This is a genomic window from Bradyrhizobium sp. 215_C5_N1_1 (assembly GCF_052075935.1).
Lineage (GTDB): Bacteria > Pseudomonadota > Alphaproteobacteria > Rhizobiales > Xanthobacteraceae > Bradyrhizobium > Bradyrhizobium barranii.
The window spans coordinates 6,907,043-6,963,439 of sequence record NZ_CP197228.1 but is presented as its reverse complement, the minus strand read 5'-3'; the positions used below and the strand labels follow the sequence as shown (position 1 = coordinate 6,963,439).

Below are 56,397 nucleotides of genomic sequence, written 5' to 3'. Positions count from 1 at the left end.
AAGGCGTTGCCGATCGAGATCACGAGATCGATGGTGCGGGCGAATTCTGCGTGGAAGATCGTCGACCCTCGCCAAGGCACGACGTCGATGCGGACGTTGGGGGCGGCCTGGGTGACTTTCTCCATCAGGGGCGGCATCAGCAGCTCGACCGCGAGATCAGGCATCATCAGGCGGAATTGCCGCTCGCTGCGCGCGGCGTCGAAGTCGTCAGGTATGAACAGCCCGCGCACCTGGTCGAGCGCCTGGGCCAGCGGCGCGCGGAGCGCTTGCGCCCGCGGCGTCAGCTCCATGCGCGCGCCGGTGCGCACCAGCAACGGATCGCCGAAGATGTCGCGCAGGCGTTGCAACGCATGGCTCGTGGCCGGCTGCGACAGCCCGATCCGAAGCGCGGCCCGGCTGACATTGGCCTCGCGCAGCAGCGCGTCGAGCGCGGTCAGGAGATTGAGGTCAAGCGAATTCAAATTCATGAGGCGAATAGATATCATATCCACTATCGATTTGAAGAATTCTTATCCGGCAGGGATGATCTCCGTGTTGCCACCAAACGGAGATGCCGCCATGAGCGCGAGCGCCAACAAGAAACTGATGCAGGATATCTTTGCCGCCGCCGCCAGCCCCGATCCGGCCGCACGCGACCGGGCCCTGTTCACCGCAAGCCTTGCCGACGATGCCAGATGGGTCGTGACCGGCCAGTATTCCTGGTCCCGCACCTTCACCGGCAAGGAGGCGATCCTCAACGATCTGCACGGTTATGTGCGCACCCGCTTGCGCAACCGGACCCGCACCGTAGCTCACCGTTTCATCGCCGATGGCGACGTGGTCGTGGTGGAAGCCAAGGGCGACAACGTCACGCCCGAGGGCGTTCGTTATGACAACGACTACTGCCTGGTGTTTCGCCTCGAGGACGGGAAGATCAAGGAGATCCGGGAATATTGCGACTCGACCCTGACCGAGAGGGCGCTTGGTCCGTTTCCGCAGACGCCCGTGAGGGCCGCGAGCTGACCGGATTGAGGACCATCTCGTCCGCCGACCGGTGCCGTCGGCCCCGTTCGGCGATGGTCGTGTCGATCTGGCGCAGGCTGATAGCGATCGTCGTTGTCAGGCGCGAGCGGTCCCAGGCCCGGTACCAGCTCGCCGCCATGAGCGAACGGGAGCTTCAGGACTGCGGCATGACCTGGGCGGAGATCGCGTACGAACTGAGGAGACCGGTGCGACGGAGTTAGACGAACGGACGAGATCCAGCCGCCGCCTGCCTCCCATTTTATCGGAGCCGGCGGAACCTTCGGGTTCCGCCGGGCGTTTGCTCGGTTCGGGGGCAATCGCGCCCCCGGCATTGCACGCGTTTGGGAAATTCATGCTGGCTGGGGTTTCGGACGTTTCAACACAGGTGGGCCGCAGCTTTCCCGGACTCCGCGAACGATTGAGAGATGCGACTGCGAATGCGCACCGCGAGCTCGATGCGCAGCTTTCGTCGTTCGACCTCACGGTCTTGTCCGGTTACCGCCGTTTCCTGCAAGCCAGCGCCGGCGCACTTCTTCCGCTCGAAGCTGCGCTTGTGCAGGCTGGCGTCGCCACGATGTTTCCGGATTGGCTGGAGCGGGCGCGTAGCGCCGCAATCGCGGCCGATCTCGGGCAGCTCGGCAGCGCCGCGCAATCCACCGTATCCGTGCCGCCGCTGACGCGCAGTGGCATGCTCGGCACGTTGTATGTTCTGGAGGGCTCCCGTCTCGGCGCAAAGTTTCTGCTGAAGGCGGTCGCGGATGCGGGCGATCCGCGCATCGGCGAGGCCACCGCGTATCTCAGTCATGGCGCGGGCAAGCGGCTCTGGCAGAGCTTTCTGGCGCAGCTTCAAAACGAAGAGGATTGCGACGCGGACGAGACGATCGAATCGGCACGTGTCGCTTTCGCGGCCTTCGAGCAGGCGGCGGACCGCGCATGAACGAGGCGGTCAATCTCACCAATTGCGATCGCGAGCCGATCCACATTCCCGGCAGCGTCCAGCCGTTCGGCTTCCTGCTCACGGTGCTGTCGGATTTTACGATCTGCATGGCCTCCGACAATGTCGGCAGCTTTCTTGGGACTGACGTCGCCGACCTGCTGCAGCAGCCGCTGTCGCGCGTCATCTCGGAAGCCGCCGTCGAGACCATTCGCGGCCGCGTCGATCATCTCACCGGCCCGGATACGACCGAGCGCCTGTTCGGTGTCGAGCTCCAGGCGGGCAAGCCGCCTTACGATCTCTCCATCCACTTCTCCGGCGCCTATCTGGTCATCGAGGCAGAGCCCAGCGTCAACGAGCCCGGCGTCAATTCCGGCGAGCTCGTCCGCCTGATGCTGGAGCGAATCCGCAAGACGCGCGGCATGACCGAGCTCGCCCGCGAGGCGGCGCGCCAGCTCAAGGTCCTGACCGGCTTCGACCGCGTCATGGTCTATCAATTTCATCCGGACGGATCGGGCGAGGTGATCGCTGAAGCTGCGGAAGCCGGCCTCGAACGGTTTCTCGGCCTGCACTATCCGGCCTCCGACATCCCCAAGCAGGCCCGCATCCTTTATCAGCGCAACTGGCTGCGCATCATCGCCGATATCAATTCGAAACCAGCCGCGTTGTTTTCGACGGCAACGCACAATGCGGGGCTGCTCGATCTCTCCATGAGCGTGCTGCGCTCGGTCTCGCCGATTCACATCGAATATTTGCGCAACATGGGCGTCGGGGCCTCGATGTCGGTGTCGATCCTGCGCGACGGCAAGCTGTGGGGCCTGTTCGCCTGCCATCATTATTCGCCGCGCTACATCTCGTTCGAGAAGCGCACCGCGTCCGAGCTGTTCGGGCAGATGTTCTCCTGGATCGTGGAGGGGCGCGAGCGCGAGGGCAATGTCGCCTATGAGATGCGCGCTCACCAGGTGCAGGAGCGGTTGATCGAGACCGCGGCCTCGCACGAGCACAGCCGGCGCGCGATCGTCGACTTCCTCGGCGACTATCGCGGGATGATCGATTGCGACGGCGTGGCGGTATGGTCCGACAACAAGATCACGCTTCAGGGCCAGACGCCGACCGAGGACGAGGTGAAGGAGCTGGTCGCCTTCATCAACCGGACCTCGCCGGGACGGATTTTCGCCAGTGCCGAGATTGCCAAGGTCTATGCTGCCGGGCAGTCCTTTCGCGACCGCGCAGCCGGATTTCTCGCCATTCCGATCTCGCGGACTCCGCGCGATTGCCTGATCTTCTTCCGGCGCGAGGTCGTGCGCTCAGTGAACTGGGCCGGCGCGCCCGACAAGGTCTATGACGAGGGACCGAACGGACCGCGCCTGACGCCGCGCAAGAGCTTTGAGCTCTGGCAGGAAACGGTGGCGGGCCAGTCGAAACCTTGGTCCACGGCCGACATCCGCATCGCCGAGAGCCTGCGCGTCACGCTGCTCGAAGTGATCCTGCAACTGTCCGACCTTGCCGCCCGCGAGCGTCGCGGCGCGCAGGAGCGGCAGGAGTTGATGATCGCCGAGCTTAATCACCGCGTCCGCAACATTTTGAGCCTTGTCCGCGCGCTGGTCGCGCAGAGCAAGGACACTGCAACTTCGGTTGAGGAGTTTGCCGGCGTGCTCGGTGGCCGCATCCAGGCTTTGGCCCGCGCCCACGACCAGATCACCAATTTGAACTGGGCGCCGGTTGCGCTGCGCTCGCTGGTCGAGTCCGAGGCCGGCGCCTATCTCGGCGCGCGCGCCGGCCGCGTGAAGATGGGCGGGCCCGACGTCGCGCTCGATCCCAAGGCGTTCGCGACGCTGGCGCTGGTCGTGCACGAGATGATGACCAATTCCGCCAAATATGGCGCGCTGGCCGATTCCACCGGCAGCGTCGAGGTGGTGTGGCGCCTCGATCCATCTTCCAGCCTTGTCATCGAATGGAAGGAGAGCGGCGGGCCGCCGGTGCAGCCGCCGTCGCGCCGCGGCTTCGGGACCACCATCATCGAGCGTTCCGTCCCCTTCGACCTTAAGGGCGAAGCCGAAATCCGGTTCGACCTGCTCGGGGTGCAGGCCAAGTTCATCATCCCGCCCAATTTTGTCGAACTGGTGCCATCAATCGGAGGAGCCGCCATGCGCGTCGAGGAGCAGCAACCCGCCCGTCCGCGAATTTCCGAGACCGCGCTGATCGTCGAGGACAATCTGATCATCGCCATGGCGGCCGAAGTCATCCTGCTCGATCTCGGTGCCCGCCATGTCGACACTGCGGCGAGCGTCGACCAGGCGTTGCGCGCGATCGAGCGCACGCGTCCGGGCTTTGCGCTGCTCGATCTCAACCTCGGCAACGAGAGCAGCATCAAGGTGGCCGAGAAGCTGAAGGAGATCGGCGTGCCCTTCATGTTCGCGACCGGCTATGGCGAGCGCGCGCCGATCCCGGAAGAGCTGGCGTTCGCGCCGGTGGTCCAGAAGCCCTACACGCTGGAAGTCGTCGAGAACGCGCTCGGCAAATTGCAGGGGACGGTCGCTCAATAGACATCCATCCCGGCGACGCGTGCAGCGCTCTGCAAGCGGCTGCGGGCTTTGCACCGAAACCTGCGCAACTGCCGATAAAATCAGCAGGTCCTGTGCGGGCCGGCACACACATGCGCGAAAAATCGGAAGGTTCAATTAACGAGTGTCCCTCATTGTACCGCGGTGCAGCGTGGGTGCCGAAAAGCGACTCGCGGCTGCCGGGGGTGGCCGTGACGATTGCCGGGGTCGTTCGTCCGCCCGAATTCACATGCACCTGGGTGGACAGTGGGAATGCCGAACTTTCGTTTGCGGATCAGGGGACGCCTGTACGCGGGTTTCATGGCCTTGGTGGCGGTTGGTCTCGTGATGGCGGTGGTCGCCATCTGGAATTTGCGGTCCGTGCAGGACCAGGTCGCAAAGGCTTCGGCATTTTCGGACAGCACGGCGCGGGTCCTGGAGGTCTCGACCCATCTTCAGGCGATCCAGCGCGCCAATCTGCGCTACATCTACGACGCCAGCGAGCCCGCAATGAAGGAGGCCGCAGAGCGTGAAACCGCGGCGACCGAGCTGTTGAAGGTCGGGGCGCAGGGAACGCTCTCCGAGGAGCGGCGGAAGCTCTACAACGATCTGATCGCCGACATCGCGAAAATGCGAAGCCTGCGTGACAATCTCGGCGACGCCGTCAACGAGGCGCGGACCGGCAAGGCGACGCTGCTGCCGAGCGGTGACGAGCTGACTGTCAAGATGGGCAAGCTGGTCGATGTGGCGCGCGCAGCCGTCGACGAAGACACCGGGGCCCTGGTTGCGGACCTCGAATCCAGACTCCTGCTCGTCCAGATCGCGAACTGGCGTTTCCTGGCCCTGCGCGACAGCAAGGGGCCCGCCAACTTCAGAACCAATGTGGACAGGGCGTCGCAGCGCCTCTCGGCGCTCGAAAAGAGCCCGCAGGCGACCGAACTGCGTACGACGCTCGCGCCGGTGAAGACCTCGCTCGGAATCTACAAATCCGCGTTCGAGACGACGTCGGCCGCGATGCTGCAGGCCGACGAGATCTACCACAAGAGCCTCGCGCCCCTCATCGTCGACAGCATCGCCAAGCTCAAGGTCGCGGAAGCCGCCTTGAAGAAGGACTACAAGGAGTCGCGCAGCCAGGCCGAAGCCGTGATTGACGGCACGACCACCGTGCAGGCGATCGCGGGCGGCCTTGCCACCCTGTTCGGATTGATCGTCGCCTTCCTGATCGCCCGCAGCATCGTCGGTCCCCTGACGTCGATGACGCGAGCGATGGGGCTGCTGGCCGGCGGCAATCTCGAGGTCGGGATTCCCGGGCGCGGCAAGGCCGACGAGATCGGCGACATGGCCAAGGCGATCGAGGTGTTCAAGACCAACATGATCGACACCGAACGGCTGCGCACGGAGCAGACCGAGACCGAGGCGCGGCAGGCGGAGAGCCGCAAGGCCGACATGGTCCGGCTCGCCGACCAGTTCGAGCAGGCGGTCGGCGAGATCGTCGACACCGTGTCGTCGGCATCGAACGAGTTGGAGGCGTCGGCGGGCACCCTGACGACGACCGCGACGCGCGCGCAGAATCTGTCGACCGAGGTGGCGTCGGCGTCACAGGAGGCCACGGCCAATGTGCAGGCGGTGGCGTCCGCGACCGAGCAGCTGTCCTCCTCGGTCACCGAGATCGCCCGCCAGGTGCAGGAATCGGCCCGGATCGCCAACGAGGCGGTCGGGCAGGCAAGCAGGACCAATGAGCGCGTCGGCGAGCTGTCCAAGGCGGCCGCCCGCATCGGCGACGTGGTCGAGCTGATCAGCACGATTGCCGGCCAGACCAACCTCCTGGCGCTGAACGCCACCATCGAGGCCGCGCGCGCCGGCGAGGCCGGCCGCGGCTTTGCGGTGGTCGCCTCCGAGGTCAAGGCGCTGGCCGAGCAGACCGCGAAGGCGACCGGCGAGATCGGCCAGCAGATTTCGAGCATCCAGGCCGCGACCGAGCAGTCGGTCGGCTCCATCCGGGAGATCAGCGGCACGATCGAGCGGCTGTCGGAAATCTCGTCGGCGGTGGCCGCCGCCGTGGAAGAGCAGGGCGCGGCGACGAAGGACATCTCCCGCAACGTCCAGCAGGCCGCCCATGGCACGCAGCGCGTCTCGATCAATATCGGCGACGTCCAGCGCGGCGCCTCCGAGACCGGCTCGGCCTCCTCGCAGGTGCTCTCGGCGGCGCGCTCGCTGTCTTCAGACAGCAACCGGCTGAAACAGGAAGTCGCGAAGTTCCTGGACTCGGTCCACGCTGCCTGATCGGCGCCGACCCGCAAAAGCAAAAGGTCCACGCGCATGCGCGTGGACCTGCCATGGCGGCGTGGTGGGATGAGGACATCGCTCGCGCGCGCCACCGCTTGATGTCCGGAATACGGTGGTGTCTTCGTCGGCTTCTCCGTATTCGACACCGGTAAAATACAGCCGCAATTAACAATTGTTCCGCATTGTACGGCAGCGCAGCGCGATTCTCGCAGGCGTGGCTGCAATGATCAGTCGTTGCAATCGCGCCAAGGTCGTCGGCTGCTTCTGCTTTTCTGCTGCAATGGGTGGACAGTGATGCCGAGCTTGCGTTTGAGAATTCGGGGGCGTCTCTACGCCGGATTTTCGGTTCTCGTGGTCGTTGGTTTGATCATGGCCGCGGTTGCGGTCTGGAATTTGTGGGCCGTCCAGGGCCAGATGGCGCGGCTCTCCGCGCTCTCGGACAACACCGCCCGCGTGCAGGAAATCTCGATCAACCTCCAGGCGCTGCGGCGTGCCAATCTGCGTTACATCTATGACGCCAACGAGCCGGCCTTCAAGGAGGCTGCGGAGCGGGAGGCGGCGACGGCCGAGCTGTTGAGGGCCGCGGCCAAGTCGACGGTCTCCGAGGAGCGGCTCAAGATCTACAATGGCCTCGTCGGCGACGTCGACAAGATGAAGTCCCTGCGCGAGCGCATGGGCGCTGCCGTCAACGAGACGACGAAAGGCAAGGCCACTTTGCTCGCCGGCGGCGACGAGCTCACCGCCAACACCGGCAAGCTGGTCGAGGCCGCGGGTGCAACCGGCGACACCAGCGTGACCGCCCCCGTCGCCGATCTCGAATCCAAGATCCTCCTTGTTCGTGTCTCAAACTGGCGCTTCCTCGCCGTCCGGGACGCGAAGGGGCCGGCGACCTTCAGGACCAATGTCGATCGGGCGCAGCAAGCACTCAAGTCACTTGAGGGGGCCGGTCTCCCGGACGAGGTCAAGGCCGCGTTCGGGCCGATCAAGAGTTCACTTTCGACCTACAAGGGGGCTTTCGAGACGACATCCGCCGCAATCCTCCAGGCCGATGAAATCTACCGCAATGAGATCGCCCCCTTGATCAGCGATAGCGTCGACAGGCTCAAGGTGGCGGAGACCGGATTGAAGGCCGACTACCAGAAGTCGCGCGCGGCCGCCGATGGCGTCATTGCCAGCACGACCTGGATTCAGGAAGTCGCCGGCGGCCTTGCGGTCCTGTTCGGCGGCCTCGTCGCCTTCCTGATCGCGCGCAGCATCGTCGGACCGCTGACCACGATGACCCGGGCGATGGGAGCCCTCGCCGGTGGCGATCTCAAGGTTGAGATCCCCGGCCGCGGAAATCGCGACGAGATCGGCGAGATGGCCAAGGCGATCCAGGTGTTCAAGGAGAGCATGGTCGAGACCGACCGCCTGCGCCACGAGCAGGTCGAGGTCGAGGCGCGGCAGGCGGAGAGCCGCAAGGCCGACATGCGAAACCTGGCCAATCAGTTCGAACGAGCGGTGGGCGAGATCGTCGACACCGTGTCGTCGGCATCAAACGAGCTCGAGGCTTCCGCGGGCACCCTGACCACGACGGCCAGCCGCGCCCAGGATCTGTCGACGGAAGTCGCCAGCGCCTCCCAGGAAGCCTCGGCCAATGTGCAGGCCGTTGCCTCGGCGACCGAGGAACTGTCCTCCTCGGTCTCGGAGATCGCCCGCCAGGTGCAGGAATCCGCCCGCATCGCCAGCGAGGCTGTGGGTCAGGCAACGCGGACCAACGAACGGGTCGGTGAACTGTCCAAGGCCGCCGCCCGTATCGGCGACGTGGTCGAGCTGATCAGCACGATTGCCGGCCAGACCAATCTGCTGGCACTGAACGCGACGATCGAGGCGGCGCGTGCGGGCGAGGCCGGTCGCGGCTTTGCCGTGGTCGCCTCCGAGGTCAAGGCGCTGGCCGAGCAGACCGCGAAGGCCACGGGCGAGATCGCCCAGCAGGTCTCCGGCATCCAGGCCGCGACGGAGGAGTCGGTCGGCTCGATCCGGGAGATCAGCGGCACCATCGAGCGGCTGTCGGAGATCTCGTCGACGGTTGCGGCGGCCGTGGAAGAGCAGGGCGCTGCCACACAGGAAATCTCCCGCAACGTCCAGCAGGCCGCTCACGGCACGCAGCGCGTATCGACCAATATCGGCGACGTGCAGCGCGGAGCCTCCGAGACCGGCTCGGCCTCCTCGCAGGTGCTCTCGGCGGCGCGCTCGCTGTCTTCAGACAGCAATCGGCTGAAGCAGGAAGTCGCAAAATTCCTGAGCTCGGTCCACGCCGCCTGAGCCGCAAACGCAAAAGGCCACGCGCATGCGCGTGGCCTCCAAAAGCTGCGTCGCGCGATCAGGCGACCTTCGTCGTCATGTGCTTGAACATGTTGGCGCGCGCCTCGTCGTCCATCTCGGCCTTGAAGGTGAACTTGTCCTTCAGCGCGATCGCGCGCGCCGCCGCCGGCCGCGCCGAGATCTCGTCCACCAGCCGCTTCACGTTCGGATAGCGCGCAAAGGCATCGTCGCCGAGCTTGAACGGCACCATCCGCGCCCAGCCCCACAGCGCCATGTCGACGATCGAATAGCTGTCGCCGACCATGTAGCAGCGGCCTTCAAGGTGACCGTCGAGAATCTTGTAGTGGCGATCGGTCTCGTACTGGTAGCGGTTATGGGCGTAGTCGTGGTTCTGGTCCTTCGGCGCAAAATGCTTGAAGTGCACGGCCTGGCCCGAATACGGCCCGACGCCGGTGGCAATGAACATCAGCCATGACAGCGTCTCGCCGCGGACGTTGGCGGCGGGAAGGAACTTGCCGGTCTTCTCGGCGAGGTAGAGCAGGATGGCGTTCGAGTCGAACACGATGGTGCCGTTGTCGTCGATCGCCGGCACCTTGCCGTTCGGATTGATCTTCAGATAGTCCGGCGCGAACTGCTCGCCCGTGCGGGTGTCGATCTTGACCGGCTCGAACGCCAGGCCGGCCTCTTCCAGATAAAGCGCGACCTTGGTCGGGTTCGGCGAACCGTTGAAATAGAACTTGAGCATGTTTGTCTCCCCAATTCCCTTTTTAGAGAATGAATGCAGCGTCGCGGCCTTCTGTGCCTGAACATGGCCGGGGAGAGCAACCGGCGAGTTTGCCGGGCGGTGTCTGCGCGGTACGCAGATCAGCCTGCGTAACAAAGGCCGATCGCCGCCGTAATGACGATTCAAGTCCGGCTGAGCCGTTCCCGCAGGAATTCAATGAAGCGCTGCGTCTTGGCTGGCAGCAGGCGCGTCTCGGTGACTGCGTAGACGGTGACGGGCGAGCCCTGCCATTGCGGCATGATGCGACGCAGCCGGCCATCCGCCACTTCGTCGGCCACGATCTCTTGCGGAAGAAAGGCGATGCCCGTGTCGAGCGTTGCGAGGCGGCGGATCAGTCCCACGTTGTTGAGCCGAAAACGGCCGCCGACGTCGGTCTGCTCCATCTGCGTGCCCCTGTGTAACGTCCACGCACTCACCTTCGTCATGCACAAGCATTGATGACGGGTGAGGTCCGCCGGTTCATGCGGCTCGCCGTTGGTCTCGAGATAGCGCGGCGAGGCGTAGAGATATCCCGGCATACGGGCGAGCGGCCGCGCGATCATGTGGGATGGCTCTGATTCTCCGACGCGGATCGCCAGATCGAACGGCTCCGATACGAGATCGACACGTCGCGGCGTCAGGTCGAATTCGAAATCGATGTCGGGATATTGCCGCGCGAATTCGGCGATCAACGGTGCGAGGTAGGTGTTCGCGAAATCCACCGGCAGCGAGACGCGGAGCATGCCGCTCGGCTGCGCCAGCATCCCGTCCAGTTGCTCATGCGCCAGGCGCGCCTCGTCCACGATGCGCTTGCAGCGCTCGAAGTAGATCTGGCCGGCTTCGGTCAATTCGATCTTGCGGGTCGTCCGGTTCAACAGGCGAAGCCCGATCTCCTTCTCCAACAGATCGATCCGGCGCGACAGCGTCGAATTGGGCATGTCGAGGGTCTTGGCGGCGCGACGGAAGCTGCGGGCCTTCGCGACCTCCACGAACAGCGCCATATCGTTCAACAACGCCATTTCATTATTCCATCAGTGGATCAATCAGTTCCATTTTACGGCATTTATTCCATTGAGTGGAAGGTCCATCTGCCCTTTGCTGACATTGCAGGGCAAGCCATCCATGAAACGCGTAGAACTCGACAAGAACCTGAAGGTGAATCCGCCGGCGCTCGAAGGCCTCAGGCTCGCTGGATTGAATGTGGCGGTGATCGGCGGCACCGGCGGCATTGGCCGGGCGTTCAGCCGCCAATTGGCGGCCAAGGGGGCGCGTGTCCTCGTCGTCGGCCAGACGTTCCGCGATCAGAACGTGCCGGGCATCGCATTCATGCAGGCCGATCTGAGCCTGATGCGAGAAGCCAGGCGGATCGGCCGTGAGCTTCCCGCCGAGACGCTCGACATCGTCGTCTTCACGACCGGCATCATGGCGGGGCCCAGGCGTGAGGTGACGGCGGAAGGCATCGAACGCGATCTTGCCGTCAGCTATCTGAGCCGCTTCGTCATCCTGAACGCGATCGCCTCTCGTCTTGGAAGGGACAGGGCCACGGCCACATTCAAGTCTCGGATATTCGTCATGGGATTCCCCGGGACTGAGCAGAGGGCCGATGTCGCCGATCTGAATTCGGAGCGGCGCTACAAGCGGTTCGCAGCCCACTCGAACACCGTGGCGGGCAACGAAGTGCTCGTCCTCGAGGCCGCCAGGCGCTTTGCCGATGTCGATGTGTTCGGCCTTAATCCCGGCTTCGTGAAGACCGATATTCGCGCCAATCTGTTCGGGTCGCGTGCGCTCGTCTCGCTGATCAACTGGCTGACCAGCTTCATGATGGTCGAGCCGGACGCCTATGCCGAGCGACTGGTGCCGCTCCTGGTGTCGCCTGATCTCAACGGCCGCAGCGGTGTCATGCTCAACAACAAGGCTGAGGCGATCCTGCCGAGCCCTTCGTCTGCGGAGCGATCCTATGCGACGGCGCTCATGGATGCCTCCGATCGATTGATCGCCCGTCTGGCGCCGTGAGGCCGCGCCTCGACGCTCAACTGGAATAGAGCAGGCCGACGACGGCGATGACGATCATCCCGGCGCCGACAGCGTCCAGCCGCATCGCGAGCCGCGTTGCGGCGTGCATGCTGGAGGCCCGCGCCTTGCGCTCCGATCCGCGCGCGTAGCCGTGCACGATGACGTCGTGATTGAAATTGTCGTGGGCCTCGTTGCTGCTGGCCAGCCCGACGCAGACCACCAGCACGCCGAAGATGGCGAGGCCGAAAAAGCCGAGCAGGGCGATCAGGAACATCGGAAACATGCCGAGCAGGAAGATCGGCAGCAGCGGCACCAGCAGCAATGTCTCGGACTGTCGTCGCATGGGAGCCGGACCGGTCAGGACGGGGCTGATCGGTGAAATCTAGTCCTGGCTGTGGCGGCATTCAAGGAGCCGTAGAGTGGGCAAAGGCGCGAAGCGCCGTGCCCACCGCGTCGCTTGCGGCATATTCCAAGGTGGTGGGCACGCTTCGCTTTGCCCACCCTACGGGACCGCGGAGAAAACTACTCCGCCCCGATCCCCGCACGGATCTCGGCGCGGAACTCGTCGATCAGCTTGAGACCCTTCTTGGTCTCGACATGCCAGAAGGTCCAGCCGTTGCAGGCTTGCGCCCCTTGCGCCACGGCGCCGATGCGGTGGATCGAGCCGACCTTGTCGCCCAGCATGATGGCGCCGTCGGCGCGCACGAGTGCGCCGAGCTTCTTCTTGGCGTCGAACAGCTTCGTGCCGGGCATGATCATGCCGCGCTCGATCAGCTCGGAGAACGCGACCCGCGGCGCTTCGCGCGCGGTCATGAACGGAGCGAGGCTTTCCTCCGGCAGCGGCTCGACCGCGGCGATGCGCGCTTCGGCGGCCTTCGCGTAGGTCTTGTCGCGCTCGAAGCCGATATAGGAGCGGCCGAGACGTTTTGCGACCGCGCCGGTGGTGCCGGTGCCGTTGAAGGGATCGATCACGAGATCGCCGGGTTTCGACGACGACAGCAGCACGCGCGCGAGCAGGCCTTCCGGCTTCTGCGTCGGATGCACTTTCTTGCCGTCGGCGCCCTTGAGGCGCTCCTCGCCGGTGCAGAGCGGGATCAGCCAATCGGACCGTGCCTGCACGTCCTCGTTGGCGGCCTTCAGTGCCTCGTAGTTGAACGTGTAGCCCTTGGCCTTCTCGTCGCGCGCGGCCCAGATCATGGTCTCGTGCGCGTTGGTGAAGCGGCGGCCGCGGAAATTCGGCATCGGGTTCGACTTGCGCCAGACGATGTCGTTCAGGAGCCAGAAGCCGAGGTCCTGCATGATCGCGCCGACGCGGAAGATGTTGTGATAGGAGCCGATCACCCAGATCGTCGCCGACGGCTTCATCGCGCGGCGGGCGGCAAGCAGCCAGGCGCGGGTGAAATCGTCATAGGCGGAGAACGAATCGAACTTGTCCCAGTCGTCGTTGACGGCATCGACATGGGATTCGTCGGGGCGCTTCAGATCGCCCTTGAGCTGGAGATTGTAGGGCGGATCGGCGAACACGAGGTCGACCGAACCGGCCTGAAGCTTCGACATCTCGGCGACGCAATCACCGAGGATGATGCTGTGCGAAGCGGACTCAAAATTTGTGCGGGGCGCCCTTGCAGACGCCCCGCGACGCGACACTACCATGACTCAAGAACTCTGACTCAGGCGACGCTGTCGGCGACGCGGGACCAAACAACCGACTGACCGTTACAATGGAGCGGCAAAGTAAAAATCGACTTAACCCGCCGCTTTGGTGAGCAGCCCTCGCATCACGCATTGTGCGCGTTTCGCTCTGCGCATTCGTCGTGTTTTCCAGTGTATTTCGTATTTCTTCGCGTTGCGGGAGCAGTCAGGTCGCCAAATTTCTCTCGGAAAAAATTGCACGACCCCGGAAAAAATTGCTGGCATCGGCATGCTGTCGCACTAGGCAATAATTGCCGAGCGGGATATTGATTAACGCATTGGAAATTTTACGTGTGTGGCGCGTTGAGCTTTCGCGCTTATGCGCCCAAATGACGCCAATTGAGGACTGAGGGAAACCCGCCATGCGTTATGATGATTTCCGCCGCAGCGACGACATTGAGGATCGCCGCGACGGCGGTGGCGGCATGGGCGGCGGCGGAGGCGGGTTCGGCCTGCCGATGGGCGGCGGCGGTCTGGGCATCGGCACCATCATCGTGCTCGGCCTGGTCGGTTATGCCTTCGGCATCGATCCGCGCATCCTGATCGGCGGCGCCGAGATCCTCACCGGCGGCGGCCAGGCGCCTTCCTACCAGACCGATCGTCAGTCGACCTCCGCCAAGCGCGGCGCGCCGACCGACGAGATGGGCAGCATGATCTCCGGCATCCTCGGCGAGATCGACGACCGCTGGAGCGAAATCTTCCAGGCCAGCGGCCAGTCCTACACCGGTCCGAAGGTCGTGCTGTTCCGCAACGTCACCAATGGCGGCCGCTGCGGCCGGGCAGAGTCGGCGATGGGGCCGTTCTACTGTCCGCCGGATCGTACCATCTTCCTAGACACCAGTTTCTTCCGCGAGGTCGAGACGCGCTTCCGCGGCTGCTCCGGCAAGTCCGCCTGCAACTTCACCACCGCCTACATCATCGCGCATGAGGCCGGCCATCACATCCAGAACCTGCTCGGCATCATTCCGCGCGTGACGCGGCTGCAGCAGCAGGCCGGCAGCAAGGCCGAGGCCAATGCGCTCCAGGTGAAGGTCGAATTGCAGGCCGATTGCCTGTCCGGCGTCTGGGTCAATCGCGAGTCGAAAAAGCGTCCGAACTTCCTCGAGCCCGGCGACATCGACGCCGCGTTGACCACGGCGAGCGCGATCGGTGATGACACGCTGCAACGCCAGGCCACGGGACGCGTCGTGCCCGATTCCTTCACGCACGGCTCGGCGGCGCAACGCAAGCAGTGGTTCATGACCGGCTACCAGCAAGGGACCGTCCAGGCCTGCAACACGTTCGGCAGCGGGTCGTAGTCGCCAGGACTTCGTGCCCCAGACGCAGCGCAGCGCTTCTTCAGCGGTGCGCTGCAGAGCCGGGGCCCACAATGCCGGTCTCTCAGCTCTGGGTCCCGGCTCTGCGACGCACCGCTGACGCGCTGCATCGCGTCCGGGACACGAGAGGAAGGACCAATGGCCTCGATCGACGAGTCAAAACAATTCATCCCGCTCAACATCGCGGTGCTCACCGTCTCTGACACGCGCGCGCTCGCCGACGACAAGTCCGGCCAGACGCTGGCCGACCGCCTCACCGCGGCGGGCCATCATCTCGCCGCGCGCGAGATCGTCACCGACGACGTCGAGGCGATCCGCGCCGTCGTCCGCCGCTGGATTGCCGATGCCGGCATCGACGTCGTCATCACCACCGGCGGCACCGGTTTTACCGGACGCGACGTCACGCCGGAGGCGATCGAGCCACTGTTCGAGAAGCGCATGGACGGCTTCTCGATCGCCTTCCACATGCTCAGCCACGCCAAGATCGGCACGTCGACGATCCAGAGCCGCGCCACCGCCGGCGTCGCCGGCGCCACCTACATCTTCTGCCTGCCGGGCTCACCCGGCGCCTGTCGCGACGGCTGGGACGGCATCCTCGCGGCCCAGCTCGACTACCGCACGCGTCCCTGCAATTTCGTCGAGATCATGCCGCGCCTGGACGAGCATCTGCGAAGGGCAAAGGCGCAGGGCGCGACGGTGTGAGTGCGTTGCTTTGACGCTGCTTTGCTGAGCTAGGCGCGGACCTCTTCCCTTCTCCCCTTGTGGGAGAGGGTGGCTCGCCGCGGAGCGGCGAGACGGGTGAGGGGTCTCCATCCGCACGGACCGCTCGGAGACATACCCCTCACCCAAGCGAGTTCGTATCTACTGGCGTCGCTGCCCTCTCCCGCAAGGGGCGAGGGCACAATCATGCGCATCGCGCCCGCTGCGACAGCGATAGCGACTAGCTCTTCCGCCGCAGCGAGCCCCACACCACGCGCCACATAGTCCGGCACGCTTCCGCGTGCAGCCGTCGTGCGCGGCGCTTGTAGAGATCGACGAGCTCTCCCGTGATGAGCGCGTGCCGCCGCATCAGAGATCGCGCTCCCAGGTTTCGCCGGTGAGGTTCTGGCCAAAGCTGCGATGCGGCTCGGTGGCGGTCAGCTTGAAGCCGGCATCCTGATAGATTTTTCGCGCGGCGACCAAATTGCTCTGCGTCCACAGCGTCATCCGCCGATAGCCGCAGGCGCGGGCAAAGGAGACGCATTCGGCGACCAGCCGTTGGCCTAGCCCCTGTCCGCGTGCGGCCGGATCGAGCAGCAACAGGCGCAGCTTGGCGACGTCGTCGCTGGCCTTGACCAGAAATACCGAGCCGACCGGCCGGCCCTCGATGTCGGCGATCCAGCAGCGCTCGCGCGAGGCATCGTAGGAGGTCATGTATTTGGCGACGATCTCGGCCACCAGCGCCTCGAAGCCGGAGTCGAAACCGTATTCGCTGGCGTAGAGCGCGCCGTGGCTCTGCACCACCCAGCCCATGTCGCCCGGGCGGGGCTCGCGCAGGGTCGCGCGCGGGGATGGCGTCCGCGGCATAGCGAGCAGCCGCTCGATCGTCTCCATCGCACCGGTGAGCTTGCTGCGCTCCTCATCCGGCAGCGGCCGCAGCATCGCGGCGACGTCGTCCTGGGACGAGCGTTCGAGCCTGGCGAACGCCTGGCGGCCCTTCGCGGTCAGGCTCAACTGAACCTGCCGGCGGTCGCTCGGAAGCGGCTTGCGCGCGATCAGGCCGCTCTCGTCGAAGTTCTGCACGATGCGACTGAGATAGCCGGCGTCGAGCCCGAGCGCGATGCCGATCTCCTTGGCCGACTGCTCGCCACCATGGGCCAGCTCGTAGAGCACGCGCGCCTCGCTCAGCGAGAACGGGCTCTTCAGGAGCTGCTGGTCGAGCACGCCGAGCTTCTGGGTGTAGAAGCGGTTGAAGGCGCGAACCGCCTGGACCTGGTCGTCAGCGACCTGTTCGGTCGAAGCGGGGCAGGATGGCGACGGGCTGGATGACGAAAGGGCAGATGGCATGGGTCACCTCGATAATTGCCATTGTCAAACAATTATTTGACTTTGGCAAGTATTAGATCGGTGACGTCAGCCGACCATGACGATCCGGCTGCGCAGCATGGTCCGGGACGAGCGGCCGAGCCGCCGGAGCAGCCGCGCCTCGGAACGGCGGGCCTGGGGCGGGTAGCCGCCGATCCGGTCGTAATGATCGCGCGCGATCAAGAGTCCCTGATCGCCGAGGGGGCCGACCAGTTTGCGCACCACGGCCCAGAGGACGTCGCGAAACCCGGTATCGGCATAAGGCGACCGTGTGTAGCGGAACACCGCCGCGCGATCCCTGCCGCTGGTCGAGACAGCCTGGATGAACTGGGTGGTTTCCTCGATCCAGCCGGTCTCCAGCACGGCGCCGGCCGGGAGGAACATCAGCCAGGGCGAACGGGCCTGGAGCGCGCCGGCGGCAAGCGCGGCGCCCTGCGAGGATCCCTCGAAGCCGATGAAACGGCAGCCTGCAACGTCCGCCACGCGCTCGATGACGCCGTTGCGGGTGCCGTCGACCAGCAGCACTTCGCGGATGACGCCCGCGGCGGCGCCGGGCACCAGCGCGGCGAGGGTTGCGACCGCCGTCTGCTCGACGCCTTCGGTCGGTATGATGACGCTCAGCATGATTGAGGCTTCGATGTCTGCACTTCGGGAGAAGCGTAGCTTGTTATGAATGTGTCATAAACACGCGGCGTCGCCGAGTGCAACTTTTCGCCGGTGTTCCGGCATGCGATGGTAGATCGCCGCCGGTCTATCGCAGCCGAATATGTCGTGCGCGGGGTGGCCCTGTTGCCGAATGTTTCCGCGAATGTCGTTTCCGTGAGCTTCAAACGGGGGCTTTCTCTGCCGATATGATCGGGGCGAGGACGGCACGTTCCGCAAGGCTGCACCGGCAGTCTGACACAAACCTTGTGACGGGAAAAACGTGCAACGCTCGCCGCGCAAAGTGAGATAGTCCAGTGAACGCCGATCAACTTCCCGTTGGCACCACGCCAACATCGCCGAAGCCGGAGGCCGCGCCGACCCTGCGGATCCGCGCCGTGATGCTGGGCGAACGCATCAATCCGTCCGGGCTCGAGCTTGGCGCACCTGTCTCCTCGACGCCTGCTGCCTTCCGCGTCCATGCCGGGCTCGTCGTGATCTTCCGCTACGGCGTCGTGGTGCTGATCGGCCTCCTCCCTTCGGAGGAGAAGGTGCTGATCGACAGCCTGAAACCGCGGGTGACCGGCGAGCTCAGCCCTTTTGAAGAGGAGATCGCACAGGCGCAGCTCTGCAAGGATGAGAACGCCGAGGCGATCCAGCCCGGCGGGCCGATCTGCCTCGCCAAATTCTCCGACGATCGGCTGCTGATCGTTGCGGACGCGCTCGCCAAGAGCACCTCGCTCGCCCGCGACGAGCGCCGCGTCGCCGCGGTTTTCGACGTGATCGAGCCCTTCGCGCGGGGGCTCGCCGAGCAGGGCCGCACGCCGCCCCGGCGCAAGGGCATCCTGCAACTGATCGGCAATGCGCTTCTGGTCCAGCAGCGCGTCGCCGGCCGTGTCGCGGTGGCCGAGAAACCGGACGTGCTCTGGGAGAAGCCCGAGCTCGACCGCCTCTATGCCCGTCTCGAAGACGAGTACGAATTGAAGGAGCGCCTTGACACGCTTGAGCGCAAGCTCACCGCGGTCTCGGAAACCGCCAACGCGCTGACCGACATCATCGACACCCAGCGCTCGCTGCGTCTGGAAATCGCAGTCGTGGTGCTGATCGTGATCGAGGTCGTGATCGGGTGCATCCAGATCCTGTCGGGCACGCATTAGACCGGCCTGAGATCGGCCTGCACGCCACTGTGCGGGCGGGGAACCGTCGTTCATGTAGATGAACGTTGATCCAAATCAAAGGCACGAAGCTCCAGCGCACGAGACTTCGATCGGACCCGCGGTCAACGCGATGTGCAGCTGTCCGCGGCTTCCTCCCTCGAAGAAGGAGTACGCTGATGTTGCGTCAAGCTCTCATCGCTTCGGCAGCCGCAGCTATGCTGCTTGTCGCCTTCACTCCCGATGACGCATCTGCCCGCGGCGGTCGCGGCGGCGCCATGCGCGCAGGAGGTTTCCACGGCGGTGCCGTGCGGGCAGGAGGCTACCGCGGGGGCGCGGTCGCGGCGCGTGGATATCGGGGCGGTGCTGTCGCCGTGCGCGGCGGGCGTTACGGCTATCGGGGCGCTTATGCAGGGTATCGCGGATATCGTTACGGCGTCGGTGCGGCGGCAGTGGGGGCCGCGGCGATCGGCGCAGCTGCGACGGGGGCCTACTACCGCAGCGGCTGCGGCTATGACGCTTACGGAAACTATGTTTGCCCGGGCGGGTACTCTCCGTACTGAGCGGAGCGACGTAGTTGGCCCATGGTGCTCGAAGCGCTGGCGAAATCGTTTGCTTTGCGCACCATGGTCATTTCGACAGTGGCGCAGCAGCGCTGCGACAAGTCATGGCCCGACAAGTCATGGCCCGAGAAGTCATGGCCCGCTGAAATTCTCCCACGGGGGAGAAGGGAAAGATGCAGCGGTCGACCGGGCTTTCATTTCACTCGCAGCACAGCCGCGCAATGCCGAGCGATCGTCAGCTCCTCATTCGTCGGAATGACGAACACATTGACGGTGCTGCCACTGCTGCTGATCCGCTCGCGTGCCGCGTCATTCGCACCCGCGTCAATATGCACGCCGAGCCACCCGAGCCGCTCACCAATCGCGGTGCGGATTTCCTTCGCATGCTCGCCGATGCCGCCGGTGAAGACCAGACAGTCCAGCCCGCCCAGCGTGGTCGCCATCACCGCGACCTGCTGCGCCGCACGGAAGGTGAAGAGCTCGACCGCCTGCCGCGCCGCCGCCTCACGGCTCGCCAGCAGCGTGCGCATGTCGGCAGAGATGCCGGAGACGCCGAGCAGGCCTGACTCGTGATAGAGCAGGTGCTGGACATCCTCGACCGGCATCCTCTCGTGCTGTTGCAGATAGAGCAGCACGCCGGGATCGATCGTGCCGCTCCGGGTGCCCATCACGAGGCCATCGAGCGGCGTCAGCCCCATCGTGGTGTCGACGCTGCGGCCATCGCGCAAGGCGCACAGGCTGGCGCCATTGCCGAGATGCGCGATGATGGTGCGCTTGGCAATGAACTGCGGCGCGATTTTCGCGAGGCGCCCCGCGACATATTCGAACGAGAGGCCGTGAAAGCCGTAGCGCCGGATACCGCGCTCTTCATAGCGCCGCGGGATGGCGAAGCGGCTCGCGGGTGGAGCCATGCTGTGATGGAAGGCCGTATCGAAACAGGCGATCTGCGTCAGTTCAGGCCGGATCGTGCTGATGATGCCGACAGGTTCAAGGCAGCGCGGCTGGTGCAGCGGCGCCAGTGGCGTCAGTGCGTCCAGCTTTGCGTAGACGTCGTCAGTCAGCTCAACCGGGCCCGAATAATCCGGCCCGCCATGAACGATGCGGTGACCGACGGCGCGCAGGCGGTGGTCGGCAAAACGCTCCTCGATGAAGCCGAGCACGTCCGCGAACAGATGGCCGCTGTCCGCATCGGATGCTTCCCTCTGCGTCTCGAAAAGGTCTCCGCCCGCGGGGCTTTTCACCACGAGCCGCGGCTTCGCCTCTTGCTCGTCGAGCAGGCCCTTGCAGAGCAGGGCAGGCTCGGCCGCCGCGATGTCGAACAGGCCGAACTTGATGCTCGACGAGCCCGAGTTGAGGACGAGGACCGACACCGTCATGACGTCAACCCGTCTTGCCCGGCCAGACCCAGTCGCGGATTTCAGGCATGTCCTCGCCGTGTTCGCGCACATAGTGCGAATGTTCGATCAGTTTGTCGCGGAACTGCTGTTGCACCTGCGCGGCCCTGGTCGCCAGACCCGGCACGCGCGCGATCGCCTCGATCGCGAGGTGATAGCGGTCGAGCCCGTTGAGCACGACCATGTCGAACGGCGTCGTCGTGGTGCCTTCCTCGGCAAAGCCGCGCACATGCATTCCGGCATGGTTGGTGCGGTTATAGGTGAGACGGTGGATGAGATAGGGATAGCCGTGATAGGCGAAGACCACGGGCTTGTCTGATGTGAACAGGCTGTCGAAATCGCGGTCGGACAGGCCGTGCGGGTGCTGGTCTTTCGGCTGCAGCGTCATGAGGTCGACGACGTTGACGACGCGGATCTTCAGGTCGGGCAGCGCCTTGCGCAGCAGATCGACGGCGGCGAGCGTCTCCAGTGTCGGCACGTCGCCGGCGCAGGCCATCACGACGTCGGGCTCGCCATCCGCATCCTCCGTGCCGGCCCAGGTCCAGATGCCGATGCCGGCATCGCAATGCGTGGCGGCGTCCTGCATCGATAGCCATTGCGGGGCTGGCTGCTTGCCGGCAACGATCACGTTGATGCGGTCATAGGTGCGCAGGCAGTGATCGGCGATCCACAACAGCGTGTTGGCATCGGGCGGGAAGTAGATGCGGACGATGTCGGCCTTCTTGTTGGCGACGAGATCGACGAAGCCGGGATCCTGATGGCTGAAGCCGTTATGGTCCTGCCGCCAGACATGCGAGGTCAGGAGATAGTTCAGCGAGGCGATCGGTCGCCGCCAGGGCAGATGCCGCGTCACCTTCAGCCATTTGGCGTGCTGGTTGAACATGGAATCGACGATGTGGATGAAGGCCTCGTAGCAGGAGAACAAGCCGTGGCGGCCGGTGAGCAGATAACCCTCGAGCCAGCCCTGGCAGAGATGCTCGCTCAAAACCTCCATCACGCGGCCGTCTTGGGCGAGATGCACGTCGTAAGGCTCCGTCGGCTCCATCCAGACCCGTTCGGTCGCCTCGAACACGGCGTCGAGCCGGTTTGACGCGGTCTCGTCCGGACCCATGATGCGGAAGTTGCGCGCCTCGGCGTTGAGGCGGATGACGTCGCGCAAAAATTTGCCGAGCTCACGCGTCGCTTCGCCGGTGACGCCGCCGGGCTGCGGCACGTCCAACGCAAAACTGCGGAAGTCCGGCAGCTTCAACTCCTTCTTCAACAGGCCGCCATTGGCGTGCGGATTGGCGCCCATGCGCCTGTTACCTTCGGGCGCCAGAGCCTGGAGCTCGGGAATAAGCGCGCCGCTGCCGTCGAACAGCTTCTCGGGCTCGTAGCTGCGCATCCAGTCTTCGAGGATTTTCAGATGCGCCGGGTTCTCGCGACAGCCCGCAACGGGAACCTGATGTGCGCGCCAAAAGCCCTCGACCTTCTTGCCGTCGACCTCCTTCGGGCCGGTCCAGCCCTTCGGGCTGCGCAGCACGATCATCGGCCAGCGCGGCCGCTCGACGCTCTTGCGGCCGTCGCGGGCATGCTGCTGGATCGAGCGGATGCTGGCGAGCGCGACGTCGAGCGCATCCGCCATGGCCTGGTGCATCAATTCGGGATCGTCGCCCTCGACGAACAGCGGCTCGTGGCCGAACCCGCGGAACAGGTCGCGGATCTCCGCGTCGCGCATCCGTCCGAGCACGGACGGGTTCGCGATCTTGTAACCGTTGAGGTGCAGGATCGGCAGCACGGCGCCGTCATGGGCGGGATTCAGGAACTTGTTTGAGTGCCAGGACGCCGCGAGCGGGCCGGTTTCCGCCTCGCCATCGCCGACGACGCAGGCGACGATCAGGTCGGGATTGTCGAATGCGGCGCCATAGGCATGCACCAGCGCGTAGCCGAGCTCGCCGCCTTCGTGGATCGAGCCCGGCGTTTCCGGCGCCGCGTGGCTCGGAATGCCGCCGGGGAAGGAGAACTGCCTGAAAAGTTTTCGCAATCCGTCCGTATCGCGCGCGACGTCAGGATAGATCTCGCTGTAGCTGCCTTCGAGATAGGTATTGGCCACCATGCCCGGGCCGCCGTGGCCGGGACCGCAGATATAGAGCACGCTGACATCGAGCGCGCGGATGACGCGGTTGAGATGGGCGTAGATGAAGTTCAAACCGGGCGTCGTGCCCCAATGTCCGAGCAAGCGCGGCTTGATGTGCTCCGGCCGCAACGGCTCGCGCAGCAGCGGATTGTCGAGCAGATAGATTTGCCCGACGGAGAGGTAGTTCGCGGCGCGCCAATAGCGATCGAGCAGATCGAGCTCGCTGCTCCCTGAGGCCGATTGTCGTTGATTTGTCATGTTCCTGCTGACTTTCACCCAGCGATCGTCACCAACTTTGTTCCGGTGCGATTGATCCCTGTCCGGCATCGAACAGGATCGCCGCGACCGGTGTGTTGCGTGAGGTCAAAGGACCGCGCCCGAAATTTGGGCGGCTACTGTGCATGGGGTTGTTTTTCAGTTTTTTGTTTGTGTTCTTGATTTGTTCCTTTGGCGTGCTATCTTGGCTTCATGAGTCCAGCATCCTCTCATGCTCTCAAGCACCCGCCGGTCACGGCGCCCTCCGAGCCGGCGGGTGCGGACTCTGATTTTCCCGAACTGGCGGTCGCCATCGACAAACAGCGCAGGCGAGGGCGGGGCGCCCAGTCCAATGCCAGCGGCCGCTTCGAGGCCGAGGCCCGCGTCGCCTTCGACGATGGCTGGCAGAGCCTGGAGGAGCTGCCGCCGTTCAAGACCACCGTTGGCGTCGACACCTCGCGCAAGGTGATCACCCGCAACGAATCCCCCGATATCGGCTTCGACCGCTCGATCAATCCCTATCGCGGCTGCGAGCACGGCTGTGTCTATTGCTTCGCGCGGCCGACGCACGCCTATCTCGGCCTGTCGCCGGGGCTCGACTTCGAGTCAAAGCTGTTTGCCAAGCCCGAGGCGCCTTCGCTGCTCGAGAAGGAGCTGGCCGCGACCGGCTACGAGCCGCGGATGATCGCGATCGGGACCAATACCGATCCGTATCAGCCGATCGAGCGCGAGCGTAAGATCATGCGCGGCATTCTCGAAGTGCTGGAGCGCGCCGGCCATCCGGTCGGCATCGTCACCAAGTCGGCGCTGGTCGTGCGCGACATCGACATTCTCGCGCGGATGGCCAAGCGCAACCTCGCCAAGGTCGCGATCTCGGTCACCTCGCTCGATCCAAAACTCGCGCGGACCATGGAGCCGCGCGCGGCGACGCCGCCGAAGCGGCTGGAGGCGCTGAAGCAGCTCTCGGAGGCCGGCATTCCGACCACCGTGATGGTCGCGCCCGTGATCCCCGCGCTGAACGATTCCGAGATCGAGCGCATTCTCGATGCCGCCGCCCATGCCGGCGTCAAGGAAGCCTCCTATGTGCTGCTGCGGCTGCCGCTGGAGGTGCGTGATCTCTTCCGCGAATGGCTGATGGCCAACTATCCGGACCGCTACCGCCACGTCTTCACCCTGATCCGCGACATGCGCGGCGGCCGCGATTACGACGCGAAATGGGGTGAGCGGATGAAGGGCACCGGACCGATGGCCTGGACCATCGGCCGCCGCTTCGAGATCGCCTGCGACAGGCTTGGGCTGAACAAGCGGCGCTCCAAGCTGACGACGGATCACTTTGCGAGGCCGAAGCGGAACGGCGATCAGCTCAGCCTGTTCTGACCGGGAAGCGAAAGAGGCGTAGCATGAGCCAGGAACTTGCCGCGCCGGTGCCGCGGCTCACCGTCATCACACTGGGTGTGAGCGACATTCGCGCCAGCATCGCCTTCTATGACGCGCTCGGCTTCTCGCGTCGGCTGAAGGGGACCGGCGAGGCCGTCGCCTTCTATGATACCGGTGGTCCGGTGCTGGCCCTGTTTCACTGGGATAAGCTCGCGGCCGATGCCAAGTTGCCGGACAATCCGAGGCCCGCGACCTTCCGCGGCATCACGCTCGCCTGGAACTGCGCCACGCGCGGCGAGGTCGATGCGGTTCTGGCCTTCGCCGTCGGCAAGGGCGCGGCACTGCTGAAAGCGGCGCATGAGACCGACTACGGCGGTTATTCCGGCTATTTCGCCGACCCCGACAGCCATCCCTGGGAGGTCGTGGTCGCGCCGGGCATCGAGGTCGGTGAGGACCGGCGGGTGCATCTGGCAGAGTAGGCGGCTGGTCTGAATAACGGGAATTGTCCGGGGTTCCCGGTTGCGCCGGCCGGGCCGCTTGCGCACGATCCCGGCCATGATTCGGGACAAGTCGACCAGGAAGCCGACCAAAGACGCGCCAGAGAAGGGCGCGTCGAAGAAGAATGCCGCCAAGAAGGCAGCGCTTGCGAAGGCGGCCAAGGGGGCGGCCGGTAGGCAGCGCGCCATCATCGCCGTCGCCTCGCCGAGCTTCCGCCGCGAGCGCGCGCTGATCAAGCGTGGCATCTGGCCGGTTGCCGGCTGCGACGAGGCCGGCCGCGGGCCTCTGGCTGGTCCCGTGGTGGCGGCCGCCGTGATTCTCGATCCCGACCGCATTCCGCGCGGCATTGACGATTCCAAGCGCCTGACGGCCGAGGAACGGGAAAGACTGTTCGACAAGATCTGCGCCACCGCGCAGGTGTCGGTCGCCGTCGCCTCGCGCTCCCGGATCGACCGCGACAACATCCTGCGTGCCTCGCTGTGGGCGTTGAAGCGCGCCGTGGTGGCGCTGCCCGACACGCCGCGTCATGTGTTTGTCGACGGCCGCGATCGGCTCGACACCGCCTGCGACTGCGAGGCCGTGATCGGCGGCGACGGCATCGTCCTGTCGATCGCCGCCGCCTCGATCATCGCCAAGGTAACGCGCGACCGGCTGATGTGCGCGCTGGCGCAGGACTGCCCCGGCTACGGTTTCGAGCAGCACAAGGGCTACGCCGTTCCCGAGCACCTCGACGCGCTCGACCGCCTCGGCCCCACCGTCCACCACCGCAGCTTCTTCGCCCCCGTCGCCGCCGCCCGCGCCAAGCACATGCCCTGGACGGTCGAGCCGGTGCGGGACTTGTTTGCGGTGACCGAGATGGACGTGCAGGTGGAAGCAAGCGTTGAAATTGATGCGCCAGCGGGCCTCTAGGGCAGACGGTCGTTGCCACAACGCGCAGCGCCCTTTATCAAAACAGATGTGAGCGAATAGGGCCGGCTGGACGGGTTGGCTGCATCTTTCGGACGTTGTATGCGGTTTACCTCCCTGGTCATCGAGCTCATTCGCGCCCGGCCGCGGCTGATCGTGTGGATCGCCGTGCTGCTCCAGGCCGCGATGTGGCTGTTCGTGGCGCTGGTGTTCTATCGCAGCCCGCCCGGCACCCTCGCGACCCTGCTCGCCTTCGGGCGCGAGTACCAGGTCGGTACTGATCTGGGCCCGCCGCTCCCGGTCTGGCTCGCCGACATCGCCTATCGCGCCGCCGGCGGCCACATGTTCGGCGTCTATGTCCTCGCCCAGCTCTGCGAGGTCGCGACCTTCATCGCGCTCTATCATCTCTCCCGCGCCGTGGTCGGCTCACAGCAGGCGGTGCTCGCCGTGCTGCTGACCATGACGGTGCTGGCCTTCTCCTCGCCGGCGCTCGACTTTGGCCCGCTGGTGCTGGCGCGGCCGCTCTGGGCGCTGCTGCTGTTGCATTCCTGGCAGATCATCGGCCAGCGCCGCGGCAATGCCTGGTTCGCCTGGTCGATCGAGGCGGGCCTCTTGCTGCTGACGACGCCCGCGGCGATCTTCCTTCTCCTCCTGCTCGTCGTCTTCGCGATCTCGACCGCCGGCGGACGCCGGACGCTACGCGCGCTCGATCCGCTGTTCGCGCTGATCGTCGTCGCCGTGCTGGCGCTGCCCTATGCGGTCTGGCTGATGCGCGCCGAGACGCTTGTCATGCCGACCCTGCCTGAAGTCGCCGCGCTGAACGCCCGCGCGCTGCACGCGGCCTGGCTGCTCGGCGGGCTCGTGCTTGGCGCGGCGGCGATCCCGGCGCTGACCTTTCTCAATAGCGGCCTGTTCGTCGCCAAGGGCGAGGAAGCGCCGATCATCTACCGGCCGCCGGTCGAGCCGCTCGCGCACAACTTCGTCTATTTCTTCGCGCTGGCGCCTGCGCTCGGCGCGGTCCTGATCTCCGGGCTGCTCGGGCTCGATGCCGTCGTCGGCGGTGCCGGTGTCGTACTGGTCATGTCGGGACTTGCCGTGGTCGTGACGGCCGGGGACCTCATCGCGATGCGCCGCGCGCGGGTGCTGCGGACGGTGTGGGCTGCCGCCGTCCTGGCGCCCGCAGCCGGCGTCGTGCTCGCCGTGCTGTTTCTGCCCTTGACCGGCGCCAACGAGATTGCGACCTCGATGCCGGCGCGCGCGATCTCGGATTTCTTCGACGAGAGCTTTGCCCGCCGCACCAATCATCGCCTGCGCGCGGTCGCCGGCGAGACCCAGCTCGCGAGCCTGATCACGCTGCATTCCGGCCGGCCGCATCTCTTCATCGATGCTCAGCCCGCGCGCACGCCGTGGATCAATCAGGCCAAATTCAGCGAGACCGGCGGCGTCGTGGTCTGGCGCGCCTCCGACACCGCCGGCACCCCGCCGCCGGAAATCCTCGCGCGCTTTCCCGGCATCGTTCCGGAAGTGCCGCGCGCGTTCGAATGGCTGGTGACTGGCCGCCAGCAGTTGCTGCGCATCGGCTGGGCCATCGTACGGCCGAAGGGGACGTAGCGACAAACGCTGAAATCGTAGGGTGGGCAAAGGCGCAAAGCGCCGTGCCCACCATCAAGTCTATCCGTCGTCGACCTAGTGATGGTGGGCACGCTTCGCTTTGCCCACCCTACGACAGCTCGCTATCCCGCCAGCACCTTCGCGATCGCGCGCAGATCCTGCCAGGCCAGCCGCTTGTACGACGGTGAGCGCAAGAGATAGGCCGGGTGGAACGTCGGCAGCGCGCGGATGGTGCGCCCACCCGTCTCGTAGTCGAACCAGCGGCCGCGGGTGCGCATGATGCCCTCGCGCGTCGACAGCAGCGTCTGCGTTGAGGGATTGCCGAGCGTCACCAGCACGTCGGGATTCACCAGCTCGATCTGGCGCTGGATGAAGGGCAGGCAGATCTGCGTTTCCTGCGGCGTCGGCGTGCGGTTGCCGGGCGGCCGCCAGGGAATCACGTTGGCGATGTAGGCGGTGGTGCGGTTGAGCCCGATCGCGCCGATCATGAGGTCGAGCAGCTTGCCGCTCCGCCCGACGAAGGGCAGCCCCTCGATGTCCTCGTCGCGGCCCGGCGCCTCGCCGACGAACATGATGCGCGCCTGCGGATTGCCGTCGGCGAACACCAGCCGCGTCGCGGTATGCTTCAGCGCGCAGCCTTCAAAATTCTGCATCAGCTCGCGCAGTGCCTCGAGCGTCGGCGCGGTACGCGCGGCCTCGCGTGCGGAGGCGATCGCAATGTCCGGCGCAGGTGCGGCCTCGCCGCGCATCACCGCGGGCGCGGCAACAGGCCGTGGTGCCTCGACCGGAGGTGCGGCGCGCGGGGCCGGCGGCGGAGCATCCAATTCCGCCAGGCGGTCGACAGGTTCCTCCGCGAGCGCGCAATCGACCCCGGCCTCCAGATAGAAGGCGAGAAGCTCTCGGACGGTGGGTGCGGGCTCGGGGATCATTTGGAAAGTCAGACTTTTACTATATCAGTTTGGGGTGCCTTGCATCCCAGTGGAACGCATTTCCGTGGTTGTCCTACCCGGAAAAATCGGAAACAAGGGGGCGCAAATGACGAGGAACCGTCTCAAGGGCTGAGATCAGATGAGCACCGAAGAACTTCCCCCGCGCGAATCCATGGAATTCGACGTCGTCATCGTCGGCGCCGGCCCGTCTGGCCTGGCGGCCGCGATCCGGCTGAAGCAGCTCAATGCCGATCTCAACGTCGTCGTGGTGGAGAAGGGCTCCGAGGTCGGTGCGCACATTCTCTCCGGCGCCGTGATCGATCCGGCCGGGCTCGACAAGCTGATCCCGGACTGGCGCGAGGATTCCGACTGTCCGCTGAAGACGCAGGTGAAGGACGACCGCTTCTACTGGATGACGGGAGGCGGCGCGATCAAGCTGCCGAACTTCATCATGCCGCCGCTGATGGACAATCATCACTGCTATATCGGCTCGCTCGGCAATGTCTGCCGCTGGCTGGCGCGCAAGGCCGAGGCGCTTGGCGTCGAGATCTATCCGGGCTTTGCCGCCGCTGAGGTGCTCTATGACGAGCAGGGCGCGGTGAAGGGCATCGCCACAGGCGACATGGGCATCGGCCGCGATGGCAAGCCGAAGGACTCCTTTACCCGCGGCATGGAACTGCTCGGCAAGTACACTCTGTTCGCCGAGGGCGCGCGCGGCAGCCTGACCAAGCAGCTGATCGCGAAGTTTGCACTGGATTCCAAGAGCGAGCCGGCGAAGTTCGGCATCGGCCTCAAGGAAGTCTGGCAGATCGATCCCGCCAAGCACCAGAAGGGCATGATCCAGCATTCGTTCGGCTGGCCGCTCGACCTGAAGACCGGCGGCGGCTCGTTCCTTTATCACTATGACGACAATCTCGTCGCCGTCGGCTTCGTCGTGCATCTCAACTACGACGATCCGTATCTGTCGCCGTTCGACGAGTTCCAGCGCTTCAAAACCCATCCCTCGATCCGCGGCACCTTCGAGGGCGCCAAGCGGCTCGCCTATGGCGCGCGCGCCATCACCGAAGGTGGCTATCAGTCGGTGCCGAAGCTGAGCTTCCCCGGCGGCGCGCTGGTCGGTTGTGCGGCGGGCTTCGTCAACGTGCCTCGCATCAAGGGCGTGCACAATGCGATGGGCACCGGCATGCTCGCCGCAGAGCATGTCGCGGCCGCGCTCGCTGCCGATCGCGCCAATGACGAGATCGTCGACTACGAGAACGCCTGGCGGTCCTCGGCGGTCGGCAAGGACCTGTTCCTGGTCCGCAACGTCAAGCCGCTATGGTCGAAGTTCGGCACCGTGCTCGGCGTCGCGCTCGGTGGCTTCGACATGTGGTGCAACACGCTGTTCGGTGGCTCGCTGTTCGGCACGCAGTCGCATGCGAAGCCCGATCGCGCCACGCTTGATCCGGCGAAGAGCCACGCGCCGAAGAACTACCCGAAGCCGGACGGCAAGATCTCGTTCGACAAGCTCTCGTCGGTGTTCCTGTCCAACACCAATCATGAGGAGGACCAGCCGGTCCATCTCAAGGTCGCCGACATGAACCTGCAGAAGACCTCGGAGCACGACGTCTTCGCCGGTCCCTCGAATCGCTATTGCCCGGCCGGGGTCTATGAGTGGGTCGAGGAAGGCGCGAGCCCGCGCTTCCAGATCAATGCCCAGAACTGCGTCCACTGCAAAACCTGCGACGTGAAGGACCCCAACGGCAACATCACCTGGGTTCCCCCGGAGGGCGGCGGCGGTCCGAACTACGAGGCCATGTAAGCTAGGCCATGCAAGCCGGGATCATTGGACCAAAGCGATCGAGCCGGGGCCAATGTGACGTGCCCCCGGCATTGTGACGCACGTTCGCGTGAGAACCGGCCCGGGGTAGCGGTCCGCGGCCACGATAAGGCCATACTGGCAGCGTCTTGGGGCGTAGTCGGCCGATTTGGGGCGTGCGGAGGGGATCGCATGCCCGAATCCTTGCGGTGAAGCGCCAAAAGCGGCATTGTCGGCCCGACGGTTCCGGGTCCCCATGCCACCGGCCGCGTTCGCATGCGATACGGCCTACTGCTGCAAACCCAGGCACTACAACTCAAGGCGAGCCCCTGATGTTCTCAAATCGTTTCAACCGCTGGACTGTTGCCGCCATCGCCCTCATGGGCACAGCGATCGCGACGGTCCCCGGCGCGGTCCTGGCGCAGACGCCGGACCATCCGTCCGACACGGCGGCGCAATTCCCGACCCGGAACGATCTGAAGTCGCTGACGACCTCCGGCAGCTATCTCGCCGCCCGCCACGCCAGCGTCGAGCGCGACGCGGCCTCGGCCGCCGCATTCTACCGCTCGGCGCTCCGCACCGATCCCAAGAACAACGAGCTGCTCGATCGCGCCTTCATCTCGTCGGTTGCCGACGGTGACATCGACGAGGCGGTCAAGCTCGCCGAGCGCGTCCTGACCATCGACAAGACCAACCGCGTCGCGCGTCTCGTCGTCGGGGTGCACGATCTCAAGATGAAGAAATACGCGACCGCGCAAACCAACATCAACCAGTCGATCCGCGGTCCGATCACCGATCTCGTCGCCACGCTGCTGTCGGGCTGGGCCGCCTATGGCGCGGGCGATGCCAAGGGCGGCGTCGCCACCATCGACAAGCTCGCCGGTCCGGAATGGTATCCGCTGTTCAAGGACCTCCATGCCGGCATGATCCTCGAGCTCTCCGGCAAGGAGAAGGACGCCGGCGTCCGCTTCGAGCGCGCCTACAAGCTCGACGATTCCATGCTGCGCGTCACCGAGGCCTATGCCCGCTGGCTGTCGCGCAACAAGGATTCCGCGGCCGCGACCACCGTCTACCTGGCTTTCGACAAGAAGCTCGCCCGCCATCCGCTGATCGTGGAAGGTCTGCGCGACACCAAGGCCGGCAAGAAGATGCCGCCGCTGGCCGACTCCGCGCAAGCTGGTGCCGCCGAAGCGCTCTACGGCATCGGTGCCACGCTGACCCGCCGCGGCGGCGAGGATCTGGCGCTGGTCTATCTTCAGCTCGCGCTCTATCTCCAGCCGACCCATCCGCTGGCGCTGCTCTCGCTCGCCGATCTCTATGAATCGGTGAAGCGGCCGCAGATGGCGATCAAGGTTTATGAGCGGGTGCCCGCGACCTCGCCGTTGAAGCGCAACGCGCAGATCCAGCTCGCCATCGATCTGGATTCCGCCGACCGCACCGACGAGGCGATCAAGATCCTCAAGGGCGTCACATCGGACGATTCCAAGGATCTCGAAGCCATCATGGCGCTCGGCAATATCGAGCGCGGCCGCAAGAAGTTCGGCGATTGCGGCGCGACCTATTCGCGGGGCATCGACGTGCTGCCGGCCGGCAACGACAAGGCCAACAGCGTCTGGTATTATTATCGCGGCATTTGCGAGGAGCGCTCCAAGGAGTGGAGCAAGGCCGAAGCCGACATGAAGAAGGCGCTCGAGCTCCAGCCCGACCAGCCGCATGTCCTCAACTATCTCGGCTATTCCTGGATCGACCAGGGCGTGAATCTCGACGAAGGCATGAAGATGATCAAGCGTGCCGTCGAGCAGCGTCCCGACGACGGCTACATCGTCGACTCCCTCGGCTGGGCCTATTACCGCATCGGCAATTACGAAGAGGCGGTGAAGAACCTCGAGCGCGCGATCGACCTCAAGCCCGAGGATCCCACCATCAACGATCACCTTGGTGATGCCTATTGGCGCGTCGGCCGTACGCTGGAAGCGAAATTCCAGTGGGCCCACGCCCGCGATCTCAAGCCCGAGCCGGAGGAGCTTCCGAAGATCGAGGCCAAGATCGCCAACGGTATGACCGACGATTCGAACTCTTCGGCCGCGCAGGCGGACAAGAAGAAGGACGACGGCAAGGGCGGCTAAGAGCGCGTTTGGGGGCTGATCGCCAATGTCGGCGTTGATTGAAGAAGGGCGCGCGAAGGTCAATCTGAGCCTTCGCGTCGTCGGCCGTCGTGCCGACGGCTATCATGATCTCGAAAGCGTGGTCGCGTTTGCCGACTGCGCGGACCAGCTGACGCTGGAGCCGGGCGGCGAGCTGAAGCTCGTCACCACCGGGCCGCTGGCCGCGGCCTGCGGCGATACCGCGGACAATCTCGTGGTCAAGGCGGCCAGGCTCCTGGCCGAGGCCGTGCCGAACCTGAAGCTCGGGGCCTTCGCGCTCGACAAGGTGCTTCCCGTCGCGGCCGGCATCGGCGGCGGCTCGGCCGATGCCGCGGCGGCACTGCGGCTGCTCGCACGTCTCAACAATCTCTCGCTCGACGATCCGCGCCTGCAGAAGGTTGCGCTCGCCACCGGCGCCGACGTGCCGGTGTGCCTGTTCTCGCGCGCCTGCGACATGACCGGCGTCGGCGAGCAGCTCCTGCCGCTGGCGCTGCCGAGCATGCCCTGCGTGATGGTCAATCCGCGCGTGCCTGTTGCCACCAAGGACGTGTTCCAGGCGCTGGGCCTGCGCAACGGCGAACTCTTGGTCGGCGCAACGTCCGTTCTCGACGCTCCGGCGTGGCCCGAAGAGGGTGAGTCGATCGCCGATTGGGTCGACGTTCTCGAAACCGTGGCCAACGATCTCGAAGCCCCTGCGCTGCGCATCGAGCCTGTGATCGGCGAGGTGCTGGAAGCCTTGCGTGACTCCGCCGGCGTCAAGCTGGCCCGCATGTCCGGCTCCGGCGCGACTTGCTTTGCGATCTATGGCGCAGCGAGCGATGCGCATGCCGGCGCGGAAAAGATCCGGCGCACCCACCCCGGTTGGTGGGTGCATGCGGGGACGTTGAGCTAGGTTTTTCCGGGCTACGATTCTGCCGTAGGGTGGGCAATGCGAAGCGTGCCCACCAAACTTATTCTCGCAATCTGGCTGCGTGGTGGGCACGGCGCCTTGCGCCTTTGCCCACGCTACGGCAGTGGAGCTAGCCGCCGTCTTCGGCGAGCCCGAGAAACCGCCGGATCTCACTCAACACCTCTTGCGGCTTGTCATGCTGTAGCCAGTGCCCCGCGCCGGCGATGGTCTCGATGCGTGCCTGCGGGAAATAGCGCTCCAGGCCTGCGGCCCTGGCACCCGCGAGAAAACTTTCTCCGGCATTCAGCAGCAGCGTCGGACTTGTGATGCGCGACCACAGCGCGACGTGATCGTCCGGCCAGAGCCGGTGCGGCGCAGAGGCGCGCTGGTAGGGATCGAACTTCCAGCTATAGGTGCCGTCCTCATTCCGCCGCGAGCCGTGCGTTGCAAGATGCAGCGCGAGGTCGCGGGCGAGGCGCTTGTTGTGAAGCACCATCTGCGCGGCCGCGTCTTCGAGGGTCGCATAGCGGCGCGGCGTGCGGTCGTGCAGCCTGTCGAGCTGGCTGACCCATTTGCTGATGCGCTCATGCGTCGGCGCTTTGGGGGTGTCCGGCAACATGGTGACGCCGTCGAGGACGACGAGCTTCGTGACCAGCTCTGGGAACGACCCCGAAAAGATCAGGCTCACCATGCCGCCCATGGAATGACCAATGAGAGTCACTTGAGGCGCTGCGATGCTGCGAATGAGCTGGGCGAGGTCGTAGACATACTCGGTCAGCGCGTAGCTGCCGCCCTTGGTCCAGTCGGAATCGCCATGGCCGCGCAGATCGGGCGCGAGCACGTGAAAGTGCGGCTGAAGCGAGCGGGCGATGGCGTCCCAGCTCCGGCAATGATCGCGGCCGCCATGGACCAGGATGGCGACGGGCGCGCCGTGATTGCCCCAATCGGCATAGTGCAGCCGCAGGCCGTGGGACTCGTATGTGCGACTTTGCGGGGCAAGCATCGGGCGCCGATCCTTCGAAATGCCGGACGAGATAGCAGCACGACTGGAGTAGCCTGCTGCCGCCCATTCCACAAGCAAGCCGCAGGTCACGGGCGCTTCGGCGGCGAGCTCGTGCCGCCTAGGCGGCGCATGGCGCGTCGGCGCTGCCGGGTCTTGCGCATCTTCGCGTCGTGACAGCGACGCGCGGTGCGCGACAACGACCTTGTCAGGAGGCGATAACGCGACCAGGACATCATCCTCATCGAACTCTCCATCGCAACAACCATGGGTGAGCCGCGAGCGATGGGTCGTTCGAATTCCACGCGTTACATCTTGGTCATTACGGGTTGGAAAGTGTTTCGGGGCGATGGCGACAATGTTGCGCGCACGCCGTCATCGCGAGCCGATCGCTTCATCGAAATCGTTCATCGGTATTAAACCTGCGTAAGGCGCCGAACGCAGGACGCACTCATCGCCTCCAACGGATGTTAGGAGGTGAACATCATGAAACTTGTATCTGCGTTTGTCGGCCTTGCCGCACTTGGCGGGGTCACGCTGTCGAGCGGGGCTGCGTCAGCAGCACCGATCGAGGTGCCGACCGGCTATGTCTGCAATGAATGGGGCCATTGCTGGCAACGCCACTACCATGGAGGCTACTACCATCCGCACTACTGGGGTGGTTACGGCTGGCACCATCATTGGGGTGACGGCTGGCGCTGGCATCATTGGGCTCGCTGGCACCGCTGGCATCATTGGCACCACTGGTGAAATCTGAGAAAGGGGCTGCGGCCCCTTTCTTTTTTCGGTGGATGCCCGTCGGGAATGACGCGAGCTAGCCCTGCACCGGCCGCCGCGCCAGCGCGAGCGAGAGGCCAAGGCCGGCGATGAAGACGCCCGAGCCCTGCGTGAGACGCCGCATCAGATGTGGCCTGCCAATCAGCTGCGTGCGCGTTGCAGTTGCCATCAGCACGACGACGACATCGGCGAGCGTGTTCAGGATCACCGAGATCGCGCCGAGCACGATGAATTGCAGCGTGGGGCTCGATCCCGCGGGATCGAGGAACTGCGGAATGAAGGCGAGGAAGAATGCGGCGGTCTTCGGGTTCAGCGCCTCGACCAGCACGCCGTCGCGGAACGCGCGCCTGTCGCCGACGGGCTCGTTCTCCAGCGAGAGCGCGCGGCCGGCGCTGCGGAAGGTCTTGATGCCGAGCCAGACCAGATAGAGCGCGCCGATGAATTTCACGACGGCAAACAGCTCCGCACTGGCAAGGATGATCGCGGAGACGCCGAGGCTGCCCGCGACGACATGAACCAGCCCGCCCAGCGCGGTGCCCGCGGTTGACGCAAAGCCGCTGGCGCGTCCTTCGGACAAGGTCCGTGCCGCGACGTAGAAGATGCCGGGGCCGGGAACGGCGGCAATGAGACACGCTGCGGCCAGGAACAGCCAGAAATTCGTTTCGATCATCCCGGTTTGGTAACGAAGCGTGCCGCGATTACAAGGCCTCTCGTTCAGCCCATCCGGCGGAAGATCACGCTGGCATTCACCCCGCCGAAGCCAAATCCGTTGGAGATGGCGTTGAGCATCGGCATCGGCCGCGCGCTGCCTGCGACGATGTCGATGCCATCAGCGCCGGGATCTGCGTTTTCGAAATTGCGCGTCGGCGGCGCGACCTGGTCGCGCAAGGCGAGGACGGTGAAGATCGCCTCGAGTCCGCCGGCAGCGCCGAGCAGATGGCCGGTGGCCGATTTCGTCGCGCTCACCGCGATGTTCCGGTTGCGGCCGAACAGCGCGGCGATCGCGCCGAGCTCGCTTTCGTCGCCGGCCGGCGTCGACGTCGCATGCGCGTTCAAATGTTGCAAATCCGCGGGCGCAAGCTTCGCCTGGCGGAGCGCGATCTCCATGGCACGGCGGGCGCCGTCGCCATCGGGCGGGCCCGACGTCATGTGATAGGCGTCCGCCGTCGTGCCGTAGCCCACGATTTCCGCAATCGGGGAGGCGCCGCGCGCCAGTGCATGCTCCAGCTCCTCGATCACCAGGATGCCCGCGCCTTCGCCCATGACAAAGCCGTCGCGGTCGCGATCGAACGGGCGCGAGGCGCGCGCGGGCTCGTCGTTGAATCCGCTCGACAGTGCGCGGGCCGCGGCAAAGCCGCCGATGCTGACGATATCGATGCAGGCCTCCGCGCCGCCGCAGATCGCGACATCGGCTTCGCCTGCACGGATCATGCGCGCGGCATCGCCGATCGCCTGGACGCCGGCGGCACAGGCCGTGACCGGTGTGCCCAGCGCGCCCTTGTAGCCGTATTTGATCGAGACGTGGCCGGCGGCGAGATTGGCGAGAAACGAGGGGATGGTGAAGGGCGAGAGCCGGCGCGCGCCGCGCTGCTCGGTGATGCGCACCGCCTCCGCCATTGCCGGGAAGCCGCCGACGCCGGAAGCGATGATCGTCGCGGTTCTCTCCAATGTCGCCGCGTCCTGCGGCGTCCATCTGGCCTGCGCGACCGCTTCTGCGGTGGCGAGCAGGGCGAACAGGATGAAGCGGTCCATCTTGCGCTGGTCTTTTGGCGCGGCAGCTTGCGCGGGGTCGAAGCCGCCTTCGGCATCGTCGGCCTTGTCGGGCACGAGACCGGCAATGCGCGCGGGCAGTGCCTGCGACCATTCCGGCAGAGGGCGCAGCCCACTCTGGCCGGCGAGCAGCCGGCGCCAGGACAGTTCAACACCGCAGCCGAGCGGCGACACCGCTCCCATTCCCGTCACGACGATACGACGCATGTCAGTCTCCAGCCGGCGCAACGGCCGGGTTCATGGCTTTGAGCGAGCCGAGCCGCTTGCGCATCCCGCGGCTGGCGCGGGGACCCGGGACGACGACCGCATTGGCGAGGGTGATCGGACGCATGTCGGCGGCATCGACCACGATCGGATCGAACGGGCGAGCGTCGCTCCGATTCGCCAGCATGATGGATTCGCCCTTGGGCGCGAGATGCCTGTTGCCCCAGGCCAGCAGTGCCACGACCACAGGGAAGAAATCCCGCGCCTTCTCCGTCAGCACATATTCGTACCGCGGCGGCCGTTCGTGATAGCGGCGGCGGATGAACATGCCGCTCTCGGTGAGATGGGCAAGGCGCCGCGACAGGATGTTCGGCGCGATGCCGAGGCTTTGCGAAAATTCGTCGAACTTCGTCGCGCCCTGGAAGGCATCCCGCAAGATCAGGATGCTCCACCATTCGCCGACCGTCTCCACGGCGCGGCCGACCGGGCATTCCAGGATGGAGGGGGATTTCGGCTGCATGGCGGGAGCGTAGGAGAGTGGCTTGCAAAATGCAAGTCACTGGGCAGGCGGCGGCAGGTAGAGTGAGCGGTGAGGATGCGGAGGCGGGGCTGGCGGTGAGGTGCGCAGCGGGCGAGCGGTGAGTATGTGAAAGCAGGCTGGTGGTGGGATTTAAGGTAGCCGCCGGATAGCCGCTATCGTGCCCCGGACGCAGCGCAGCGCCTCTTGGCGGTGCGCTGCAGAGCCGGGGCCCATGTTGCGGAGAGCCTTGCGTGTCGCTTCCCGGCTCCGCGCAGCAGCGTTTCCCGCTGCAGCGCGTCCGGGACAAGAGAGGGAATGCGCCGTTGCCTAGCTCTCCGTCGTTGCGAGCGCAGCGAAGTAATCCAGACTGTCCCGCGGAGGGATTCTGGATTGCTTCGCTGCGCTCGCAATGACGACGTGGAAAGAGCGTCAGCCTTTGTCGCCTAGTGCGACCGGGCCAGACAGAACGCGACCACCTGCTCCAGCGCGCTCTTCATCGGTGAGGACGGGAACAGCGCCAGCGCGTCGACGGCCATGGCGCCGTAGTGCTGAGCGCGGCTGAGCGTGTCCTCGAGCGCGCGATGCTTGTTCATCAGGCCCAGGGCGTGGTCGAGGTCGGTGTCGCCGATCTCGCCGCGCTCCAGCGCGCGGATCCAGAAGGCGCGCTCGGTGTCGTTGCCGCGGCGGAAGGCGAGCACGACCGGCAGCGTGATCTTGCCCTCGCGGAAATCGTCGCCGGTGTTCTTGCCGAGCTTGGCGCTCTTGCCGCCATAGTCGAGCACGTCGTCGACGAGCTGGAAGGCGATGCCGAGATTCATGCCGACCGAGCGGCACGCGGTCTGCTCCGCCTTCGGGCGGTTGGCGATCACGGGGCCGACCTCGCAGGCGGCCGCAAACAGCTCGGCGGTCTTGCCGCGGATCACGGCGAGATATTCGTCCTCGGTGGTCGCGGTGTTCTTGGCGGCGGCAAGCTGCATCACCTCGCCCTCGGCGATGGTGGCGGCGGCCGCGGAGAGGATGTCGAGCGCGCGGAGCGAGCCGACCTCGACCATCATGCGGAACGCCTGGCCGAGCAGGAAGTCGCCGACCAGCACGCTCGCCTCATTGCCCCAGAGCATGCGCGCCGACAGCTTGCCGCGGCGCATCTCGCTCTCGTCGACCACGTCGTCGTGAAGGAGCGTCGCGGTATGCATGAACTCGACGCTTGCAGCGAGCTTGATGTGACCGTCGCCGGCGTAGCCGGCGAGGTTGGCCATGGCGAGCGTCAGCATGGGCCGCAGGCGCTTGCCGCCGGAGGAGATGAGGTGGTTGGCGACCTCCGGGATCATGGTGACATCCGACCCGGTCCGCGACAGGATCGTGGCGTTGACGCGCTCCATGTCACCAGCGACAAGGGCAACCAGCTGTTCGATCGACGCGCCGGGAGTTTCGAAAGGTACGATGACGGCCACGCCGGTCTCCAATATTTGCCCCGGAGGGGCTATTCTGATGCAAATACAATAGAAACTGGCAGCGGATGCGGCAAGTGCCGCGGAACCATTGACATTTGCCGCTTTAGCCCCTTTCAGGCAGGAGACCTGCGTTTTGCGTGAACTGGTTCGGACCAACGACATGGTGCTGGTGTCGGCGATCGGCGCGCTGCTCGACGGCGCCAACATCCATCATCTGGTGCTGGACCAGAACATGAGCATTATCGAGGGCTCGCTGGGTATCCTGCCGCGGCGGATCCTGGTCCATGAGGATGACGCCCAGGAGGCCAGGGAGCTCCTCACCGAGGCCGGCCTCAGTCATGAACTGCGCGGCGATGATTGACGTCGTCACAGACTTCACCGAGGACGCCTTTCTCGGCGGGCAATTGCGCTTGAAGCAGAAGCGGTCCGGCCACCGCGCCGGGCATGACGCCATCCTGCTCGCGGCGGCGACGGAAGCGCAGGCGGGCGACCGTGTCGTCGATCTGGGCGCCGGCATCGGCACCGCCGGGCTGGCGCTTGGCCGGCGCGTCGCGGGAATCAGCCTCAGCCAGGTCGAGATCGATCCGGAACTGGCGGAACTCGCGCGCGCCAATGCGGCGGCGAATGCGATCGCCGCGGAGACGATCGTGCTCGACGTTACGGCCGACGCACAGGCGTTTGCGGCTAATGGCCTCGCGCCCGACAGCGTCGACGTGGTGCTGATGAACCCACCCTTCAACGATCCCGCACGCCATCGCGGTTCGTCCGATCAGACGCGCCGCACCGCGCATGTTGCGAGCGAGGAGACGCTGAATGCATGGGTGCATGCGGCGCGGCGCATCCTCCGATCGGGTGGCGCGCTGACCTTGATCTGGCGCGCCGATGGAATCGAGGAGGTTTTGGCAGCGCTGTCACGTGGTTTTGGAAGCCTGTCGATCCTGCCGGTTCACGGCGAGGCAGGACGGCCCGCGATCCGCGTGCTGGTGCGCGCAATCAAAGGCGGCCGGGCTCCGACGCGGCTGCTGCCGGGCCTCATGCTCAACGACGAGTCAGGCGTGCCTAAAAATCAGGTGAGGGAGATTCTGGAAGGGAGGGCGTTCTTGCCGCTGGCGGAGCCGCGACGGCCTACTGCGGAAGCGATTCCGACTGCTGCTCTTGCGGGGTCGTCAGACGGATCGCCATGAACAGCGCACCGACCAGCAGCAACAGCAGATAGATTTTCATGGTGTTCTCCGCTGCCTCATTGCAGCTTCCTAACGGGGAATCTGCAAAACACGTTCCGGGCACTTCCAATGACAGTCGCGTGATAAGAAATGGTTAAGCAGAGGTAACGGCATGGCCGAACAATTGAACGATCGTGAGGGTTCCGGCCTGGCCGACAAGCTCATGCAATATCTGCCGGCGCGCTTCCGTCCCGGCACGGCGGTGGTGCCGGTGGTGCGGCTGTCCGGTGTGATCGGTGCGGTGACGCCGCTGCGCCCGGGCATGACGCTTGCGGGCGTCGCGCGGGTGCTGGAGCGGGCGTTTTCGTACCGGAACGCCAAGGCGGTGGCGCTGGTGATCAATTCGCCCGGCGGCTCGCCGGTGCAGTCGCGCCAGATCTATCTGCGCATCAAGCAGCTCGCGGCGGAGAAGAAGCTGCCCGTGCTGGTGTTCGTCGAGGACGTCGCGGCGTCCGGCGGCTACATGATCGCCTGCGCCGGCGACGAGATCATCTGCGATCCGTCTTCCATCCTGGGCTCGATCGGCGTGGTCGGCGGCAGTTTTGGTTTCCAGGAGGCGATCAGGCGGCTCGGCATCGAGCGGCGGCTCTACACGGCCGGCGCGCACAAGGCGATGCTCGATCCGTTCCTCCCGGAAAACCCCGACGACGTGGCGAAGCTGAAGGCGCTCCAGCGCGAGATCCACCAGATCTTCATCGCGCTGGTGAAGGAGAGCCGCGGCGCGCGGCTGAAAGGCGCCGACGACACCCTGTTCACCGGCGAATACTGGGCCGGCGAGAGTTCGATCGCGCTGGGGCTCGCTGACGGCATCGGCGATCTCCGCTCAACTCTTCGTGCCCGCTATGGCGAGAAGGTTCTCACCCCTGTGATTGCGCCGCCGACCGGTCTGCTCTCGGGCCTTTTGGGGCGGAAATCGCCCGGTGCGGGCCAGCTTTCGGCCATGGAATCAATGGCCGGCCTGCCGGACGAGTTGATCTCGGCGGTCGAGACGCGGGCGATTTGGGCGAAATTCGGGTTCTAGGCGACACCCTCCCGCGCCATTTGGTCCGGGCCGAGCCAATTGCGGCGCGGCCCGGTCTGCGCAAGAATGTCTGTGGGGGCTGAGCACTAGACAAGGATCGACCGATGCCGCCGTTTGTCGCTTTCGCGGGCGTCCTGGGCGGGCTTGCCGTGGTCCGCTGGGCCTACAAGACCGCTGTCCGGATCAACCATGAGCTGGAGGAGATGCGCCTGTCGCGCGTCGCTGAAGCCGCCCATGCCGGGGATATTCAGAAGCTGAAACGTGACCCCGTGACCGGAGCGTATCGGCCCGGCTAGGTAGCGCCACTCGCGTCATGCCCGGGCTTGTCCCGGGCATCCACGTTCTTCGTACCGCGACCAAGGTCGTGGATGGCCGGGACATAGGCGAGCGGAAGTGACGCCGTCCTTCGGACGGCTATGCCCGGCCATGACGGAGCACAGGGCCGCTTTCCAGGCCCCCTTTGCCTTGATTCCCATCCCCGCCGTCGATACGGTCCCGCGCGATTCAACCCCCCCGCGAGAGCCTGATCTGACGATGGACGCCTCATTGCCCGCCCATATGCGCCCGGAACGCTCGTTCCAGGGCTTTATCCTCGCGCTCCAGCGGTTCTGGGCCGAGCAGGGCTGCGTGATCCTGCAGCCCTACGACATGGAAATGGGCGCGGGCACCTTCCATCCGGCGACCACGCTGCGCGCGCTCGGGCCGAAGCCCTGGAACGCCGCCTATGTGCAGCCCTCGCGCCGGCCCAAGGACGGCCGCTACGGCGAGAATCCGAACCGGATGCAGCACTACTACCAGTTCCAGGTGATCATGAAGCCGTCGCCGCCGAATCTTCAGGAGCTGTACCTGAAGTCGCTCGCCGCGATCGGCATCGATTCCGCCGTGCACGACATCCGCTTCGTCGAGGACGATTGGGAGAGCCCGACGCTGGGTGCCTGGGGCTTAGGGTGGGAATGCTGGTGCGACGGCATGGAAGTCAGCCAGTTCACCTATTTCCAGCAGGTCGCGGGATTTGAGTGCGCGCCTGTTGCCGGCGAGCTCACCTATGGGCTCGAGCGCCTCGCGATGTATGTACAGGGCGTTGATCGCGTCTACGACCTCAACTTCAACGGCCGCGAGGGCGACGCCAAGGTGACCTATGGCGACGTGTTCCTGCAGGCCGAGCGTGAATATTCGAAGCACAATTTCGAAGTCGCCGACACCGCGATGCTGTTCGAGCAGTTCAAGATGGCGGAAGCCGCCTGCCGGAAGTACCTCGACGCCGGCTGGCAAAAAAACTCAGAGTCCGGCAAGCGCGAGGCGCACCTGATGGCGCTGCCGGCCTATGACCAGTGCATCAAGGCGAGCCATGTCTTCAACCTGCTCGACGCGCGCGGCGTGATCTCCGTGACCGAGCGGCAGAGCTACATTCTTCGCGTGCGCGAGCTGGCAAAGGCCTGCGGCGAGGCCTGGATCCATACTGAAGCGGGCGGAGCGGCCTGATGCCCGATCTTTTGCTTGAACTGTTCTCGGAAGAAATCCCCGCGCGCATGCAGGCCAAGGCGGCCGACGATCTGCGCCGCATGGTCACCGACAAGCTGGTCGCCGAGGGCCTCGTCTACGAGGGTGCGAAAGCGTTCGCGACGCCGCGCCGCCTTGCACTGACCGTGCATGGCATCCCCGCGCGTCAGCCTGACCTGAAGACCGAACGCCGCGGTCCGAAAATGGGCGCGCCCGATGCGGCCGTGCAGGGTTTTCTGAAGGCGACGGGTCTAAACTCGCTCGACGAAGCCAAGATCCAGCGCGACCCGAAGGGCGACTTCTACATCGCGCTGATCGAAAAGCCCGGCCGCGACGCGATCGACGTGCTCGCCGAGATTCTGCCGGTCATCATCCGCACCTTCCCCTGGCCGAAATCGATGCGCTGGGGCGCGCGCTCCGGAAAACCGGGATCGCTGAGCTGGGTGCGTCCGCTGCACGCGATCACCGCGACGTTCGGGCCCGAAACGGAAGATCCCGATGTCGTCAAATTCTCGATCGACGGCATCGAGACAGGCCAGACCACCTACGGTCATCGCTTCATGGCGCCGGCGGCGATCAACGTACGCCGCTTCGAGGACTACGAAGCGAAGCTGAAGGCCGCCAAAGTCATCCTCGATCCGCAGGCGCGCAAGGACATCATCTTCGCTGACGCCAAGGAGCTGACGTTCGCGCAAGGGTTTGAGCTGGTCGAGGATCAGGTGCTGCTCGACGAGGTTTCGGGCCTCGTCGAATGGCCCGTCGTCATGATGGGATCGTTCGAGCCGGAATATCTCGCGATCCCGGAAGAGGTGATCCGCGCCACCATCCGCAACAACCAGAAGTGCTTCGTCGTCAGGGATTCCAAGACGGGCAAGCTGACCAACAAGTTCGTCCTCACCGCCAATATCGAGGCGGCCGACGGCGGCAAGACTATCGTATCAGGCAACGAGCGCGTGATCCGTCCGCGCCTGTCGGATGCGAAGTTCTTCTATGAGACGGACCTGAAGACGAAGCTCGAGGATCGGCTGCCGAAGTTCGAGCAGATCGTGTTCCACGAGAAGCTCGGGACTCAGGCTGCGCGCATCAAACGCATCGAACGTCTCGCCGCCGAGATCGCGCCTTTGGTCGGTGCCGATGTCGCGAAGGCCACGCGTGCCGCGCATCTCGCCAAGGCCGATTTGCTGACCGAAGTCGTCGGTGAATTCCCGGAAGTGCAGGGCTTGATGGGCAAGTACTACGCGCTGGCCCAGGGCGAGGATGCCTCTGTCGCCGCCGCGTGCGAGGAGCACTACAAGCCGCAGGGCCCCGCGGATCGCGTACCCACCGATCCGGTCAGCGTTGCGGTCGCACTTGCAGACAAGATCGACACGCTCGTCGGCTTCTGGGCGATCGACGAGAAGCCGACCGGCAGCAAGGACCCGTATGCGCTGCGGCGCGCGGCGCTGGGCGTGATCAGGCTGATCGCTGAGAACAACCTGCGTCTGTCGCTCATGAAGGTGGCAGCATCTGCACTCGCGGGCCTGTCGGTGAAGTCGGCCGATACGGAGAAGCTTCCAAGCGATCTCCTCGCCTTCTTCGCCGATCGCCTGAAGGTCCAGCTGCGCGAGCAGGGCGCACGGCACGATCTCGTCGACGCCGTGTTCGCCCTCGGCGGCCAGGACGATCTCCTGATGATCGTCCGCCGCGTCGAGGCGCTCGGCAAGTTCCTCGAGAGCGATGACGGCAAGAACTTGCTCGCTGGTATCAAGCGCGCCAGCAACATCCTCGGCATCGAGGAGAAGAAGGACAAGCGCGCGTTCGACGGTGCGCCGGATGCTGCGCTCTATGGCCTCGATGAGGAGAAGGCGCTGGCGAAGGCGATCGGCGAGGTGCAGGCGGAAGCAAGCGCTGCCGTCGCCAGGGAAGACTTTGCCGCCGCGATGAGCGCGATGGCAAAGCTGCGTCCGCCGGTCGATGCGTTCTTCGAGAAGGTTCGCGTCAACGACGACGATCCGAAGGTGCGTGAAAACAGGCTGAAGCTGCTCAACGAGATCCGCAGCGCCACGCGTGCGGTCGCGGATTTCTCGAAGATCCAGGATTGAGGCGGGGCCACAACAACGGTGTCATTCCGGGGCGTGCGAAGCACGAGCCCGGAATCCATTGAGCCGCGCGTGACGTAGAGAAATGGATTCCGGGCTCGCGCGAAGTGGCGCGCCCCGGAATGACGACCACACAAAAAAGCCCCGCCCGGCGGGGGGAGAACCGGGCGGGGCCTGATGTCCGTACTTCGCGATGCGCGCCAGCCTGATTGAAGTGACACGCCGGACATCGAGTTGATCGGAAGCGTTTTCAAGCGAAGTGGATACCGGTTCGCGTGAAGAAAACGCGTTCAGACGAGAATCTAATCCATCACCTCGACGACGCGCCGCGAGCGCGGCTCGACCAGCACGGTTGCGCCGTTTACGACGGTGTAGCGGTAGGTGGTGGCGCCGAAACGTTGCGGCACGTCATAATAAGTGACGCCGCTTTCAGGTAAGGTGGCGCCGACCACCACGCGATCCGGGACACGGAAGGCCGGCACACGTTGCTCGACGACATATTCGCGGAATGCCGGCCTCTGTTCGACCGCAATCGTCGGGCCGCTGTCGACGACAACAGGCGCGCGGCCAACGGTGAGACCGGATTGCGCAGACGCTGCGATCGGCGAGCCGAGCGCGGCGCCAAGCGCAGCGAGGGCGAGAATCCTGTTCCGCATGGGCAACTCCTTCGAACTGATTTCAGCCGGCGCTACTGGCGCGACCGGTTGCCAATGCATGTCCCCTTCGCAATGTTCCGGGAAAAGCCCTGCCGCATCAGCGGCAATTTCGGGCAGTTTTCGCGAAGCCGGGAACCTGTTCGCGCCTTGTGCGTCTCTACCCGCGGAACCCGGTCCGGTATGATCCAGCCGCGATTCGCCTCACGTCACGGAAAGACAATTCATGCACATCACCGTCGCCCACATCTCGCCGCTTCTGTCGCTGCTTGCGGGCGTGCTCATCCTGATCATGCCGCGCCTTCTCAACCTGATCGTCGCGATCTTTCTCATCATAAATGGTGCGATCGGGCTCGGATTGTTGAAGTGGCTCCATCTCTAGGCCTTCATTTTCCGGAACTCTTCGACTTGCGCGGGCCTGCCCAAAGTGGTGTAAGGCGCGCGATTTCCCTTTCCTCTCGCAGGTTGTGTGCAAGCTATGGCCAAAGCCGCCTCGAAGCCCAATAAAACTCCAGCGAAAACGCCAGCGAAATCAAAGTCCTCCGCCGCGGCGAAAGCCGCGCCGGCGGCTCGCAAGGCGCTCGCCAAGAGCACCTTGAAGAGCGCCCCGAAGCCGGTCGCCAAGGCGGCTGTAAAGTCGGCTGCAAAGCCCGCTCCGAAGCCCGCGGCGAAGGCTGCGACCAAGTCGGCTGCGCCGAAGGTTGCCGTGAAGCCCGCCCCCAAAAAGGCCGCGCCCGCCAAGGCGGCGCCAGCCGCGGCCAAGGCCGGCAAATGGGTGTTCACGTTCGGCGACGGCAAAGCCGAGGGCCGGACGGAGATGCGCGACCTGCTTGGCGGCAAGGGCGCCAACCTCGCCGAGATGGCCAATCTCGGCCTTCCCGTGCCTCCCGGCTTCACCCTCCCGACCTCGGTCTGCACCTACTTCTACGCACACGACAAGTCCTATCCGAAGGAATTGCAGTCGCAGGTTGAGAAGGCGCTCGACCATGTCGGCAAGTTGACCGGCAAGGTGTTCGGCGACGTCAAGAACCCGCTGCTCGTCTCCGTGCGCTCCGGCGCGCGTGCCTCGATGCCGGGCATGATGGACACCGTGCTCAATCTCGGCCTCAACGACGAGACCGTGGAAGCGCTGTCGGAACTGTCGGGCGACCGTCGCTTCGCCTATGACAGCTATCGCCGCTTCATCACGATGTATTCGGACGTGGTGCTCGGCTTCGAGCATCATCACTTCGAGGAAATCCTCGACACCTTCAAAGACAGCCAGGGCTATTCGCTCGATACGGACCTCAGCGCCGAGGACTGGGTCGGGCTGGTCGGCAAGTACAAGGACGCGGTCGCGCGCGAGACCGGCAAGGATTTCCCGCAGGACCCGCACGACCAGCTCTGGGGCGCGATCGGCGCGGTGTTCTCATCCTGGATGAACGCGCGTGCGGTGACCTATCGCAGGCTGCACGACATTCCGGAATCCTGGGGCACCGCGGTCAACGTGCAGGCCATGGTGTTCGGCAATATGGGCGAGACGTCGGCGACCGGCGTTGCCTTCACCCGCAACCCCTCGACCGGCGAGAGCAAGCTCTACGGCGAATTCCTGATCAACGCGCAAGGCGAGGACGTGGTGGCGGGCATCCGCACGCCGCAGGACATCACCGAGGAAGCGCGCAAGGAATCCGGTTCCGACAAGGCGTCGATGGAAGCGGCGATGCCGGAAGCCTTCAAGGAGCTGACGCGGATCTACACGCTGCTCGAGAAGCACTACCGCGACATGCAGGACATGGAGTTCACGGTCGAGCAGGGCAAGCTGTGGATGCTCCAGACCCGCGGCGGCAAGCGCACCGCCAAGGCGGCGCTGCGCATCGCGGTCGAGCTCGCCAATGAAGGGCTGATCTCGAAGAAGGAAGCGGTGACGCGGATCGATCCCGCCTCGCTCGACCAGCTGCTGCATCCGACCATCGATCCCGACGCCAAGCGCGACGTGATCGCGACCGGCCTGCCGGCCTCGCCCGGTGCTGCCTCCGGCGAGATCGTGTTCTCCTCGGACGAGGCGGCCAAGCTCCAGGCCGACGGGCGCAAGGTGATCCTGGTCCGCATCGAGACCAGCCCGGAAGACATCCACGGCATGCACGCCGCCGAAGGCATCCTGACCACCCGCGGCGGCATGACCTCGCACGCGGCGGTGGTCGCGCGCGGCATGGGCAAGCCCTGCGTCTCCGGCTGCGGCACCATCCGCGTCGATTACGGCCGCGGCACCATGAGCATCGGCTCCCGCACCTTCAAGACCGGCGACGTCATCACCATCGACGGCTCGCTCGGCCAGGTGCTCGCCGGCCGCATGCCGATGATCGAGCCGGAGCTGTCCGGCGAGTTCGGCACGCTGATGAAATGGGCCGACCAGGTCCGCAAGATCGGCGTGCGCGTCAACGGCGACACGCCGGAGGATGCGCGCACCGCGATCAAGTTCGGCGCGGAAGGCATCGGCCTGTGCCGCACCGAGCACATGTTCTTCGAGGAGACGCGCATCCGCACGGTGCGCGAGATGATCCTCTCCGAGGACGAGCAGTCGCGCCGCGCCGCGCTGGCCAAGCTGCTGCCGATGCAGCGCGCCGACTTCGTCGAGCTGTTCGAGATCATGAAGGGCCTGCCCGTCACGATCCGACTTCTGGATCCTCCCCTCCATGAATTCCTGCCGCACACCCATGCCGAGGTCGAGGAAGTGGCGCGCGCCATGAACACCGACCCGCGGCGCCTGGCCGACCGTGCGCGCGAGCTCTCGGAGTTCAATCCGATGCTCGGCTTCCGCGGCTGCCGCATCGCAATCGCCTATCCTGAAATCGCCGAGATGCAGGCGCGTGCGATCTTCGAAGCCGCAGTCGAGGCCGAGAAGCGCACCGGCAAGGCCGTCGGCCTCGAGGTGATGGTGCCGCTGATCGCCACCAAGGCCGAGCTCGACCTCGTCAAGGCGCGCATCGATGCCACCGCGAAAGCCGTGATGCGCGACACCAACACCAAGATCGCCTACCAGGTCGGCACCATGATCGAGCTGCCGCGCGCCTGCCTGCTCGCGGCCGAGATCGCCGAGAGCGCGGAGTTCTTCTCGTTCGGCACCAACGACCTCACGCAGACCACCTACGGCATCAGCCGCGACGATGCCGCGAGCTTCCTCGGGACCTACGTGTCCAAGGGCATCCTCCCGGTCGATCCCTTCGTCGCGCTCGACCAGGAAGGCGTCGGCGAGCTCGTCAAGATCGGCGTCGCGCGCGGCCGCAAGACGCGCCCGAAGCTCAAGGTCGGCATCTGCGGCGAGCACGGCGGCGATCCCGCCTCCGTCGCCTTCTGCCACGATATCGGCCTCGACTACGTCTCCTGCTCACCCTACCGCGTGCCGATCGCCCGTCTCGCCGCGGCGCAGGCGGCGCTCGGCAAGGCGATCGCGAGCCAGGCGTAAGCCGATTTGAAATGTTGAATGCGAAGAGGCGGGGCTAGGCCCCGCCTCTTTCATTTGAGGCGACACTCCACCCACACTTCATTTGCGAGCGCCCACACTCACTGTCATCGCCCGGCTTGACCGGGCGATCCAGTACGCCGAGGCCGTTGTGGTTGAGCGGACAGGCCGCGGCGTACTGGATGCCCCGGTCAAGCCGGGGCATGACACCGATGAAGCGGACACACTGCGCAAAAACAACGGAACTCGTCACGCGTCCCGTAATGATACGCGCGCGCAAGAGTTCCTTCACCATTCGCGTTGACCGAATGTTTACCGCTTTACGAGAGGCGGCGTTTACCAACGTGCATCATTGCCCGTGAAAACACCTGCAATCGCTTGAGTGTGCCGCACGCGCAACGCCGATTAACGCCCCGGCAACCTAAATTGGATATTGACGATAAAGATCGAATTGTACGGACGTACTGCGGTTCGATTTTTCTGGCGTAAGCGTAGCGTGAGCGTGTCGATGTCAGTGTTGCGTAACCATCCGAAGGGCGCGCGGTTCGCGTCCTTCGGAATCGGTCTCTGCATCTTCGCATTGATGCCGAGAGAGACCGGCTATCAGGATATCGCGTCGTTGCTGGCGCGTCAGCCCGGCGTCGCCGAGCGCTGGCAGAAGCAGGTGTTTTCCGCCGCGTCCTCGATCCAGCTCGCCACCTACAGCTTTTCCCGTCCGATCGGCACGTCGCTTCCGCAGAGCGCGATGGTTCGCCTCGCGAGCCTCGATGGTCGCGACGTCACCGGCGCGATCGGCCGCAATCCTGCGCTTCAGACGCCGCCGCGCTACCAGGCCGCCGATTTTCCCAAGGTCGATCGCTCCATGAAGGGGGATCGCCTCGCAAGCGTCACACCCACGCAGGCTCCCGAGACGACCGCACCATCGGCCGCGCCGGCACAGCAAGATCCCGCGACATCGAACAGCTCGGTGTTCGGCGCCAAGACCGCCGCGTTGCCGCAAATCATGTCGCCGGAGTCCGCGGCGGCGCTCGATCCCGAGCTTCAGGAAGCGCTGCGTGCGCCGCCGCTGCCGCAATATGCCAATCCGCCACAAGCCAGCGACGCAGCGCGCGCGTTCGCGGTCCAGCCGCTCGAGGCGCTGAAGCGGGCGACCCTTCCGGACGCAGCGCCGCGCGATCCCTTCCGCGTCAAGACCTCGAACCTGTTTTTCGGGAGCTCCTCGCTCGGCGGCAATCTCGAGAGCATCGAGAGCTGGCAGCCCGGCGCCGAGCCGCTGATCGTGATGCCCGATCCTGATATGAAGGTGACGGCCGCGCTGTCGCCGCCGTCGGCCGAGATCGCCAGGGACATCGAAAGCGGCGAGAGCGTCGCGCCGAAGGGCGAGGTCAACGCCGACAACCAGCGCGCCAGATCGCCGGCGGAGCGGCTCGCGCTCGACGACAAGTCGCGCGCAAAGGCCGAGAAGTGTCTCGCCGAAGCCGTCTATTTCGAATCGCGCGGCGAGGCCGTGCGTGGCCAGATGGCGGTTGCGCAAGTCGTGATGAACCGCGTCTTCTCCGGCAAATATCCGGACACCGTGTGCGGCGCGGTCTATCAGAACAAGCACCGCCATTTGGCGTGTCAGTTCACATTCGCCTGCGACAACAATGCCGATGTGATCCGCGAGCCCGAGATGTGGGAGCGCGCGAAAAAGATTTCGAAGGCGATGCTCGACGGCCAGATCTGGCTGCCCGAAGTGGGCAAGTCCACGCACTACCACGCCTACTGGGTGCGTCCGTCCTGGGTCGCCGAGATGAAGAAGATGTACAAGACCGGCGTCCACACCTTCTATCGCCCGCGCGCCTGGGGCGACGGCAGCGAAGAACCGAGCTGGGGCACCCCGGCCCAGACCGCCGCGCTCTCCGCCGAGCTCGCCCAGGAAGCCAAGAGCTCCGCCGAGATGGGTGTGAGCGAGCGAAGGTAATCATTCACGGAAGTTCGTCATGCCCGGGCTTGTCCCGGGCATCCACGTTCTTTGTGTTGCGAGGCGAGGCGTGGACGGCCGGGACAAGCCCGGCCATGACGGTGTGGCTCACGCCTCGATATCCAGCGCGCAGTCGAAGTTCGGCGCTGAATGCGTCAGCGCGCCGGATGAGGCGTAGTCGACGCCGGTCGCCGCGATGGCCGCGATCGAGTCCAGCGTGACGCCGCCGGATGCCTCCAGCTGGAGGCATCCCTCGTTGAGCCTGACGGCCTCGCGCAGCGTCGCGAGGTCCATGTTGTCGAGCAGCACGGCATCGGCGAGCCCGGTGCCGAGCACCTCGCGGAGTTGCGCGAGCGTATCGACCTCGATCTCGATCTTGACGAGATGACCGGCATGGGCACGAGCGCGCTCCAGAACCGGGCGGATGCCGCCGGCGACCGCGATGTGGTTGTCCTTGATCAGGATCGCATCGTCGAGCCCGAAGCGGTGGTTGAAGCCGCCGCCGCAGCGCACGGCGTATTTCTCCAGCGCCCGCAATCCCGGCGTGGTTTTTCGCGTGCAGCAGATGCGCATTTTGGTGCCTTCGGTGCGCGCGACATAGTCCGCCGTGAGCGTCGCGACGCCCGAGAGGCGGCCGACGAAATTCAGCGCGGTCCGCTCCGCCGTGAGGATGGCGCGCGCCGGGCCCGTGATCGTCAGCACGTGCTGGCCGCGGGCAATCCGTGCGGCGTCGCGGACATGTGCGCGCACCTCGATGTCGGGTGAGAGCTTTTGCAGCGTCGCCAGCGCCAGCGGCAAGCCGGCGATCACGCCAGACTGGCGGGCGACCAGGATCGCCTGCGCCTTGGTCGTCTCCGGGATCGTTGCAAGCGAGGTGATGTCGCCGGCGCGGCCGAGATCCTCGTCGAGTGCGCGATGCACGGCCTCGTCGATCGCAAGCGGCGACAGGAAGGCGTCGGGATAGAGCAGTGACGTCGGGGTGATCATGGGGGACTCCATCAGGCGGTCATCGGTCGGGCGGTGCGTGGCAGCGGACGCTCGCTCAGGCTCTCCGCGATCTCACGTGCCTCCGTGAGCGTCGTCGTCGTTCTCTGTGCCAGCGCCGGGACATCGGCCGGATGGTCGGAGCGGAAATGCGCGCCGCGGCTCTCGCGCCGGCTCCAGGCGGAAGCTGCGACGAGCAGGGCTGACGCCGCCATGTTGCGGAGTGCGATGCTTGCGGGCCCGCGTTCGACTGCGGCGAAGCTGCGCACGGCCTCCGCAAGCCCGTCACTGTTGCGGATCACGCCGACATGCGCGCTCATCATCGTTCGCAACCGCTTCACGGTGGCAGCGTCCGGCGTGCCGCCACGCGATGTCACCAACGCATCGGGAAGGCGGGCAGGCGAGGGGATCGCGCGGCCGGCGATGTCGTCGGCGATGCGGGCGGCGTAGACCACGGCCTCCAGCAGCGAATTCGAGGCGAGCCGGTTGGCGCCGTGCGCGCCGGTGGACGACACTTCGCCGCCGGCCCAGAGCCCGTCGATCGAGCTGCGGCCGCGCTCGTCCACTGCGATGCCGCCCATGTGGTAATGCGCCGCCGGCGCGATCGGGATGGCCTGCGTGGCGGGATCGATGCCGGCCGCGATGCAGCTTGCATGCACGGTCGGGAATTTGTCGGCGAAGCGCGCACCGAGCGCCTGCCGGGCATCGAGAAAGGCACCGCGCCCGGCCGCGATTTCGGCGAATACGCCGCGGGCCACGATGTCGCGCGGAGCGAGCTCTGCGAGCGGATGGAGCGCCGTCATGAAACGCTCGCCATCGCCGTTGATCAGCGTTGCCCCTTCGCCGCGCAGCGCTTCGGTTGCGAGCGGCGCCGGATCGCGGCCGACCATGATGGCGGTCGGGTGGAACTGCACGAATTCAGGGTCGGCGATGACTGCGCCGGCGCGCGCGGCGATCGCAAGGCCGGAGCCGCTGGCCTCAGGCGGGTTGGTGGTGACGGCATAGAGATGGCCGAGGCCGCCGGTCGCCAGCACCACCGCGCGAGAGGCCAGCAGGAGCGGACGTGCAGCGGGATTGCCGGCCTCGCGCAATTTAAGGCCGGTGACGGCGCCGTCCTCGGTCAACAGCGCTTCGGCGACGAGCCCTTCGATCAGTCGGATCGACGGCGTGCGGCGTACGGCCTCGCTCAGTGCCGCGATGATCGCGGCTCCGGCCCCGTCGCCGCGCACATGCACGATGCGCCGCGCCGAATGCGCGGCCTCGCGGCCGACAGCGAGCTTGCCTTCGAGGTCGCGGTCGAACGGCACGCCATAGGCGAGTAGGTCATGAATGCGTGGCGCCGCCTCGCGCGCGATGCCGAGTGCGACCGCTTCATCGACAAGACCGCCGCCGACGGCGATGGTGTCAGCGGCGTGCGCCTCCGGGCTATCGCCTTCGGCCACGGCCGCAGCGATGCCGCCCTGCGCCCATGCGGACGACGCCCCTTGTCCGAGCGGGGCGGCCGAGATCAGCGTTACCGGCCGCGGCGCGAGCTTCAGTGCACAAAAGAGTCCGGCGAGGCCACCGCCGACGATGACGACGTCATCGGTGCTGCGGGTGAGATTGTGGATGTTGTCTTGCATGTTCTGCGCTCAATTCTTCAGATTGATCATCCGCTCGACCGAACGCCGCGCGCGTTTCGCGAGCGCGGGATCGATCGTGACCTGCTCGCCAAGCGTGAGCAGGCTGTCCAGAATGTTGGCGAGCGTGATACGCTTCATGTGCGGGCAGAGATTGCAGGGGCGGAGCATCTCCACGTCAGGCAGCTCGGCGCGGACATTGTCGGCCATCGAGCATTCCGTGATCATGACTAGCCGCCGTGGCCGCCGCTCGCGCACCCAGTTGATCATGTGCGCGGTCGAGCCGGTGAAATCGGCTTCCGCCAGCACGTCAGGCGGACATTCGGGATGCGCGATGATCTGCACGGACGGGTCGGCGTCGCGATAGGCGCGCAGCTCCTCGCCCGTAAAGCGCTCGTGCACCTCGCAGGCGCCCTTCCAGGCGATGATCTTCACGTCGGTCTTCGAGGCGACATACGTTGCAAGGTAGCGATCGGGCAGGAAGATCACGGTCGGTGCGTTCAGGCTCTCGACCACTTGCACCGCGTTCGACGAGGTGCAGCAGATGTCGACCTCGGCCTTCACCTCTGCGGAGGTGTTGACATAGGCGACGACAGGCACGCCGGGAAATTTTTCGCGGAGCAGGCGAACGTCCGCGCCCGTGATGCTGTCCGCGAGCGAGCAGCCGGCGCGGCTATCTGGGATCAGCACCGTCTTGTCCGGGTTGAGCAGCTTTGACGTCTCCGCCATGAAGTGCACGCCGCATTGCACGATGATGTCGGCCTTCACCTTGGTCGCTTCGACCGCGAGCTGCAGCGAGTCGCCGCCGATGTCGGCGACGCAATGAAAGATCTCCGGCGCCTGATAGTTGTGCGCGAGGATGACCGCGCCCCGGGCCTGCTTCAGCTCGTTGATCGCCTTGATCGTCGGCGCCATCAGCGGCCACTCGATCGGGGGGATCACGTGCTTCACGCGCTCATAGAGCGGTGCAGTGGCCCGCTCGACGTCCGCAGTCCATTCCAGTGAGGGCTTCGGCAGCGCGGGGCCGGTTCGCGCTGCTATGGCGCGCGGAGGGGCGGGGACTTGGCCCTGCGGCCGGTTGGCAAAGTCGTCGGGGCCGTAAATTCCAGTGATGGGCATCGAAGCCTCCCGTGAATGCTAATTATGCTCCATGTGAGTATATATAGGGTCTGAGAAATCCGGCCGAGAGGGCCGGTGGGTTTCGCTAGAGCTCACATATACTCAATCTGAGTAAATCAAAGATAACACGCGCCTGAGCAGGCCGCTAGCCCCAGCCGCACACATTCCCGTCAAATCGCGCCCGGCGCGTCGGGGAGGGCCGCGATGAAACGCAATGCTCCGGCGGCAGCCCTTCGTGGAACGCAATCATTTTTGACTTGGGATCTTCATGCATTTGCATTAAACGCCTGACTCGCGGTTGCCTATTCCGGATCCGCCAGCGACTGATGAGGAACCCATGTCCACTCAAGCGGGCGAACTCGGTCCGGTCTCGCGTTCCTCCACCTGGCGCACCCCGGCGATCATCATTCTCTGCGGTTGTGCCATTGGCATGCTCGGCTTCGGCCCGCGCTCGGCGCTCGGGTTCTTCGTGCAGCCGATGAGCCACGAATTCGCCTGGGGTCGCGACGTGTTCGGCCTCGCGATCGCTTTCCAGAATTTGCTGTGGGGATTGGGCCAGCCCCTTGCCGGCGCGGTCGCCGATCGCTTCGGCCTGTTCCGGGTGATGTGTGTCGGCGCGCTGCTTTACGCCGGCGGCCTGCTGCTGATGCGCTATTCCTCGACGCCGCTGTCGCTGAATCTCGGCGCGGGCGTGATGGTTGGCTTTGGTCTCGCCGGCTGCTCGTTCAACCTGGTGCTGTCGGCCTTCACCAAGCTGTTGCCGGCCGAGAAGCGCGGCCTCGCGCTCGGTGCCGGCACCGCGGCGGGCTCGTTCGGGCAGTTCCTGTTCGCGCCCATTGGCGTCGCGCTGATCGACAATTTCGGCTGGCAGCAGGCGCTCACCGTGTTCGGCTTCCTGATGCTGCTGATCATCCCGCTGTCGCTGGCGCTCTCGACGCCGCCGGTGGCAACCACGGCCAACACGGCGCCGGCGGATGAGCAGACCTTTACGAAAGCGCTCGCCGAAGCCTTCGGCCATCGCTCCTATGTGTTGCTGGTGCTCGGCTTCTTCACCTGCGGCTTCCAGCTCGCCTTCATCACCGTGCATCTGCCGGCGTTCCTGGTCGATCGCGGCATCTCGACGCAAACCGGCGGCTGGGTGATCGCGGCGATCGGCCTGTTCAACATCATGGGATCGCTGAGCGTCGGCTATCTCCAGAACTCGCTGCCGAAGCGCTACATCCTCTCCGCGATTTATTTCACGCGCGCGCTTGCGACGCTCGCCTTCATCTCGTTCCCGATCACGCCGTTCTCGGCGATCGCATTCGGTGCGGTCTCCGGTCTGACCTGGCTGTCGACGGTGCCGCCGACCTCGGCGCTGGTGGCGCTGATGTTCGGCACGCGCTGGCTCGCCACGCTCTATGGCTTCGCCTTCGTCAGCCATCAGGTCGGCGGCTTCCTCGGCGTCTGGCTCGGCGGCATCGTGTTCGAAAAGTTCGGTTCCTATACGCCGATCTGGTGGCTCTCGATCCTGTTCGGCGTGCTGTCCGCGCTGATCAATCTTCCGATCGTCGAGAAACCGGTTCAGCGAGCGGTTGCGCAGCCTGCCTGATCGGCTAAACATCCCCTGAAACAAGTCCAGGGAGTTCAGTCGTGGCCACATTCAAGGCGATCCGGATCGACAAGGCGGACAAGGGCACCACCGCCGCACTCACGCAGTTCGACGACGCCGAACTGATGGACGGTGATGTCACGGTCGGCGTGGAATGGTCGACGCTGAACTACAAGGATGGCCTCGCGCTCACCGGCAAGGCGCCGGTGGTGCGTCGCTTCCCGATGATCGCCGGCATCGATTTCGCCGGCACGGTTGAAACCTCCTCCCATCCGCAATGGAAGGCGGGCGA

Annotated in this window: 50 protein-coding genes (2 of these 50 only partly in view); 30 read left to right on the top strand and 20 right to left on the bottom strand. The window is 65.4% G+C overall.

The window, feature by feature from the left end; translation table 11 throughout:
- Nucleotides 1–467: the 5' portion of a LysR family transcriptional regulator gene (locus AB7G19_RS33360; RefSeq protein WP_085402531.1), read on the bottom strand. 457 nt of this gene lie to the left of the window's left edge; the window shows 467 of its 924 coding nt (coding positions 1–467); the start codon lies at nt 465–467; its stop codon lies beyond the left edge, outside the window.
- 91 nt (nt 468–558) lie between these two features.
- Between AB7G19_RS33360 and AB7G19_RS33355 the strand changes: the two genes are divergently transcribed.
- From AB7G19_RS33355 to AB7G19_RS33330, 6 genes are all read left to right on the top strand, one after another.
- Nucleotides 559–1,002 carry a nuclear transport factor 2 family protein gene (locus AB7G19_RS33355; RefSeq protein ID WP_085402589.1) on the top strand — a complete coding sequence of 148 codons (444 nt, stop codon included), beginning with the start codon at nt 559–561 and terminating at the stop codon, nt 1,000–1,002.
- Between the two features lie 53 nt (nt 1,003–1,055).
- On the top strand, nt 1,056–1,223 hold the full coding sequence (locus AB7G19_RS33350; protein WP_085402532.1) for a DUF1127 domain-containing protein: 168 nt from the start codon (nt 1,056–1,058) through the stop codon (nt 1,221–1,223).
- A gap of 131 nt (nt 1,224–1,354) precedes the next feature.
- A complete protein-coding gene (locus AB7G19_RS33345; protein WP_085402533.1) occupies nt 1,355–1,939 on the top strand; it encodes a biliverdin-producing heme oxygenase in 585 nt (194 codons plus the stop codon).
- Nucleotides 1,936–4,482 carry an HWE histidine kinase domain-containing protein gene (locus tag AB7G19_RS33340; protein WP_135216715.1) on the top strand — a complete coding sequence of 849 codons (2,547 nt, stop codon included), beginning with the start codon at nt 1,936–1,938 and terminating at the stop codon, nt 4,480–4,482. Before AB7G19_RS33345 ends, AB7G19_RS33340 begins: the two co-directional genes overlap by 4 nt.
- Before the next feature lie 270 nt (nt 4,483–4,752).
- A complete protein-coding gene (locus tag AB7G19_RS33335) occupies nt 4,753–6,762 on the top strand; it encodes a HAMP domain-containing methyl-accepting chemotaxis protein (RefSeq protein WP_085402535.1) in 2,010 nt (669 codons plus the stop codon).
- A gap of 297 nt (nt 6,763–7,059) precedes the next feature.
- The gene (locus AB7G19_RS33330; RefSeq protein WP_071916158.1) at nt 7,060–9,069 is read left to right on the top strand and encodes a methyl-accepting chemotaxis protein; all 2,010 of its coding nucleotides are present in this window, start codon (nt 7,060–7,062) and stop codon (nt 9,067–9,069) included.
- Nucleotides 9,070–9,127: 58 nt separating this feature from the next.
- Here AB7G19_RS33330 and AB7G19_RS33325 read toward each other — a convergent pair whose 3' ends face one another.
- A complete protein-coding gene (locus tag AB7G19_RS33325; protein ID WP_085402536.1) occupies nt 9,128–9,814 on the bottom strand; it encodes a glutathione S-transferase family protein in 687 nt (228 codons plus the stop codon).
- A 161-nt stretch (nt 9,815–9,975) separates the two neighbouring features.
- Nucleotides 9,976–10,851, bottom strand: coding sequence for a LysR family transcriptional regulator (locus AB7G19_RS33320; RefSeq protein WP_085402537.1), 876 nt, complete (start codon nt 10,849–10,851; stop codon nt 9,976–9,978).
- Nucleotides 10,852–10,954: 103 nt separating this feature from the next.
- Here AB7G19_RS33320 and AB7G19_RS33315 point away from each other — a divergent pair, with 103 nt between their 5' ends.
- Entirely contained in the window at nt 10,955–11,845 is an 891-nt protein-coding gene (locus AB7G19_RS33315; RefSeq protein ID WP_085402538.1) for an SDR family NAD(P)-dependent oxidoreductase, read from the top strand.
- A 16-nt stretch (nt 11,846–11,861) separates the two neighbouring features.
- On the opposite strand, the gene AB7G19_RS33310 is transcribed toward AB7G19_RS33315, so the two are convergent.
- Both AB7G19_RS33310 and AB7G19_RS33305 read right to left on the bottom strand, forming a co-directional pair.
- The gene (locus AB7G19_RS33310) at nt 11,862–12,188 is read right to left on the bottom strand and encodes a hypothetical protein (protein WP_028158214.1); all 327 of its coding nucleotides are present in this window, start codon (nt 12,186–12,188) and stop codon (nt 11,862–11,864) included.
- A 179-nt stretch (nt 12,189–12,367) separates the two neighbouring features.
- The gene (locus AB7G19_RS33305; RefSeq protein WP_071916153.1) at nt 12,368–13,498 is read right to left on the bottom strand and encodes a site-specific DNA-methyltransferase; all 1,131 of its coding nucleotides are present in this window, start codon (nt 13,496–13,498) and stop codon (nt 12,368–12,370) included.
- A 401-nt stretch (nt 13,499–13,899) separates the two neighbouring features.
- On the opposite strand from AB7G19_RS33305, the gene ypfJ reads away from it, so the two are divergent.
- Nucleotides 13,900–14,835 (top strand): KPN_02809 family neutral zinc metallopeptidase, encoded by a 936-nt coding sequence (gene ypfJ / locus AB7G19_RS33300; protein WP_063985124.1) that lies wholly within the window; start codon nt 13,900–13,902, stop codon nt 14,833–14,835.
- Nucleotides 14,836–14,991: 156 nt separating this feature from the next.
- Nucleotides 14,992–15,555: a molybdenum cofactor biosynthesis protein B gene (gene moaB / locus AB7G19_RS33295; RefSeq protein ID WP_085402539.1), complete on the top strand. Its 564-nt coding sequence runs from the start codon at nt 14,992–14,994 to the stop codon at nt 15,553–15,555.
- Between the two features lie 238 nt (nt 15,556–15,793).
- Here moaB and AB7G19_RS33290 read toward each other — a convergent pair whose 3' ends face one another.
- The 3 genes from AB7G19_RS33290 to AB7G19_RS33280 form a co-directional block, all read right to left on the bottom strand.
- Nucleotides 15,794–15,922 (bottom strand): hypothetical protein, encoded by a 129-nt coding sequence (locus AB7G19_RS33290; RefSeq protein ID WP_275552127.1) that lies wholly within the window; start codon nt 15,920–15,922, stop codon nt 15,794–15,796.
- On the bottom strand, nt 15,922–16,899 hold the full coding sequence (locus AB7G19_RS33285) for a bifunctional helix-turn-helix transcriptional regulator/GNAT family N-acetyltransferase (protein ID WP_085402540.1): 978 nt from the start codon (nt 16,897–16,899) through the stop codon (nt 15,922–15,924). The genes AB7G19_RS33290 and AB7G19_RS33285 overlap by 1 nt, the downstream gene beginning before the upstream one ends.
- A gap of 66 nt (nt 16,900–16,965) precedes the next feature.
- Nucleotides 16,966–17,541, bottom strand: a complete 576-nt coding sequence (locus tag AB7G19_RS33280) for a glycosyl transferase (protein ID WP_085402541.1) — start codon at nt 17,539–17,541, stop codon at nt 16,966–16,968.
- A gap of 335 nt (nt 17,542–17,876) precedes the next feature.
- Here AB7G19_RS33280 and AB7G19_RS33275 point away from each other — a divergent pair, with 335 nt between their 5' ends.
- Both AB7G19_RS33275 and AB7G19_RS33270 read left to right on the top strand, forming a co-directional pair.
- Nucleotides 17,877–18,716 carry an RMD1 family protein gene (locus AB7G19_RS33275; protein WP_085402542.1) on the top strand — a complete coding sequence of 280 codons (840 nt, stop codon included), beginning with the start codon at nt 17,877–17,879 and terminating at the stop codon, nt 18,714–18,716.
- A gap of 176 nt (nt 18,717–18,892) precedes the next feature.
- Nucleotides 18,893–19,276 carry a hypothetical protein gene (locus AB7G19_RS33270; protein ID WP_071916148.1) on the top strand — a complete coding sequence of 128 codons (384 nt, stop codon included), beginning with the start codon at nt 18,893–18,895 and terminating at the stop codon, nt 19,274–19,276.
- 194 nt (nt 19,277–19,470) lie between these two features.
- On the opposite strand, the gene AB7G19_RS33265 is transcribed toward AB7G19_RS33270, so the two are convergent.
- Entirely contained in the window at nt 19,471–20,652 is a 1,182-nt protein-coding gene (locus AB7G19_RS33265) for an acetate/propionate family kinase (RefSeq protein ID WP_135215914.1), read from the bottom strand.
- Nucleotides 20,653–20,656: 4 nt separating this feature from the next.
- The gene (locus AB7G19_RS33260; RefSeq protein ID WP_167768195.1) at nt 20,657–23,044 is read right to left on the bottom strand and encodes a phosphoketolase family protein; all 2,388 of its coding nucleotides are present in this window, start codon (nt 23,042–23,044) and stop codon (nt 20,657–20,659) included.
- A 210-nt stretch (nt 23,045–23,254) separates the two neighbouring features.
- Between AB7G19_RS33260 and AB7G19_RS33255 the strand changes: the two genes are divergently transcribed.
- The 4 genes from AB7G19_RS33255 (at nt 23,255) to AB7G19_RS33240 (ending at nt 27,433) form a co-directional block, all read left to right on the top strand.
- On the top strand, nt 23,255–24,418 hold the full coding sequence (locus AB7G19_RS33255; RefSeq protein ID WP_085402545.1) for a PA0069 family radical SAM protein: 1,164 nt from the start codon (nt 23,255–23,257) through the stop codon (nt 24,416–24,418).
- A gap of 23 nt (nt 24,419–24,441) precedes the next feature.
- Nucleotides 24,442–24,897 carry a VOC family protein gene (locus tag AB7G19_RS33250; protein WP_085402546.1) on the top strand — a complete coding sequence of 152 codons (456 nt, stop codon included), beginning with the start codon at nt 24,442–24,444 and terminating at the stop codon, nt 24,895–24,897.
- Nucleotides 24,898–24,973: 76 nt separating this feature from the next.
- Nucleotides 24,974–25,825 (top strand): ribonuclease HII, encoded by an 852-nt coding sequence (locus AB7G19_RS33245; protein ID WP_085402590.1) that lies wholly within the window; start codon nt 24,974–24,976, stop codon nt 25,823–25,825.
- Between the two features lie 99 nt (nt 25,826–25,924).
- Nucleotides 25,925–27,433 carry a glycosyltransferase family 39 protein gene (locus AB7G19_RS33240; RefSeq protein ID WP_085402547.1) on the top strand — a complete coding sequence of 503 codons (1,509 nt, stop codon included), beginning with the start codon at nt 25,925–25,927 and terminating at the stop codon, nt 27,431–27,433.
- 122 nt (nt 27,434–27,555) lie between these two features.
- On the opposite strand, the gene AB7G19_RS33235 is transcribed toward AB7G19_RS33240, so the two are convergent.
- Nucleotides 27,556–28,362, bottom strand: a complete 807-nt coding sequence (locus AB7G19_RS33235; RefSeq protein ID WP_071916142.1) for a uracil-DNA glycosylase — start codon at nt 28,360–28,362, stop codon at nt 27,556–27,558.
- A gap of 139 nt (nt 28,363–28,501) precedes the next feature.
- Between AB7G19_RS33235 and AB7G19_RS33230 the strand changes: the two genes are divergently transcribed.
- The 3 genes from AB7G19_RS33230 (at nt 28,502) to AB7G19_RS33220 (ending at nt 33,196) form a co-directional block, all read left to right on the top strand.
- Complete coding sequence (locus AB7G19_RS33230) at nt 28,502–30,163, top strand: electron transfer flavoprotein-ubiquinone oxidoreductase (protein ID WP_085402548.1); 1,662 nt, start codon at nt 28,502–28,504, stop codon at nt 30,161–30,163.
- Nucleotides 30,164–30,492: 329 nt separating this feature from the next.
- Nucleotides 30,493–32,286 (top strand): tetratricopeptide repeat protein, encoded by a 1,794-nt coding sequence (locus AB7G19_RS33225; RefSeq protein ID WP_094184200.1) that lies wholly within the window; start codon nt 30,493–30,495, stop codon nt 32,284–32,286.
- Nucleotides 32,287–32,311: 25 nt separating this feature from the next.
- Complete coding sequence (locus tag AB7G19_RS33220; protein ID WP_085402549.1) at nt 32,312–33,196, top strand: 4-(cytidine 5'-diphospho)-2-C-methyl-D-erythritol kinase; 885 nt, start codon at nt 32,312–32,314, stop codon at nt 33,194–33,196.
- A 127-nt stretch (nt 33,197–33,323) separates the two neighbouring features.
- Here the strand turns inward: AB7G19_RS33220 and AB7G19_RS33215 are convergent, their stop codons facing one another.
- Entirely contained in the window at nt 33,324–34,196 is an 873-nt protein-coding gene (locus AB7G19_RS33215) for an alpha/beta fold hydrolase (RefSeq protein WP_085402550.1), read from the bottom strand.
- Nucleotides 34,197–34,679: 483 nt separating this feature from the next.
- Here AB7G19_RS33215 and AB7G19_RS33210 point away from each other — a divergent pair, with 483 nt between their 5' ends.
- Entirely contained in the window at nt 34,680–34,943 is a 264-nt protein-coding gene (locus AB7G19_RS33210; protein ID WP_085402592.1) for a hypothetical protein, read from the top strand.
- A gap of 64 nt (nt 34,944–35,007) precedes the next feature.
- On the opposite strand, the gene AB7G19_RS33205 is transcribed toward AB7G19_RS33210, so the two are convergent.
- The 4 genes from AB7G19_RS33205 to AB7G19_RS33190 form a co-directional block, all read right to left on the bottom strand.
- Nucleotides 35,008–35,640 carry a LysE family translocator gene (locus AB7G19_RS33205; protein ID WP_135215917.1) on the bottom strand — a complete coding sequence of 211 codons (633 nt, stop codon included), beginning with the start codon at nt 35,638–35,640 and terminating at the stop codon, nt 35,008–35,010.
- A gap of 44 nt (nt 35,641–35,684) precedes the next feature.
- Nucleotides 35,685–36,947: a beta-ketoacyl-ACP synthase II gene (gene fabF, locus AB7G19_RS33200; protein ID WP_135215918.1), complete on the bottom strand. Its 1,263-nt coding sequence runs from the start codon at nt 36,945–36,947 to the stop codon at nt 35,685–35,687.
- Nucleotide 36,948: 1 nt separating this feature from the next.
- Complete coding sequence (locus AB7G19_RS33195; RefSeq protein ID WP_085402554.1) at nt 36,949–37,464, bottom strand: winged helix-turn-helix transcriptional regulator; 516 nt, start codon at nt 37,462–37,464, stop codon at nt 36,949–36,951.
- A 443-nt stretch (nt 37,465–37,907) separates the two neighbouring features.
- Nucleotides 37,908–38,915 carry a polyprenyl synthetase family protein gene (locus AB7G19_RS33190; RefSeq protein WP_085402593.1) on the bottom strand — a complete coding sequence of 336 codons (1,008 nt, stop codon included), beginning with the start codon at nt 38,913–38,915 and terminating at the stop codon, nt 37,908–37,910.
- Between the two features lie 133 nt (nt 38,916–39,048).
- Between AB7G19_RS33190 and AB7G19_RS33185 the strand changes: the two genes are divergently transcribed.
- From AB7G19_RS33185 to glyS, 6 genes are all read left to right on the top strand, one after another.
- Nucleotides 39,049–39,276, top strand: a complete 228-nt coding sequence (locus AB7G19_RS33185) for a putative signal transducing protein (protein WP_014497336.1) — start codon at nt 39,049–39,051, stop codon at nt 39,274–39,276.
- Entirely contained in the window at nt 39,269–40,099 is an 831-nt protein-coding gene (locus tag AB7G19_RS33180; RefSeq protein ID WP_135215919.1) for a tRNA1(Val) (adenine(37)-N6)-methyltransferase, read from the top strand. Before AB7G19_RS33185 ends, AB7G19_RS33180 begins: the two co-directional genes overlap by 8 nt.
- Before the next feature lie 151 nt (nt 40,100–40,250).
- Nucleotides 40,251–41,159 (top strand): S49 family peptidase, encoded by a 909-nt coding sequence (locus AB7G19_RS33175; protein ID WP_085402555.1) that lies wholly within the window; start codon nt 40,251–40,253, stop codon nt 41,157–41,159.
- Between the two features lie 104 nt (nt 41,160–41,263).
- Nucleotides 41,264–41,455, top strand: coding sequence for a hypothetical protein (locus tag AB7G19_RS33170; RefSeq protein WP_071916131.1), 192 nt, complete (start codon nt 41,264–41,266; stop codon nt 41,453–41,455).
- Between the two features lie 238 nt (nt 41,456–41,693).
- Entirely contained in the window at nt 41,694–42,641 is a 948-nt protein-coding gene (locus AB7G19_RS33165) for a glycine--tRNA ligase subunit alpha (RefSeq protein WP_028153882.1), read from the top strand.
- Nucleotides 42,641–44,740, top strand: coding sequence for a glycine--tRNA ligase subunit beta (glyS, locus tag AB7G19_RS33160; RefSeq protein ID WP_085402556.1), 2,100 nt, complete (start codon nt 42,641–42,643; stop codon nt 44,738–44,740). Before AB7G19_RS33165 ends, glyS begins: the two co-directional genes overlap by 1 nt.
- A gap of 299 nt (nt 44,741–45,039) precedes the next feature.
- On the opposite strand, the gene AB7G19_RS33155 is transcribed toward glyS, so the two are convergent.
- A complete protein-coding gene (locus tag AB7G19_RS33155; protein ID WP_038944551.1) occupies nt 45,040–45,393 on the bottom strand; it encodes a DUF1236 domain-containing protein in 354 nt (117 codons plus the stop codon).
- Nucleotides 45,394–45,616: 223 nt separating this feature from the next.
- Here AB7G19_RS33155 and AB7G19_RS33150 point away from each other — a divergent pair, with 223 nt between their 5' ends.
- The 3 genes from AB7G19_RS33150 to AB7G19_RS33140 all read left to right on the top strand — a co-directional run bounded on the left by AB7G19_RS33150 (nt 45,617) and on the right by AB7G19_RS33140 (nt 50,792).
- Complete coding sequence (locus AB7G19_RS33150; protein WP_014497329.1) at nt 45,617–45,772, top strand: DUF3096 domain-containing protein; 156 nt, start codon at nt 45,617–45,619, stop codon at nt 45,770–45,772.
- A gap of 96 nt (nt 45,773–45,868) precedes the next feature.
- On the top strand, nt 45,869–48,832 hold the full coding sequence (gene ppdK, locus AB7G19_RS33145) for a pyruvate, phosphate dikinase (RefSeq protein WP_085402557.1): 2,964 nt from the start codon (nt 45,869–45,871) through the stop codon (nt 48,830–48,832).
- A 505-nt stretch (nt 48,833–49,337) separates the two neighbouring features.
- Complete coding sequence (locus tag AB7G19_RS33140) at nt 49,338–50,792, top strand: cell wall hydrolase (protein ID WP_085402559.1); 1,455 nt, start codon at nt 49,338–49,340, stop codon at nt 50,790–50,792.
- Between the two features lie 108 nt (nt 50,793–50,900).
- Here the strand turns inward: AB7G19_RS33140 and nadC are convergent, their stop codons facing one another.
- The 3 genes from nadC to nadA are packed head-to-tail and all read right to left on the bottom strand — an operon-like array spanning nt 50,901 to nt 54,514.
- Entirely contained in the window at nt 50,901–51,779 is an 879-nt protein-coding gene (nadC, locus tag AB7G19_RS33135) for a carboxylating nicotinate-nucleotide diphosphorylase (RefSeq protein ID WP_085402560.1), read from the bottom strand.
- Between the two features lie 11 nt (nt 51,780–51,790).
- Nucleotides 51,791–53,398 (bottom strand): L-aspartate oxidase, encoded by a 1,608-nt coding sequence (locus AB7G19_RS33130; RefSeq protein WP_135215920.1) that lies wholly within the window; start codon nt 53,396–53,398, stop codon nt 51,791–51,793.
- Nucleotides 53,399–53,407: 9 nt separating this feature from the next.
- On the bottom strand, nt 53,408–54,514 hold the full coding sequence (gene nadA, locus AB7G19_RS33125; RefSeq protein WP_085402562.1) for a quinolinate synthase NadA: 1,107 nt from the start codon (nt 54,512–54,514) through the stop codon (nt 53,408–53,410).
- A 337-nt stretch (nt 54,515–54,851) separates the two neighbouring features.
- On the opposite strand from nadA, the gene AB7G19_RS33120 reads away from it, so the two are divergent.
- Together AB7G19_RS33120 and acuI are read left to right on the top strand one after the other, a co-directional pair.
- Nucleotides 54,852–56,105 (top strand): MFS transporter, encoded by a 1,254-nt coding sequence (locus tag AB7G19_RS33120; protein WP_135215921.1) that lies wholly within the window; start codon nt 54,852–54,854, stop codon nt 56,103–56,105.
- A gap of 41 nt (nt 56,106–56,146) precedes the next feature.
- Nucleotides 56,147–56,397: the start of an acrylyl-CoA reductase (NADPH) gene (gene acuI, locus AB7G19_RS33115; protein WP_085402564.1), read on the top strand. The gene runs 736 nt beyond the window's last position; only the first 251 of its 987 coding nucleotides appear in the window; its start codon is at nt 56,147–56,149; its stop codon lies off the right edge, out of view.

Excerpts from the sequence above, each read along its gene's own strand:
- AB7G19_RS33355 (WP_085402589.1), top strand. The coding sequence starts at position 559 with ATGAGCGCGAGCGCCAACAAGAAACTGATGCAGGATATCTTTGCCGCC.
- AB7G19_RS33350 (WP_085402532.1), top strand. The coding sequence starts at position 1,056 with ATGGTCGTGTCGATCTGGCGCAGGCTGATAGCGATCGTCGTTGTCAGG.
- AB7G19_RS33345 (WP_085402533.1), top strand. The coding sequence starts at position 1,355 with ATGCTGGCTGGGGTTTCGGACGTTTCAACACAGGTGGGCCGCAGCTTT.
- AB7G19_RS33340 (WP_135216715.1), top strand. The coding sequence starts at position 1,936 with ATGAACGAGGCGGTCAATCTCACCAATTGCGATCGCGAGCCGATCCAC.
- AB7G19_RS33335 (WP_085402535.1), top strand. The coding sequence starts at position 4,753 with ATGCCGAACTTTCGTTTGCGGATCAGGGGACGCCTGTACGCGGGTTTC.
- AB7G19_RS33330 (WP_071916158.1), top strand. The coding sequence starts at position 7,060 with ATGCCGAGCTTGCGTTTGAGAATTCGGGGGCGTCTCTACGCCGGATTT.
- AB7G19_RS33325 (WP_085402536.1), bottom strand. The coding sequence starts at position 9,814 with ATGCTCAAGTTCTATTTCAACGGTTCGCCGAACCCGACCAAGGTCGCG.
- AB7G19_RS33320 (WP_085402537.1), bottom strand. The coding sequence starts at position 10,851 with ATGGCGTTGTTGAACGATATGGCGCTGTTCGTGGAGGTCGCGAAGGCC.
- AB7G19_RS33315 (WP_085402538.1), top strand. The coding sequence starts at position 10,955 with ATGAAACGCGTAGAACTCGACAAGAACCTGAAGGTGAATCCGCCGGCG.
- AB7G19_RS33310 (WP_028158214.1), bottom strand. The coding sequence starts at position 12,188 with ATGCGACGACAGTCCGAGACATTGCTGCTGGTGCCGCTGCTGCCGATC.
- AB7G19_RS33305 (WP_071916153.1), bottom strand. The coding sequence starts at position 13,498 with ATGGTAGTGTCGCGTCGCGGGGCGTCTGCAAGGGCGCCCCGCACAAAT.
- ypfJ (WP_063985124.1), top strand. The coding sequence starts at position 13,900 with ATGCGTTATGATGATTTCCGCCGCAGCGACGACATTGAGGATCGCCGC.
- moaB (WP_085402539.1), top strand. The coding sequence starts at position 14,992 with ATGGCCTCGATCGACGAGTCAAAACAATTCATCCCGCTCAACATCGCG.
- AB7G19_RS33290 (WP_275552127.1), bottom strand. The coding sequence starts at position 15,922 with ATGCGGCGGCACGCGCTCATCACGGGAGAGCTCGTCGATCTCTACAAG.
- AB7G19_RS33285 (WP_085402540.1), bottom strand. The coding sequence starts at position 16,899 with ATGCCATCTGCCCTTTCGTCATCCAGCCCGTCGCCATCCTGCCCCGCT.
- AB7G19_RS33280 (WP_085402541.1), bottom strand. The coding sequence starts at position 17,541 with ATGCTGAGCGTCATCATACCGACCGAAGGCGTCGAGCAGACGGCGGTC.
- AB7G19_RS33270 (WP_071916148.1), top strand. The coding sequence starts at position 18,893 with ATGTTGCGTCAAGCTCTCATCGCTTCGGCAGCCGCAGCTATGCTGCTT.
- AB7G19_RS33265 (WP_135215914.1), bottom strand. The coding sequence starts at position 20,652 with ATGACGGTGTCGGTCCTCGTCCTCAACTCGGGCTCGTCGAGCATCAAG.
- AB7G19_RS33260 (WP_167768195.1), bottom strand. The coding sequence starts at position 23,044 with ATGACAAATCAACGACAATCGGCCTCAGGGAGCAGCGAGCTCGATCTG.
- AB7G19_RS33255 (WP_085402545.1), top strand. The coding sequence starts at position 23,255 with ATGAGTCCAGCATCCTCTCATGCTCTCAAGCACCCGCCGGTCACGGCG.
- AB7G19_RS33250 (WP_085402546.1), top strand. The coding sequence starts at position 24,442 with ATGAGCCAGGAACTTGCCGCGCCGGTGCCGCGGCTCACCGTCATCACA.
- AB7G19_RS33245 (WP_085402590.1), top strand. The coding sequence starts at position 24,974 with ATGATTCGGGACAAGTCGACCAGGAAGCCGACCAAAGACGCGCCAGAG.
- AB7G19_RS33240 (WP_085402547.1), top strand. The coding sequence starts at position 25,925 with ATGCGGTTTACCTCCCTGGTCATCGAGCTCATTCGCGCCCGGCCGCGG.
- AB7G19_RS33235 (WP_071916142.1), bottom strand. The coding sequence starts at position 28,362 with ATGATCCCCGAGCCCGCACCCACCGTCCGAGAGCTTCTCGCCTTCTAT.
- AB7G19_RS33230 (WP_085402548.1), top strand. The coding sequence starts at position 28,502 with ATGAGCACCGAAGAACTTCCCCCGCGCGAATCCATGGAATTCGACGTC.
- AB7G19_RS33225 (WP_094184200.1), top strand. The coding sequence starts at position 30,493 with ATGTTCTCAAATCGTTTCAACCGCTGGACTGTTGCCGCCATCGCCCTC.
- AB7G19_RS33220 (WP_085402549.1), top strand. The coding sequence starts at position 32,312 with ATGTCGGCGTTGATTGAAGAAGGGCGCGCGAAGGTCAATCTGAGCCTT.
- AB7G19_RS33215 (WP_085402550.1), bottom strand. The coding sequence starts at position 34,196 with ATGCTTGCCCCGCAAAGTCGCACATACGAGTCCCACGGCCTGCGGCTG.
- AB7G19_RS33210 (WP_085402592.1), top strand. The coding sequence starts at position 34,680 with ATGAAACTTGTATCTGCGTTTGTCGGCCTTGCCGCACTTGGCGGGGTC.
- AB7G19_RS33205 (WP_135215917.1), bottom strand. The coding sequence starts at position 35,640 with ATGATCGAAACGAATTTCTGGCTGTTCCTGGCCGCAGCGTGTCTCATT.
- fabF (WP_135215918.1), bottom strand. The coding sequence starts at position 36,947 with ATGCGTCGTATCGTCGTGACGGGAATGGGAGCGGTGTCGCCGCTCGGC.
- AB7G19_RS33195 (WP_085402554.1), bottom strand. The coding sequence starts at position 37,464 with ATGCAGCCGAAATCCCCCTCCATCCTGGAATGCCCGGTCGGCCGCGCC.
- AB7G19_RS33180 (WP_135215919.1), top strand. The coding sequence starts at position 39,269 with ATGATTGACGTCGTCACAGACTTCACCGAGGACGCCTTTCTCGGCGGG.
- AB7G19_RS33175 (WP_085402555.1), top strand. The coding sequence starts at position 40,251 with ATGGCCGAACAATTGAACGATCGTGAGGGTTCCGGCCTGGCCGACAAG.
- AB7G19_RS33170 (WP_071916131.1), top strand. The coding sequence starts at position 41,264 with ATGCCGCCGTTTGTCGCTTTCGCGGGCGTCCTGGGCGGGCTTGCCGTG.
- AB7G19_RS33165 (WP_028153882.1), top strand. The coding sequence starts at position 41,694 with ATGGACGCCTCATTGCCCGCCCATATGCGCCCGGAACGCTCGTTCCAG.
- glyS (WP_085402556.1), top strand. The coding sequence starts at position 42,641 with ATGCCCGATCTTTTGCTTGAACTGTTCTCGGAAGAAATCCCCGCGCGC.
- AB7G19_RS33155 (WP_038944551.1), bottom strand. The coding sequence starts at position 45,393 with ATGCGGAACAGGATTCTCGCCCTCGCTGCGCTTGGCGCCGCGCTCGGC.
- AB7G19_RS33150 (WP_014497329.1), top strand. The coding sequence starts at position 45,617 with ATGCACATCACCGTCGCCCACATCTCGCCGCTTCTGTCGCTGCTTGCG.
- ppdK (WP_085402557.1), top strand. The coding sequence starts at position 45,869 with ATGGCCAAAGCCGCCTCGAAGCCCAATAAAACTCCAGCGAAAACGCCA.
- AB7G19_RS33140 (WP_085402559.1), top strand. The coding sequence starts at position 49,338 with ATGTCAGTGTTGCGTAACCATCCGAAGGGCGCGCGGTTCGCGTCCTTC.
- nadC (WP_085402560.1), bottom strand. The coding sequence starts at position 51,779 with ATGATCACCCCGACGTCACTGCTCTATCCCGACGCCTTCCTGTCGCCG.
- AB7G19_RS33130 (WP_135215920.1), bottom strand. The coding sequence starts at position 53,398 with ATGCAAGACAACATCCACAATCTCACCCGCAGCACCGATGACGTCGTC.
- nadA (WP_085402562.1), bottom strand. The coding sequence starts at position 54,514 with ATGCCCATCACTGGAATTTACGGCCCCGACGACTTTGCCAACCGGCCG.
- AB7G19_RS33120 (WP_135215921.1), top strand. The coding sequence starts at position 54,852 with ATGTCCACTCAAGCGGGCGAACTCGGTCCGGTCTCGCGTTCCTCCACC.